Origin of the sequence: Peteryoungia aggregata LMG 23059 (genome assembly GCF_030814435.1) — a bacterium.
GTDB lineage: Bacteria > Pseudomonadota > Alphaproteobacteria > Rhizobiales > Rhizobiaceae > Allorhizobium > Allorhizobium aggregatum.
The window spans coordinates 1-56129 of sequence record NZ_JAUSUW010000016.1; the positions used below are offsets into that span (position 1 = coordinate 1).

General features: G+C 62.2%; 56 protein-coding genes and 1 pseudogene (1 of these 57 running past the window's edge). 33 read left to right on the top strand and 24 right to left on the bottom strand.

Annotated elements, in window-relative coordinates; translation table 11 throughout:
- The coding region (locus J2045_RS20420) for a porin (RefSeq protein ID WP_307376476.1) at positions 1-911 on the top strand (911 nt) is incomplete at its 5' end.
- A 296-nt stretch (positions 912-1207) separates the two neighbouring features.
- Positions 1208-2140, top strand: coding sequence for a tyrosine-type recombinase/integrase (locus J2045_RS20425; protein WP_307376478.1), 933 nt, complete (start codon positions 1208-1210; stop codon positions 2138-2140).
- Positions 2141-2320: 180 nt separating this feature from the next.
- On the opposite strand, the gene J2045_RS20430 is transcribed toward J2045_RS20425, so the two are convergent.
- Both J2045_RS20430 and J2045_RS20435 read right to left on the bottom strand, forming a co-directional pair.
- On the bottom strand, positions 2321-3538 hold the full coding sequence (locus tag J2045_RS20430; protein ID WP_307376481.1) for an NAD(P)/FAD-dependent oxidoreductase: 1218 nt from the start codon (positions 3536-3538) through the stop codon (positions 2321-2323).
- A gap of 135 nt (positions 3539-3673) precedes the next feature.
- The gene (locus J2045_RS20435) at positions 3674-4990 is read right to left on the bottom strand and encodes a phytase (RefSeq protein WP_307376484.1); all 1317 of its coding nucleotides are present in this window, start codon (positions 4988-4990) and stop codon (positions 3674-3676) included.
- A gap of 230 nt (positions 4991-5220) precedes the next feature.
- On the opposite strand from J2045_RS20435, the gene J2045_RS20440 reads away from it, so the two are divergent.
- The 3 genes from J2045_RS20440 to J2045_RS20450 all read left to right on the top strand — a co-directional run bounded on the left by J2045_RS20440 (position 5221) and on the right by J2045_RS20450 (position 7396).
- Entirely contained in the window at positions 5221-5574 is a 354-nt protein-coding gene (locus J2045_RS20440; protein ID WP_307376487.1) for a hypothetical protein, read from the top strand.
- Between the two features lie 184 nt (positions 5575-5758).
- Positions 5759-6175 (top strand): PilZ domain-containing protein, encoded by a 417-nt coding sequence (locus J2045_RS20445; RefSeq protein WP_166605014.1) that lies wholly within the window; start codon positions 5759-5761, stop codon positions 6173-6175.
- 108 nt (positions 6176-6283) lie between these two features.
- Positions 6284-7396, top strand: a complete 1113-nt coding sequence (locus J2045_RS20450) for a pyridoxal phosphate-dependent aminotransferase (RefSeq protein ID WP_307376490.1) — start codon at positions 6284-6286, stop codon at positions 7394-7396.
- Positions 7397-7552: 156 nt separating this feature from the next.
- Here the strand turns inward: J2045_RS20450 and J2045_RS20455 are convergent, their stop codons facing one another.
- Complete coding sequence (locus tag J2045_RS20455; protein WP_307376492.1) at positions 7553-7819, bottom strand: SEL1-like repeat protein; 267 nt, start codon at positions 7817-7819, stop codon at positions 7553-7555.
- A 510-nt stretch (positions 7820-8329) separates the two neighbouring features.
- Here J2045_RS20455 and J2045_RS20460 point away from each other — a divergent pair.
- Positions 8330-8665, top strand: coding sequence for a DUF2147 domain-containing protein (locus J2045_RS20460; RefSeq protein WP_307376494.1), 336 nt, complete (start codon positions 8330-8332; stop codon positions 8663-8665).
- Between the two features lie 71 nt (positions 8666-8736).
- Here J2045_RS20460 and J2045_RS20465 read toward each other — a convergent pair whose 3' ends face one another.
- Positions 8737-9114 carry a glyoxalase superfamily protein gene (locus tag J2045_RS20465; RefSeq protein ID WP_307376496.1) on the bottom strand — a complete coding sequence of 126 codons (378 nt, stop codon included), beginning with the start codon at positions 9112-9114 and terminating at the stop codon, positions 8737-8739.
- 256 nt (positions 9115-9370) lie between these two features.
- Between J2045_RS20465 and J2045_RS20470 the strand changes: the two genes are divergently transcribed.
- Together J2045_RS20470 and J2045_RS20475 are read left to right on the top strand one after the other, a co-directional pair.
- On the top strand, positions 9371-9541 hold the full coding sequence (locus J2045_RS20470) for a hypothetical protein (RefSeq protein WP_166605018.1): 171 nt from the start codon (positions 9371-9373) through the stop codon (positions 9539-9541).
- Between the two features lie 105 nt (positions 9542-9646).
- A complete protein-coding gene (locus tag J2045_RS20475; protein WP_307376499.1) occupies positions 9647-11149 on the top strand; it encodes an AMP nucleosidase in 1503 nt (500 codons plus the stop codon).
- Between the two features lie 91 nt (positions 11150-11240).
- On the opposite strand, the gene J2045_RS20480 is transcribed toward J2045_RS20475, so the two are convergent.
- On the bottom strand, positions 11241-11774 hold the full coding sequence (locus J2045_RS20480) for a GNAT family N-acetyltransferase (protein WP_307376502.1): 534 nt from the start codon (positions 11772-11774) through the stop codon (positions 11241-11243).
- Positions 11775-11864: 90 nt separating this feature from the next.
- Complete coding sequence (locus J2045_RS20485) at positions 11865-12338, bottom strand: OsmC family protein (protein WP_307376504.1); 474 nt, start codon at positions 12336-12338, stop codon at positions 11865-11867.
- Positions 12339-12489: 151 nt separating this feature from the next.
- On the opposite strand from J2045_RS20485, the gene J2045_RS20490 reads away from it, so the two are divergent.
- The 3 genes from J2045_RS20490 to J2045_RS20500 all read left to right on the top strand — a co-directional run bounded on the left by J2045_RS20490 (position 12490) and on the right by J2045_RS20500 (position 14236).
- Positions 12490-13080 carry a PadR family transcriptional regulator gene (locus J2045_RS20490; RefSeq protein WP_307376506.1) on the top strand — a complete coding sequence of 197 codons (591 nt, stop codon included), beginning with the start codon at positions 12490-12492 and terminating at the stop codon, positions 13078-13080.
- A gap of 2 nt (positions 13081-13082) precedes the next feature.
- Entirely contained in the window at positions 13083-13376 is a 294-nt protein-coding gene (locus J2045_RS20495) for a DUF2218 domain-containing protein (RefSeq protein WP_166604289.1), read from the top strand.
- 83 nt (positions 13377-13459) lie between these two features.
- Positions 13460-14236 (top strand): SDR family NAD(P)-dependent oxidoreductase, encoded by a 777-nt coding sequence (locus J2045_RS20500; protein WP_307376510.1) that lies wholly within the window; start codon positions 13460-13462, stop codon positions 14234-14236.
- A 13-nt stretch (positions 14237-14249) separates the two neighbouring features.
- Here the strand turns inward: J2045_RS20500 and J2045_RS20505 are convergent, their stop codons facing one another.
- Positions 14250-14615, bottom strand: a complete 366-nt coding sequence (locus J2045_RS20505) for a type II toxin-antitoxin system VapC family toxin (protein ID WP_166604287.1) — start codon at positions 14613-14615, stop codon at positions 14250-14252.
- Entirely contained in the window at positions 14609-14821 is a 213-nt protein-coding gene (locus J2045_RS20510) for a ribbon-helix-helix domain-containing protein (protein ID WP_307376513.1), read from the bottom strand. The genes J2045_RS20505 and J2045_RS20510 overlap by 7 nt, the downstream gene beginning before the upstream one ends.
- A 111-nt stretch (positions 14822-14932) precedes the next feature.
- On the opposite strand from J2045_RS20510, the pseudogene J2045_RS20515 reads away from it, so the two are divergent.
- Positions 14933-15043 (top strand): annotated as a pseudogene (locus tag J2045_RS20515) (oxidoreductase); the annotation flags it as partial.
- A 33-nt stretch (positions 15044-15076) separates the two neighbouring features.
- Here J2045_RS20515 and J2045_RS20520 read toward each other — a convergent pair.
- Positions 15077-15574, bottom strand: a complete 498-nt coding sequence (locus J2045_RS20520; RefSeq protein WP_307376516.1) for a DUF1801 domain-containing protein — start codon at positions 15572-15574, stop codon at positions 15077-15079.
- A gap of 44 nt (positions 15575-15618) precedes the next feature.
- On the bottom strand, positions 15619-16992 hold the full coding sequence (locus tag J2045_RS20525) for an aspartate aminotransferase family protein (RefSeq protein ID WP_307376520.1): 1374 nt from the start codon (positions 16990-16992) through the stop codon (positions 15619-15621).
- A gap of 194 nt (positions 16993-17186) precedes the next feature.
- Between J2045_RS20525 and J2045_RS20530 the strand changes: the two genes are divergently transcribed.
- Positions 17187-18545: a glutamine synthetase family protein gene (locus tag J2045_RS20530; protein WP_307376522.1), complete on the top strand. Its 1359-nt coding sequence runs from the start codon at positions 17187-17189 to the stop codon at positions 18543-18545.
- A 60-nt stretch (positions 18546-18605) separates the two neighbouring features.
- Here the strand turns inward: J2045_RS20530 and J2045_RS20535 are convergent, their stop codons facing one another.
- Positions 18606-19523, bottom strand: a complete 918-nt coding sequence (locus J2045_RS20535; RefSeq protein WP_307376524.1) for a diacylglycerol/lipid kinase family protein — start codon at positions 19521-19523, stop codon at positions 18606-18608.
- A 147-nt stretch (positions 19524-19670) separates the two neighbouring features.
- Positions 19671-20144 (bottom strand): Lrp/AsnC family transcriptional regulator, encoded by a 474-nt coding sequence (locus J2045_RS20540; RefSeq protein WP_166604277.1) that lies wholly within the window; start codon positions 20142-20144, stop codon positions 19671-19673.
- 134 nt (positions 20145-20278) lie between these two features.
- Between J2045_RS20540 and J2045_RS20545 the strand changes: the two genes are divergently transcribed.
- On the top strand, positions 20279-21190 hold the full coding sequence (locus J2045_RS20545) for a DMT family transporter (protein ID WP_370873184.1): 912 nt from the start codon (positions 20279-20281) through the stop codon (positions 21188-21190).
- A gap of 4 nt (positions 21191-21194) precedes the next feature.
- Here J2045_RS20545 and J2045_RS20550 read toward each other — a convergent pair whose 3' ends face one another.
- From J2045_RS20550 to J2045_RS20565, 4 genes are all read right to left on the bottom strand, one after another.
- The gene (locus J2045_RS20550; protein ID WP_307376532.1) at positions 21195-21602 is read right to left on the bottom strand and encodes a winged helix-turn-helix transcriptional regulator; all 408 of its coding nucleotides are present in this window, start codon (positions 21600-21602) and stop codon (positions 21195-21197) included.
- A gap of 308 nt (positions 21603-21910) precedes the next feature.
- Positions 21911-22525, bottom strand: a complete 615-nt coding sequence (locus J2045_RS20555) for a L,D-transpeptidase (protein WP_307376534.1) — start codon at positions 22523-22525, stop codon at positions 21911-21913.
- Positions 22526-22800: 275 nt separating this feature from the next.
- The gene (locus J2045_RS20560) at positions 22801-24462 is read right to left on the bottom strand and encodes an electron transfer flavoprotein-ubiquinone oxidoreductase (protein WP_307376536.1); all 1662 of its coding nucleotides are present in this window, start codon (positions 24460-24462) and stop codon (positions 22801-22803) included.
- 143 nt (positions 24463-24605) lie between these two features.
- Positions 24606-25226: a TetR/AcrR family transcriptional regulator gene (locus J2045_RS20565; RefSeq protein ID WP_307376539.1), complete on the bottom strand. Its 621-nt coding sequence runs from the start codon at positions 25224-25226 to the stop codon at positions 24606-24608.
- A gap of 209 nt (positions 25227-25435) precedes the next feature.
- Here J2045_RS20565 and J2045_RS20570 point away from each other — a divergent pair, with 209 nt between their 5' ends.
- The 11 genes from J2045_RS20570 to J2045_RS20615 all read left to right on the top strand — a co-directional run bounded on the left by J2045_RS20570 (position 25436) and on the right by J2045_RS20615 (position 33114).
- Positions 25436-25870 (top strand): DUF2141 domain-containing protein, encoded by a 435-nt coding sequence (locus J2045_RS20570; RefSeq protein WP_307376541.1) that lies wholly within the window; start codon positions 25436-25438, stop codon positions 25868-25870.
- Entirely contained in the window at positions 25867-26748 is an 882-nt protein-coding gene (locus J2045_RS20575; protein ID WP_307376543.1) for an SDR family NAD(P)-dependent oxidoreductase, read from the top strand. The genes J2045_RS20570 and J2045_RS20575 overlap by 4 nt, the downstream gene beginning before the upstream one ends.
- A 148-nt stretch (positions 26749-26896) precedes the next feature.
- Positions 26897-27808, top strand: coding sequence for an NAD(P)-dependent oxidoreductase (locus J2045_RS20580; RefSeq protein WP_307376546.1), 912 nt, complete (start codon positions 26897-26899; stop codon positions 27806-27808).
- A gap of 36 nt (positions 27809-27844) precedes the next feature.
- Positions 27845-28426: an MltR family transcriptional regulator gene (locus J2045_RS23185; protein ID WP_370873183.1), complete on the top strand. Its 582-nt coding sequence runs from the start codon at positions 27845-27847 to the stop codon at positions 28424-28426.
- Positions 28427-28507: 81 nt separating this feature from the next.
- Entirely contained in the window at positions 28508-29293 is a 786-nt protein-coding gene (locus J2045_RS20585) for an SDR family oxidoreductase (RefSeq protein ID WP_307376549.1), read from the top strand.
- Positions 29294-29427: 134 nt separating this feature from the next.
- Positions 29428-29658 (top strand): hypothetical protein, encoded by a 231-nt coding sequence (locus J2045_RS20590; RefSeq protein ID WP_166603050.1) that lies wholly within the window; start codon positions 29428-29430, stop codon positions 29656-29658.
- A gap of 123 nt (positions 29659-29781) precedes the next feature.
- Positions 29782-29979: a hypothetical protein gene (locus J2045_RS20595; RefSeq protein WP_307376552.1), complete on the top strand. Its 198-nt coding sequence runs from the start codon at positions 29782-29784 to the stop codon at positions 29977-29979.
- Between the two features lie 134 nt (positions 29980-30113).
- Positions 30114-31406 (top strand): Hsp70 family protein, encoded by a 1293-nt coding sequence (locus J2045_RS20600; RefSeq protein ID WP_307376555.1) that lies wholly within the window; start codon positions 30114-30116, stop codon positions 31404-31406.
- 172 nt (positions 31407-31578) lie between these two features.
- Positions 31579-32469, top strand: coding sequence for a uracil-DNA glycosylase (locus tag J2045_RS20605; protein ID WP_166603047.1), 891 nt, complete (start codon positions 31579-31581; stop codon positions 32467-32469).
- A 143-nt stretch (positions 32470-32612) separates the two neighbouring features.
- A complete protein-coding gene (locus J2045_RS20610; RefSeq protein WP_307376558.1) occupies positions 32613-32804 on the top strand; it encodes a hypothetical protein in 192 nt (63 codons plus the stop codon).
- Between the two features lie 151 nt (positions 32805-32955).
- The gene (locus J2045_RS20615; protein ID WP_307376560.1) at positions 32956-33114 is read left to right on the top strand and encodes a hypothetical protein; all 159 of its coding nucleotides are present in this window, start codon (positions 32956-32958) and stop codon (positions 33112-33114) included.
- A gap of 87 nt (positions 33115-33201) precedes the next feature.
- On the opposite strand, the gene J2045_RS20620 is transcribed toward J2045_RS20615, so the two are convergent.
- Positions 33202-34098 carry a hypothetical protein gene (locus J2045_RS20620; RefSeq protein WP_166603044.1) on the bottom strand — a complete coding sequence of 299 codons (897 nt, stop codon included), beginning with the start codon at positions 34096-34098 and terminating at the stop codon, positions 33202-33204.
- A 335-nt stretch (positions 34099-34433) separates the two neighbouring features.
- On the opposite strand from J2045_RS20620, the gene J2045_RS20625 reads away from it, so the two are divergent.
- Positions 34434-35669 (top strand): MFS transporter, encoded by a 1236-nt coding sequence (locus J2045_RS20625; protein WP_307376562.1) that lies wholly within the window; start codon positions 34434-34436, stop codon positions 35667-35669.
- A gap of 3 nt (positions 35670-35672) precedes the next feature.
- Here the strand turns inward: J2045_RS20625 and J2045_RS20630 are convergent, their stop codons facing one another.
- Positions 35673-36611, bottom strand: a complete 939-nt coding sequence (locus tag J2045_RS20630; RefSeq protein WP_307376565.1) for a DMT family transporter — start codon at positions 36609-36611, stop codon at positions 35673-35675.
- Between the two features lie 264 nt (positions 36612-36875).
- Between J2045_RS20630 and J2045_RS20635 the strand changes: the two genes are divergently transcribed.
- From J2045_RS20635 to J2045_RS20655, 5 genes are all read left to right on the top strand, one after another.
- Positions 36876-37985 carry a methyl-accepting chemotaxis protein gene (locus J2045_RS20635; RefSeq protein ID WP_307376568.1) on the top strand — a complete coding sequence of 370 codons (1110 nt, stop codon included), beginning with the start codon at positions 36876-36878 and terminating at the stop codon, positions 37983-37985.
- A gap of 249 nt (positions 37986-38234) precedes the next feature.
- The gene (pepN, locus tag J2045_RS20640; protein ID WP_307376570.1) at positions 38235-40883 is read left to right on the top strand and encodes an aminopeptidase N; all 2649 of its coding nucleotides are present in this window, start codon (positions 38235-38237) and stop codon (positions 40881-40883) included.
- A gap of 263 nt (positions 40884-41146) precedes the next feature.
- Positions 41147-43501: a PAS domain-containing sensor histidine kinase gene (locus J2045_RS20645; RefSeq protein WP_307376572.1), complete on the top strand. Its 2355-nt coding sequence runs from the start codon at positions 41147-41149 to the stop codon at positions 43499-43501.
- Positions 43502-43651: 150 nt separating this feature from the next.
- Positions 43652-45142 carry an oligosaccharide flippase family protein gene (locus J2045_RS20650; RefSeq protein WP_307376574.1) on the top strand — a complete coding sequence of 497 codons (1491 nt, stop codon included), beginning with the start codon at positions 43652-43654 and terminating at the stop codon, positions 45140-45142.
- A gap of 302 nt (positions 45143-45444) precedes the next feature.
- Positions 45445-47625, top strand: a complete 2181-nt coding sequence (locus tag J2045_RS20655; protein ID WP_307376577.1) for an autotransporter domain-containing protein — start codon at positions 45445-45447, stop codon at positions 47623-47625.
- Between the two features lie 91 nt (positions 47626-47716).
- Here J2045_RS20655 and J2045_RS20660 read toward each other — a convergent pair whose 3' ends face one another.
- The 4 genes from J2045_RS20660 to J2045_RS20675 form a co-directional block, all read right to left on the bottom strand.
- On the bottom strand, positions 47717-50668 hold the full coding sequence (locus J2045_RS20660; protein WP_307376578.1) for a bifunctional [glutamine synthetase] adenylyltransferase/[glutamine synthetase]-adenylyl-L-tyrosine phosphorylase: 2952 nt from the start codon (positions 50666-50668) through the stop codon (positions 47717-47719).
- A 52-nt stretch (positions 50669-50720) separates the two neighbouring features.
- Positions 50721-52136, bottom strand: a complete 1416-nt coding sequence (locus tag J2045_RS20665; RefSeq protein WP_307376580.1) for a sensor histidine kinase — start codon at positions 52134-52136, stop codon at positions 50721-50723.
- Position 52137: 1 nt separating this feature from the next.
- The gene (locus J2045_RS20670; protein WP_307376582.1) at positions 52138-52896 is read right to left on the bottom strand and encodes a response regulator transcription factor; all 759 of its coding nucleotides are present in this window, start codon (positions 52894-52896) and stop codon (positions 52138-52140) included.
- 97 nt (positions 52897-52993) lie between these two features.
- On the bottom strand, positions 52994-54547 hold the full coding sequence (locus tag J2045_RS20675) for a Do family serine endopeptidase (protein ID WP_307376585.1): 1554 nt from the start codon (positions 54545-54547) through the stop codon (positions 52994-52996).
- 208 nt (positions 54548-54755) lie between these two features.
- Here J2045_RS20675 and J2045_RS20680 point away from each other — a divergent pair, with 208 nt between their 5' ends.
- Entirely contained in the window at positions 54756-55016 is a 261-nt protein-coding gene (locus J2045_RS20680) for a CopG family ribbon-helix-helix protein (RefSeq protein ID WP_307376587.1), read from the top strand.
- Positions 55013-55330, top strand: a complete 318-nt coding sequence (locus J2045_RS20685) for a type II toxin-antitoxin system RelE/ParE family toxin (protein WP_307376590.1) — start codon at positions 55013-55015, stop codon at positions 55328-55330. Before J2045_RS20680 ends, J2045_RS20685 begins: the two co-directional genes overlap by 4 nt.
- On the opposite strand, the gene J2045_RS20690 is transcribed toward J2045_RS20685, so the two are convergent.
- Positions 55331-55774, bottom strand: a complete 444-nt coding sequence (locus tag J2045_RS20690) for a cytochrome c-type biogenesis protein (RefSeq protein ID WP_307376651.1) — start codon at positions 55772-55774, stop codon at positions 55331-55333. It abuts the gene before it with no gap.
- Between the two features lie 155 nt (positions 55775-55929).
- Positions 55930-56129, bottom strand: partial view of a heme lyase CcmF/NrfE family subunit gene (locus J2045_RS20695; RefSeq protein ID WP_307376592.1) — the 3' portion only. The gene runs 1789 nt beyond the window's last position; the window shows 200 of its 1989 coding nt (coding positions 1790-1989); its start codon lies beyond the right edge, outside the window; it ends in the stop codon at positions 55930-55932.

The window sequence follows — 56129 nt, forward strand, 5'->3', positions numbered from 1 at the left end:
AGCCCGAGCCCATGGAATACGTTCGCGTTTGCGACGCCTTCGGCACCGGCTACTTCTACATCCCCGGCACCGAAACCTGCCTGAAGATCTCGGGTGAAGTTCGCGCGACCCTCGGCTTCAACAGCGCCGACAGCGATGACGGCGACGACTGGGACAGCGCAATCCGCGCCCGCGTCAACTTCGACGCCAAGAACGATTCTGAAATCGGCACCATTGGCTCCTTCATCCGTATCCAGGGTGATGACTCCGAAGGCGACGCCTTCGTTCAGCAGGCTTACATCACTGCTGGCGGTTTCAAGGCTGGTAAGGCTGCGACGTTCTGGGACGATCTCGGCACGAACGGCGAATCTGATCGTTTTGCTGACGTGACTGTCTACAACACGATCTCCTACACCTACGCTTCCGACGCCTTCACTGCTGGCCTCGGCGTCGACGACACGTCTGAGATCAGCGACACCAACGACGTCGCAATCGAAGCCTTCGCAAGCGCCACCTTCGGCGTTGCAACCGTCGCGGTCTACGGTCTCTACGAAACCGAACTTGAGAACGGCGCAGTCTACGGCGTCCTCTCTGCCGACCTCGGCCCGGGCAAGCTCGAGCTGGCCGGCATGTACACAACCTACGACGCAGGTCAGAACTCGACCTTCATCGACTCGCTGCCGGGCTCTGGCGCCGACATCGAGTGGAGCGTTGTTGCTGCTTACACCTTCAAGGCCACCGACAAGCTGTCGATCGCTCCTTCGGTTACCTTCCTGGAAGACCTGTCGGGTAACGGCGCCTGGGGCGCTGGCATCTACGGCGAGTACGCGCTTGCACAGGGCCTCAAGGCTTCGGCAACCGTCGACTACCTCGACGAAGACAACCAGGACGAACTCTGGAGCGGCTTCGTTCGCCTGACCCGTTCGTTCTAATCCACAACGGATTAGCGATCTGACGAGGGGTCCGGCTTCTATTCGAGCCGGATCCTTTTTGCCTTTTCAGGGTCGACTTGAAAGCCCGTTGAACCAACGGCTTGAAACGATCCGAAGCATCAGAACACGCAACAGAAAGGAGCGCCCACGGATCCATCGAGACAGTCCTATATGGGCTTATCACAAAAGTTTGTGCCGTTTTGCACTATACTTTTTATAAAACATAACTTTTATACGCCCGTGGGGATGGGCGGTGAGCCCGTTCGCGTGCTCGCCAAAGAGGGTTCGGGGGATACATGCAGGTGGAAATGCCGGCCGGTGGAGGTTTCGACACGTTTGTCGAGGTGCCTCGTTATTCCGTCCATTATCATTACAGCCAGGGAAACATCCTGCACGAAGTGCGCGAAACCAATCTTCGCGAGCTGTTCGGCAAGTATGGTGACCTGCTGTGGATGAATGGCAGCCACAAATATAACGTAACGAATTTTATCGGAGAGCTTCACGATCTCCTTGATTTTCCGAGCTTCTCGACATTTTCCCAAGAGATGCTCGACCAATTGATCGGCAAAATGCGCAAACGCGGTAACAGCAACGCCACCATCAACCGAAAGATGGCGGCCTTGAGCAAACTGCTGCGAAAGGCGTATAAAATGGGAGACGTTCACAGTCTGCCGGAATTCAAGCGCCAGAAAGAGAAAGCCGGGCGTATCCGCTTCCTCGACCGGGATGAAGAAGACGCGCTGTTTTCGGAAATCCGGGCGCATTCCGAACTTTATTACCGGTTCTGCCTGTTCCTGGTCGATTCCGGGGCCCGCCTGAGCGAAGGCCTCAATCTGCGCTGGGGCGACATACACAAGCATCGCGTGACCTTCTGGGTGACAAAGTCGGGCCGCTCGCGTTCCGTTCCCCTCACCCAGCGTGCCGCTGCCGCGATCGAAGCCTCGGACCGCCGCCATTCGGGGCCCTTTGCCGAGATCGACCAGCAGCGTTTTCGCATCGCCTGGCACAATGCCAAGGATGCAATCGGCTTTGCCGACGACAAGGATGTGGTGCCGCATGTGCTGCGCCACACCTGTGCCTCGCGTCTCGTCCAGGGCGGCATCGACATTCGCCGCGTGCAGATGTGGCTCGGGCACCAGACACTGACCATGACGATGCGCTATGCGCATCTTGCATCGCATGACCTCGACATGTGCGTACCAATTCTGGAGCGTGCGGCCACCGGATGAGACAGTCTTTTTTTTGTTAGTGATATGATAGCGCTACCATCACTTTGAAAAGACTATTTTATTAGGTGTCATTAATAACTGTTTTGTAAAGCAACAGAGGGGCCGGCGATTGCCGGCCCCTCCTTTTCGTTCAGCGATAGATCTGCAGAATTGACAGGGCTGCCCGCAGTCGGAGCGCGCTCAGGCCAACAGGCTTTTCAGGTCGAGAGCGGGGTCTGCGATCGCCGACGGTTCGACCGGTCTTCCGGTCTCCAGCAGCTTCTTGCCCGTCACATAGGCTTTCGCATCGTTGATCGCGTCGACGGCGATGAAGGCGCCCTCGCGGAAGTACCAGACAGACAGACTGCCCTCCCGCTGGCCGGGACGGAGCACCGTCCTGTCATAGCCGAGGTTGAACCCGGCAATCTGCAGCTTGACGTCATACTGGTCCGACCAGAACCACGGCTTCGGATCATAGGGCTCCATGCCGCCGGCCAGGATAGCCGCAATGGCCTCGGCCTGATCCACGGCGTTCTGGACGGATTCAAGCCGAACCGGCTGCCCCTTCCAGTCCTGCACAGCACAGTCGCCCATGGCGAAAATCGCGGGGTCGGAGGTCCGGCCAAACGCATCCACGACGATCCCGTTCCGCACCTCGAGGCCGGCATCCGCCGCGAGCCGGTCATTGGGGGTCACGCCGATCCCGACGATCACCAGATCCGTGTCGATCACACGGCCGTCGGAAAGCTCTGCGGCCTTCACCCGGCCCTCGTCGCCGATCAACCGCGTGAGACCCGTCGTTTCATGGATGACCACGCCCTGGCTCACATGAATGGCGCGGATCGCATCGGCCGTCTCGCGGGCGGCAACACGGGCGAGAATACGGTCGGCCATCTCGACCAGCGTCACCTCGAGGCCGAGCTTGCGGGCGACGGCTGCGGCTTCAAGACCGATATAGCCGCCGCCGAGGATCAGCAGCCGGTGTCCGGGTTTCATCTCGGTGGCCAGGCGATCGGCATCCGCCTTGTCGCGAACGGTGAAGACGCCGTCGAGGTCTCCGCCGATTGCGGCCGGCAGGCGGCGCGGTGTGGCACCGGTCGCCAGCGCCAACGTTTCATAGACGACATCGCTGCCGTCATAGAGGCGCACGGTCCGGCTTTCCCGGTCGATGGCCTCGACCGGCGTCGACAGGCGGATCTCCACATCGTTTTCGCCATACCAGGCCTCAGGCCGATACAGCAGCCGATCGAACTCCATCTCGCCGAGCAGGTACTTCTTCGACAATGGCGGACGCTGATAGGGCAGGACGGGCTCGGCCCCGAGAATGGTGATCGGTCGCATGTCCTTCAGCGCCCGCAACTTTGCAGCCAGGGCAAAGCCCGCCTGCCCCGCTCCGACAATGACCAGCCGTCCTGCCATTTTGTCCATTTCCCAGACCAATCCTTCACACGAGAATCGCCGCCGGAGGGCCGGCAGCGATCATTTAAAACAAGGCCTAGCTTTGTGGCGATTTGCGGTCAAGTTTCGGGGCCAGGACCTCCCTCGCCCGTCAGCTCAGCGGCGCGGATCGGGCGCCTTCGGGGTGATCGCCAGCGGCGGATCGAAGCCTTCGGCGATCGCCTTCCAGTCGACGAACTTGAAATTCGTCTGCGGGGTCTCGCCGTCGAGGCCGTTGATGTCGCCGGCATAGCCGTCCTGGGTCACGAAGAGACCGTTTTCGAAGCCGGGTAGGCCCGTCGAGAGCACGTCGGCGCCATCGCTTTCCTGCACCGCATCGACGCCGTCACGCGCTGCGATCCGGAAGGAGCCTTCGAGCTTCAGGCTGTCACCGATCGAAAACACGGCAAAGCTGTCGTCATAGGGCGCATCAGTCGCCACCGCATCACCATGGGCCTGGCCCTGGCTGGAGGCGAGCAGATAACGGACGCCGTTTTCACCATAATAGATTGTCAGGCCTTCGACATCGCGGGCAATTGCACTGTCACGATTGTTGAAGCTGCTTTCGGTGGAGCCGCGCGTCTCGTAAACCAGCTGCGGTGCTGTCTCGGCGTTGCGGATGTCGATCTTCCAGATGCCGACGTCTTCCTGCCCGGCATAGAGAATGCCGGTGGTCGCATCGACCACGCTGCCCTCGAATTGCGGGCTCCAGTCCTTCAACGGCTCATCGTCCGTTTCCTGGAACAGATCCTGGTCCTTGTGCGTAGCCGGCACGAGAACCGACCTTTCGAACCTGGCGCCAACTTTGCCGTCGGGCAAGGCCTGGAGGGTGAACAGTCCCACCAGCGGCTGATGCCTCTGGGTGCCGGCGACCCAGGTCAGGCCGCTGTCGCGATCCGTCCAGGCGGTCAGACCATAGATGGTGTCCTGATCGTCCAGCGGATTGTCCTCGCTGCCGGCCTGGTCCTTTGTTGGACGCTGGGGAAAAGCGCGCGGTTCCGCCGGATCGGTGACTTCCACCAGCGGCTCGGCGGCGGTCGCATCGATGCGCCAGACACGGATGACGTCGAGACCGCGGTCACTGCCGACGGCCAGATCCACCTTCTCGCCATTGGCCAGGGTAAAGCCATAGACAAGGTCGACATTGTTGACGCGGCCGTCTTCGCGCGAGGGGGCCAGCGTCTGCACCAGCTCGCCGCTCAGCGAATAGACCCGCATGCCGCCATTCTTGACGGCGGTGATGACAAGGCTGCGGGCCGGATCGGCCGTGTTGGCGTAGATCGCCGGATCGTCGGCGTCGGCATCCATGTCCGCCTCAGTCAGGAGCGGCGTCTGGAGCGTCGGCTGGATGTCGTGAACCTTGTAAGCCTCGGCGGCAACTGGCCCGGCGAGGCAGGTGCTTGCAGCAAGAAGAGCGATAAGGAAGGATTTCATGAAACGTGGCTCCTGGCAAAGAGGACATTGTCCCGTGCCGGGCCCATATACCCCCTGTGCTACACTTTTTTGACAGGGGCGACCGAAATGAAACAACGCCTCCCGGGAGGGAAGAGGTTGTCGGAACAGGGAAAATTGCGCGATGCCGCGCATTTGATGCAGTCTCTCCACCATCCGGTAACGACCATCGGCTAACCTGACGTTGTACATTTTAGCCGTAGGAGGGTGACATGCCCTTGCAGAGGATACCGGACGCCAGATCGGACATCCCTCGGGACCAGATCTTCGAGAAATTCAGGGTGGACAGACCCGGGAAGATCGTCTTCGTTGGTCATCACCTCAGCATGAAGATGTCCCAGCGCTGCCTCATCCGGACGATCTCGCTCTACGGCGCCGAACTCGATGTTTCACCGCATGTCACGGTGCCGAGCAATTTCTACCTGCAAATCCTGGGGATTCACGACGAGATCGGCTGCACGGTGATCCGGCGCAAAGCCGAGAAGCTGACCATCGGCTTCAACATGCTGATCGACGCCGAGTTTCTCCATCATGTGGTTCGGCTGGCGTTCGAAACGAGCCACTGACCTTTCCAAGCGGACGGATGCATTGACAGCGCCTGCGCAAGGCCTGCGTGCACCCGTGCCGCAACCGCCTGAAACGATCCCTTGAAGTCAAATATTCGCATTCCTTAAAACTTGATCGAACTTGTTGATGCTACTGCAAATATTAATGCCCAGAGTGTCATCACACGAGTAAGGGGAGCCGGTCATGGTGATGGAAAATGCGACGCATCTGGCTGGGGTCCGATCGGAGATGTACGAACGCAAATGGGAGCGTTTCTATGTCCGTCGGCCGGCGAAGGTCATGTCGGTCCGTCCCGGTCTAACCGGCATCACCATCCGCAGCTGCGAGGTGGTCGACATTTCCCAGGGCGGTGCGGCTCTTGAGCTGACGACCGCGATCGGCCTCTCCGCTCATTATTATCTGCAGATCGTCGGCCTTGCAGACCGGATCGGTTGCGCCGAAGCCTATCGCAACGGCAATCGTGTCGGCGTCAAGTTCATCGCGCCGATCTCGGAGCATATGCTCCACCGGATCGTCCGCGCCGACTTCATGCTCGGCGAGGCGGTCAACGCGCCGGTCAAGCCGTTCCAGAACGGCAACGGTGCGCGCCTCGGGCGCTGAAGCACCGCCGCCAATAGCGGTCCGATCCTCGCAGAACCGGCCTTGCGTCCAAAGCTGCGCTTCTTATTGTGAGCGGATCGAACTCGATCCGCCGGAACCCGCTTCGCAATGACCGCCTTTTCCCGTTTCACGCCCCTCGCCGCCTCCCTTCCTGCCACCGTTCCATTTGTCGGCCCCGAAGCCATAGAGCGGCAACGCGGTCTGGCCGTGCGCGCCCGCATCGGCGCCAATGAAAGCGGCTTCGGTCCCGCCCCGTCCGTACTCGCCACCATTGCCGAGAAGGCCGGAGAGATCTGGAAATACAACGATCCGGAAAACCATGCGCTCAAGGTGGCGCTTGCCGCACATCTCGCCCTCAAACCGGAAAACTTCGTGGTCGGCGAAGGCATTGACGACCTGCTCGGCCTCATCGTCCGCCTCGTCATCGAGCCCGGCATGCCCGTCGTCACCTCGCTCGGCGCCTATCCGACCTTCAACTTCCATGTGAATGGTTTTGGCGGAAGGCTTGTCACGGCACCCTACCGCGCCGATCGCGAAGACCTCGACGCCCTGCTCGCGCTGGTCCGCCAAGAGAATGCGCCGCTCGTCTATTTCGCCAATCCCGACAACCCCATGGGAAGCTGGTGGGATGCCGACAGCATCGTCGCCTTTGCCCGTGCCCTGCCCTCGACCACGCTGCTCATCCTCGACGAGGCCTATAGCGAAACGGCGCCCGAAGGTTCGATCCCAGCTGCAGATGCGCTGATCGACCTGCCCAACGTGATCAGAACCCGCACGTTTTCCAAGGCTTACGGCCTGGCTGGCGCCCGTGTCGGCTATGGCATCGGCACGCCCGGTACTGTCAGAGCCTTCGACAAGATCCGCAACCATTTCGGCATGCCGCGACTTTCGACAGAGGCTGCCCTCGCGGCACTCGCCGACCAGGCCTACCTCTCGGATGTGGTCGCGCGGATCAAGGCTGCCCGTGATCGGATCGCGGCGATCGCACAGACGAACGGATTGAAGCCCCTCCCCTCGGCCACCAATTTCGTCGCCATCGATGCCGGTCGCGACGGGGTCTTTGCCCGCGCCATCGTCGACGGATTGATGGAGCACGGCGTTTTCATTCGCATGCCGGGGGTGGCGCCGCTCAATCGCTGCATCCGTGTTTCGACGGGGCTGCCCGACGATCTCGATCTCTTCGAACAGGCTTTGCCGCAGGTGCTCAAGTCGCTCGGCTGAACCGTCTGCGACAATAGAAAAAACCGCGCCGGCCTTGTTCCTGCCGGTCGCGGTTTTCATGAAGTGTTGGCCTTGGCCCCGTCCAAAGGTCCCCGCCACGTTCCCCTTTCGGGTTCTTGTTGTGATATCGTCCGCCGCAGCTGCGACGGGAATATGTCAGTGCATGGTCATCCATTCGCGGGCGGCGCGAAGCGCCTCTGCGAGTTGGACCTTGCTCATGGTCTGGGCGAGATCGGCGCGCAGCTCGGCTGCATGGTCGCAGCCTTTGATCGCGGCAATGTTCAGCCACTTGTGCGCCGACACGAGGTCAACAGGGCAACCGCGGCCGGTCGCATACATCAGGCCCATGTCGCGGAAGACGTCGGCCCGGGTTTCGCCACCCATCGTGGCATTTTCGGAATTGTGCATTTCAAAGCGTGCCATTGGTTTTGTCCCTGTTTGCCTAGTTTCTCAGTCGTCCCTGTTTTCCCTTGCGGGCCCTTCCAAAACGGCGCCGGATCTTTGTCCGGTCGTTCTCGCTTCGGTCGGGTTTGGCGGGGTTTTTCCCTGCTCGTTTGATGGGTTCACTATGCCAAACGGTCTTTGAAACTCGCTTAAAATGCATCCTTAATTTGCTGAAAACAAAGTACAAAAGCTTCGTAAACTTCGGATTCCGTTAAGTATCACACCCCCTGCAACTTAAGGATTTCGAGACAAAATTTACGAAAGCTTCACGCTGGCAAATAAACCGATTTTTCACCACGTTTTCCGAAGGCGTTTTGGAAAAATGCTGCATTTGCAGTGTTTCGTGGCTTTCCACGCCTCCCTTTACGGGGCGGATTGCATTTTACCTTTACGTGTGCGTAAGATTATTCTTAACCGTTGGGCCGGCTGCGGAGAGGACCGTCTCCGACCACGGGAGAGGACCATCATCTCGGGAGGAGAGATCAGACCATGCGTTCCATCATCATTGCGGCAGCACTCGCCCTTTCGGCCTTCACGGCCCAGGCCGCCGAACCCATCGAGGGCAACTGGAAGACGGCGTCGGGTGCCACGGCCGAGATCGCCCCCTGCGGCGGCTCCTTCTGCGTGACGCTGAAGAGCGGCCAGCATAGCGGCAAGCAGATCGGCAAGATGGCCGGCAGCGGCGACAGCTATAAGGGCGAGATCACCGACCCTGAAACTGACAAGACCTATTCCGGCTCGGGCTCCGTCTCCGGCAACTCGCTGAAGATGAAGGGCTGCGTCATGGCCGTGCTCTGCAAGAGCCAGACCTGGACGCGCCTCTGAGGCCAACGGCGTTTCAGAATACAAAAGGGGCGCCGGCTGCAACCGGCGCCCCTTCTGCTTTCAAGGGCGGATCAGATCGGCTGACCGACATCGATGCGATTGCCGTCCGGATCCTCGAAGACGAAGGCGCGCAGGCCGTAGTCCTTGTCCTGGAGCCGTTTGACCACCTTCAGCCCTCGCCCCTGCACGAGGTCATGCAGATGGTCGATGTTCTCGACCATCATATGGGCAACGTTGAAGTCGGCTGCCGTGTGGTTCTTCTGCAGTGTGAGATGCAGTTCGGCATCGTCACGCTGCAATATGACGAAGCCGATGGGACTACCGTTCTCGAACACGGACCTGAATCCGAGCAGATCGATATAGAAGGCCTTTGCGCATTCGATGTCCTTGACGGGCAAGGTTGCGGCAATGCGCCCGAACCGGAGGGCGCCTTCATTCTTGCTGTTCATGGGTGAAACCCTGTTGCCGGATGGCGGAACTGAGGGAGACGGTGCTCCACGCGCGATGCCATGCCGGAAGGAGTGCTGGACGGGACGGTGCCCGCCTGTTGCCATTATGACCAGAAGCGGGATCGAGGGAAGAGGCCATCCCGAATGGCGGCGAATTTCAGTTAACCCTTGTGAATGCCAGATGAACTGGCATCTCAGATCATGTTCAGCGCATGCCAGATAAAACCTTTCCATCGGATCGGAAAGGAGCAAGGACATGGCCAAGCTGGCGCGGCGTTTCACCATCATCTCGCTGACCATGGCACTGTTCGCCATGATGTTCGCCCAGCTCGTGGTCAACAACCAGCCCTCGATCCGGCATCAGTCGTCCGGCCTTGTCGCCAGCTGCGCGCCGACCGGGCTGAACAGCTGCCGCCCGACCTTCTGACCTGGCCACAGGCGCAGGCTTGCGGCAGCCAAGGTGCTGGAAGAAATCTTGACGCTCGGCCAACGACGTCGTTTGCTTGTCAAGTTTCCTTTCCTATAATGCGCCATGAACACACGAATCTTGTCCCCCGCCCCCCAGAATTCCATCAGCCCTGAGCCTTATCAGCCGCAGGTCTTCACAGATGCGACGGCCGCGGTCGACGCACTGACCGCGCTTTACGAGCGCAACACGACATTCCTCATCGAGGCCTTTTCGGCACTCGCCAAGGGCGGCGCGATCGAGGGCCGCTACCGAGCCTTCTACCCACAGGTCAGCATCGAAACGACGAGCTTTGGCCATATCGACAGCCGCCTTTCCTATGGCCATGTGACTTCCCCCGGCATCTATACGACCACCATCACAAGGCCGCAGCTCTTCCGGCATTATCTGAAGGAACAGCTGGCCCTTCTGATGCGCAATCATCAGGTGCCGATCACCGTGTCGGAATCGGCGACGCCCATCCCGCTGCATTTCGCCTTCGCCGAAGGCGCGCATGTCGAAGCCTCTGCCGGCGGTCTCGCCGACATGCAGCTGCGCGACATTTTCGACACGCCTGACCTCACAGTCACCGACGACGAGATCGCCAATGGCGAATATGAGCCGCTACCCGGCGAACCGCATCCGCTGGCGCCCTTCACCGCCCAGCGCATCGACTATTCGCTGGCGCGGCTGTCGCACTACACGGCGACCAGTGCGAACCACTTCCAGAACTTCGTGCTGTTCACGAACTATCAGTTCTATGTCGATGAATTCTGCGCCTATGCGCGCAAGCTGATGGCCGATGGCGACAGCGAATACACGGCCTTCGTCGAGCCCGGCAACATCATCACGCCGGCCGGCCACACGGAACCGACCGAGGGCGTGGCACTCGGACGACTGCCCCAGATGCCGGCCTATCACCTGAAGAAAAAGGGTCATGCCGGCATCACCGTCGTCAATATCGGCGTCGGCCCGTCCAATGCCAAGACGATCACCGACCATATCGCGGTGCTCCGACCGCATGCCTGGCTGATGCTCGGCCACTGCGCCGGGCTTCGCAACAGCCAGCGGCTTGGCGATTACGTGCTGGCGCATGCCTATATGCGTGAAGATCACGTGCTCGACGACGACCTGCCGGTCTGGGTGCCGATCCCGGCGCTGTCGGAAGTGCAACTGGCGCTGGAAGACGCGGTCGAGGAGATCACCGGCTACGAAGGCTTCGAGCTCAAGCGCATCATGCGCACGGGCACGGTCGCCACCATCGACAACCGCAACTGGGAACTGCGCGACCAGCGCGGCCCCGTCAAGCGGCTTTCCCAGGCGCGGGCGATTGCGCTCGACATGGAATCGGCGACGATCGCCGCCAACGGCTTCCGCTTCCGCGTGCCCTATGGGACGCTGCTCTGCGTTTCCGACAAGCCGCTGCATGGCGAGCTGAAGCTGCCGGGTATGGCGACGGCCTTCTACAAGACCCAGGTCAGCCAGCATCTGCAGATCGGCATCCGGGCACTGGAAAAGCTCGGCGCCATGCCGACCGAGAAGCTGCATTCGCGCAAGCTCAGAAGTTTCTTCGAGACGGCGTTTCAGTAAGACAGCGAGCGCAGCGGTCGGCAGAATGGACAAAATGGTCTCCGGCAGGAATTTCGTTCCTGCCGGCAGTTGTCTGATGGGAGCCTGAATCTCAGCGCGCCAGAAATTCGCCGCGCGTCAGCTCATACCAGACATCGCCGTGTTCGGAACCCGGGATGGGATCGGGAAAATCGGCAAACTCCGTGCGCATGTATTTCATGCCGATCTTTTCCATCACACGTCGCGACCCCTGGTTCACGGCCATCGTGGTTGCCACGATCCTTTCGTAGCCACCGCTGGTGAAGCCCCATGTGACAAGCGCCGAGGCGCCTTCCGGCGCCAGTCCCCGGCCCCAACACGCTCGGCGCAGGCGATAGCCGATCTCGGCCATCGTTTCCGTCTCCGGAAACAGGCAGAACCATCCGACAAACGCGCCGTCGGCCGTCCCGCGTGCGGTCCACACATAGGGTTCCGTGCCTCTCGGCATCAGGAACGGCGCTTGCTCAGGGTCGATCTTCTCATGATCGACGGCGCCGCCATTCAGAAAGCGCATCACTTCCGGGTCGCATTCGAGCGCGATGAAATCGACGGCGTCACTCGAATGACAAGGAGCGAGGGTCAGGTTGGCCGTCTGTAGTACCACCATCAGGTTTCCTCGCAGGTCTTCCGGTTCAGGGACGATGTCGGGGTGGGCGGGAAGGCTTCGGTCGGGCACGACTGGCCCCGCCCTCCCCTGTCAAGCCTCCACCACCTCCGCCTCACAGCGCACCGGAAAATTCACCGAATTGGCGATGAAACACTTCTCGTGGGCATCGTCATGCAGTTCGAGCGCGAGTTCCGGGAAGGTGCCACGCTTGATGCTGACCTTCGGCTTCAGCACGACGTCGACGAACTTGCCCGTGCCGTTCGCATCCATCTCCATCACGCCCTCGGCATGGTCCTCATAGGCAATGACGATCACGCCCGACACTGCGCAGAAGTGCAGATACCACAGCTTGTGGCAGGCCGAGAGGGAGGCGAGGAAGAGATCTTCCGGGTTCCATCGCGCCGGATCCCCGCGAAACGCGGGATCGGCCGATGCCAGGATATCGGGCTTGCCCTCGGCCGAAATCACGTGGTCGCGACCATAGTCGCGATAGCCGGACGTCCCGCTGCCCGCATTGCCCTTCCAGGTGATACAGACCCTGTATTCGTGCCGTTTCTCGATCATGACTGTTCCCCGAACCGCGAATCCTGCGCCATCATAGGCGCGGCGGGGCGTGACGTCCAAGCGTCGCGAATGACAGAAATTGGTTTAAGGCTCTTGTATTCGCGGAGTTACGATATATCTTAGATGCAATTCAAACAGAACGAGAGATATCATGAGACATAATCACAACAGCTGCGGCGAGCGCGGCAAATCCTTTTCCGGCTTTCGTCATGCCATGCAGGCGATGCGTCAGGGAGGTCCGTTCGACGGCACAGGGCGCGGAGCACGCGGACGTGGCGAACGGCGGCGCATTTTCGATGGCGGCGAACTGCGCCTCGTGCTGCTCAAGCTGGTCGAGGATCAGCCACGGCATGGCTATGATCTGATCCGCGAAATCGAGACCCTGTCTGGCGGCGCCTATGCCCCCTCGCCCGGCGTTGTCTATCCCACCATGACCCTGCTGCTCGACATGGGGCTGGCGGAAGAACACGAGAGCGAAGGGCCGCGCAAGGTAATGACCATCACCGAGGCCGGCCGCAACCATCTCGCCGACCGGGCGGACGAGGTCGCGACCGCCATCGGGCGCCTCACCGCCCTTGCAAAAGTCAGCGAAAGGACCGATGCAGCCCCTGTCCGCCGCGCCATGCACAACCTGAAGCAGGCCCTGCACGACTGTCTGTCTCGCGAGGCAACGACCCGCGAGACGCAACTGGAAGTCGCCCGCATTCTCGATGAGGCGGTCGGCAAGATCGAAAGGCTCTGAACATGGCAAAATCCATCGCAACCGTGCCGACCGAAAGCGGCTGGAAATACCTGCAACAGCTTTGCAAGCACTGGTCCCACAAGCTGGAGGTCGAACTCGACGAGCAGAACCACAAGGCAGTGGTCAAGTTTCCCGAAGCGACAGCATCCATGCAGTGTGATGCCTCGAGCCTGACGGTCTTGATCGAGACCGAAGATGCCGCAAAGCTCGAAACCTATCAGGGCGTGGTGGCCAGCCACCTCGACCGCTTCGCCTTCCGCGAGGCACCCCTGCCGTTCGACTGGAAAGCGGCGTGACCACCGCCTTCTGACGACGAGAGCGGCCTTGCCAAATCACGCCGGGGCCGCTCTAACTTGTCCGACAACAGGAGGACAAGCGCATGACCCATCTCGCCATACCCGATCTCGCCGGCAAGGCTGTGCTGATCACCGGCGCGTCGAGTGGTATCGGCGAAGCGCTGGCACGCGCCTTTGCGGCCCAGGGCGCGCTGGTGGGGCTGCACTACAATTCCAATACGGAAGCGGCGCATGCGATTGCCCGCGAGATCGAAGCCGCTGGCGGCAGCGTCGTGCTGGTCAAGGCCGATGCCGCATCGTCCGAAGCCATGGCCGAGGCGGTGGCCCATGTCGCCAAGACCTTCGGCCGGCTGGACGGGTTGATCAACAATGCCGGCAGCATGATTGCCCGCATTCCCTATGAAGAGATGACGGATGCGCATTACGACAAGGTCATGGACGTCAACGCGCGCTCGGTGCTTTCAGCCAGCCAGGCAGCGGTCCCGCATATGAAGCTGCAGGGTGGCGGCTTCATCATCAACACGACTTCGGTTGCCGCCCGCACCGGCGGCACTGCCGGCTCGGGCGTCTACGGCTCGTCGAAAGCCTTTGTCGGCGCGGTCACCAAGGGCATGGCGCTGGAATTCGGCAAATACAACATCCGCGTCAATGCGGTCGCGCCCGGCGTCATCACCACGGCCTTCCAGGACAAATATGCCCTGCCCGGCCAGCTCGATCAGGTGGCCGGCAGCGTACCCTTGAAGCGTACCGGCACACCTCAGGACTGTGTCGGCGCCTATCTCTTCCTCGCGTCCGAGAGCCTGTCCGGCTACATCACGGGACAGACGATCGACATCAATGGCGGGCAGTTCATGCCGTGAGGGCGGTTCGCTATCAAAGTTCGTAGGGGACAGTGATATCTGGATGGTGACGCGGGAAACCCTTTGTATCCCGTGTCAGCAACCGCAGGCCGTTTGCCTTGGCAGCCGCCCAGATCATCGCATCCGGTAGTTTAAGCCTGTGGCTCTGCCTGACGATCACCGCATGATCGGCGACATCCTGCGTCAGTCCAATGACTTCAAATCCTTTCAGAAAGGCCCGTGTAGCGTCGCCCAAATCAGACGGGGCTCCTACCATCACCTCTATCCAGGTGATGATACTGATTGCCCGTTCCGGGTAGCTGTCCAAGACCTCCTGCGCCTCAGGCACGCCGTTGAGGAAGTCGATCACGATATTCGTGTCGAAGAGTGCCTTCACCATTCCGAGCGGAGTCGACGCTGGACGGCAAGTCCGTCTTCGGAATTGCCCCAGAGCCCGAAGCCACTGCGAACAACATCATCCTTCTGTCGGTCCAGAAGTTCACCCACGGCTTCTCTGATCAGCGAAGCGCGGGATACCTGCTTTGCGGCGGCGAGCTTATCCAATGCTTCGATCTGAGCGTCGGGAATGTCGACCAAGGTGCGCATCGGTCCTCCGAGTGATATGGCTTCTGTATATCACCCGGACGACAAATTCGCCAGATCGATCTCGGCGGGCGAGATGATCAGCGGCGGCAAGAAGAGCATGCGGTCGCCGGTGGCACCCCTCAGGACTGCGTCGGCGCGTACCTTTTCCTCGCCTCGCCGATGCTGTCCGGCTACATCACGGGGCAGACCATCGACATCAATGGCGGTCAGTTCATGCCGTGAGGGCTTGAGTGGTGACGGGCGCAAGGGGAAGCCTTACAGGCGCTCGCCCGGCAAACGGCTGGCCTGTTGCACCCAATCGAGAAATTGCCGCTCGTCGAGCACATCACCCTCACGGATATCCAGATAGCGCACTCTCTCCTGCCTGGACTTTCCCGGCGGGACGGGATCCAACAATGCGCCGTCGAAAAAGGTGAGCTTCACGTATTTCGTAAAGCAATGAAAAGCTAGAAACCAACGGCCACTTTCGACGCCATAAAATGGCGTGTTCCACTTCACCGCCTTGCTGACGTCTGGCACCGCCTGTTCGACAAGCGCATCCAGGCGACGACCGAGTTCACTTTTCCATCCCGGCATGGCGGCTATGTAAGCCTGTACGGGCGCGTCTCCATAGCCCTTGGCGATTTGTGGATTTCCGCCGGAAAGCAAGACCACACCCGGGTCGGGCTGCTGCGGCGCCGGCCCAATCGATCCGCCATCCCCCTGCTTTGGCTTGGAAGTTAAACCTCTTTTCCTCGTTGCCTCTTCCGCCATCGTGCAGTGCCTCGCTCAGCTTACCTTGGCGGCGCTGGGCCCGTTCACCCCTCGCCGCGATTGTCCTTCAGCCAGTCCAGACCATTGCGCAGCGTATCGACTGCCTGATCGATCTCGGAGCGCGAGATGATCAGCGGCGGCGAAAACAGCATGCGGTCGCCGGTGGCACGCAGCACGACGCCGGCATTGACGCACTGGTTGCGCACGCCGGTCCCCGTATCGTCAGGTTTCTTGAAGCGGCGGCGGGTGGCCTTGTCGGCGGCGATCTGGACGGCACCCATGAGGCCGACGCTGACGGCTTCGCCGACAAGCTCGTGATCGGTGAGCGAGGCCAATGCCTGCGCGAGATAAGGGCCGGTGTCGTCGCGCACGCGCTCAACCAGGCCTTCGTCCTCGATGATGCGGATATTCTCAAGCGCTGCGGCAGCGGCCACCGGGTGACCGGAATAGGTGTAGCCGTGGTAGAAGTCGCCGAGCTCGTTGACCATGACTTCCGCCACGCGGTCGGAGACCAGCACGCCGCCGATCGGCAGATAGCCAGACGAGAGGCCCTTGGCGATCGGCGCGAGGTCCGGCTCGAAATCGTAATGCTGATGGCCAAACCACGAACCCAGGCGGCCGAAGCCGGAGATGACTTCGTCGGCCACGAGCAGGATCTGGTATTTGGCGCAGATGCGCTTGATTTCCGGCCAGTAGGTCGAGGGCGGCACGATGACGCCGCCGGCGCCCTGGATCGGCTCGGCGACAAAGGCGGCGACGTTCTCTTCGCCAAGTTCGAGGATCTTGTCCTCCAGTTCGCGGGCGACCTTCACGCCGAAATCCTCGGGCGAAAGATCGCCGCCCTCGGCATACCAATAGGGCTGGTTGATGTGGTGGATGCCTTCGATCGGCAGGTTGCCCTGCTCATGCATCCATTTCATGCCGCCGAGCGAGGCGCCGGCAACGGTCGAGCCGTGATAGGCGTTCTTGCGGGCGATCACCTGCGTCTTGGTCTCATGGCCGAGCGCCTTCCAGTAGACGCGCGCCATGCGGAACCAGGTGTCGGAGGCTTCCGAACCGGAATTGGAGAAGAAGACGCGGTTGATCTTCGGGCCAGTCTTTTCGGCGATCTTCTGGGCGAGCAGCGTGGTCGGCGGCGTCGTCGTGCCGAAGAAGGTGTTGTAATAGGGCAGTTCCAGCATCTGGGCGTGAACCACATCAGCGATCGACTTGCGGCCATAACCGACATTGACGCACCAGAGGCCGGCAAAAGCGTCGAGATACTGCTTGCCCGTCGAATCCCAGATATGCACGCCCTCCGCCCGGGTGATGATCTTGGTGCCGGCCGCATTCAGCTTCTTCATGTCCGAGAAGGGATGAAGATGGTGGGCAGCGTCGATGGCACCGAGATTGGAGACGGCGGTAAGCGGCTTGTTCATGGGTCGGGTCCTTGACCGGGGCGGAAGCTCTTGCTTTCACGGCCAAACATGGTCCGCGTGGCAGCCCTGCCCCGCATTGAAAGGCGGAACATTATCGGCTACGAACATGACCTTCCAAAACGCGTTTGGCAAGGCACCGATTGCCGCGTTCCTCCGGCCAAATCCGACCTGACAAGCCAACGAAAGTTCCATCCATGACCGCATCCAAAGAGGCCGCCGATCTGACCGCAGCCGATCCTTCCGCGCGCATCGAGGTGCTGCTGGTCGGCATGAATGGCGACCTGCGCGGCAAGATGATCCCGCTCAAAGCCGAGGACAAGGTCTGGAAGAACACGGTCCGCCTTCCGGCCTCGACACAGTCGCTCGACATCTGGGGTGACGACAATGACGACATCACAAAGATCTCGCTGACGCTCGGCGATCCCGATGGCATCTGTACGCCGGACAAGAATTCGCTGACGACGCTTCCCTGGGGGCCTGCCGGTTCCAAGCAGGTGCTCGCCACCATGCATACACTCTCCGGCGAGCCGCATTATGTCTGCCCGCGCGCCATCCTCGCCAATGTGATGAAGCGCTTCGAGGAAAAGGGCCTGACGCCTGTCGTTGCCACCGAGCTCGAATTCTACGTGATGGAGCCTGACTTCCGCGACACCGGCGTGCCGATGCCGCCGAAGGCGCTGGTCATGAACGGCGAAGTCGAGGGCTATCAGCTCTATGACATGCGCGCGACCGCCGCGATGGAAGACTTCCTCGATACGGTGCGCGAATATTGCGACGACATGGGTCTGCCGGCCGATGCGACGACTGCCGAATTCGGCCCCGGCCAGTTCGAGGTCAACCTGTTGCACAAGCCGGATGCGATGGCGGCTGCCGACGACTGCATTTACCTCAAGCGCGTCGTCGATTTCGCCGCCCGTCGCCACGGCTTCAAGGCCACCTGCATGGCCAAGCCCTATGGCGACCATGCGGGCTCGGGCCTGCATGTGCATGCCTCGATCATCGACAAGGACGGGAAGAACATCCTCGACACCAAGGGCGGCGATCCGGTGAAGCTGAAGTCGATCACCGCCGGCATGCTGAAAAGCATGCAGGATGCGCAGCTGATCTTCGCACCCTTTGCCAATTCCTATCGGCGCTTCCAGCCGGGCTCGTTCGCACCCGACAAGATCGACTGGGGTTTCGGCAATCGCGGCACGGCGATCCGCATTCCGGACAAGGACGGCCCGGCCGCCCGTATCGAACACCGTGTCGCGGGCGCCGACGCCAATCCGCACCTGCTGCTCGCCGCCATCCTCGGCGGCATCCTGCTCGGCCTCGACGAGGATCTTGATCCCGGCCAGGTCACCACACCTGATAGCGCGCCCGAAAACCCCGACATGCTGACCTATGATTTCCTGACCGCCGTCGAGCGTTTTCGCGCCTCGGCCTTCATCAGGGATATCTTCGGCGCCGAATACCAGCGCATCTATGGCGACACCAAGCGCAAGGAAGCGATGGCCTATCTGCGCACCGTGTCGAGCTTTGATTACCAGACCTATCTGCCGCGCATTTGATCGTCGTCGAGACGCATGGGAGATCATCGAAACGGCGCCCGATCGGGGCGCCGTTTGCATTCAGGCCTGCGGCTGGGCCGGGGGAACGAACACTTTCAACTGCCCCGCATGGATGCGGATCTCGACATCGGCCGGCATGCGCAGCAATTCGCCATCCAGCACGCAGGCAGCACCCTTGCGATGATTGGGAAAGTGGAGGTGCACCTTCTCGGCAGTCGAGGCCGTCACGGCCTGGTTTTCCTTGAACTTGCCCCGGATGATGTCGAAGGCAAGCAGCCCGACACCCGTCGGCTCCAGCGGTTCGGTGAGATAGACGCCCAGCCTGCCGGTATCGACGCGGTCGGCGAAGAACAGCGAATTGTTGCCCAGCGGATTGTTCGACACCGAAATCGCCGACACCGGTCGTTCATCGCTGCGGCCATCGCCGTCGATGTCGAAGATCACCTCGAAGCGCGGCGGATCGAGCATCACGCCGAAGGCCGCACTGGTGCTGGCGCGGATCTTGCCGAGACGGGAGGCGAAATTCATCTGGTTGCGCATCCGCACCATGCGGGCATGCAGGCCGGCAGAAAACTGATGGACGAAGGGGCGGCCATTGGCTGTGGCGATGTCAACATCGGCCACAGCGGCAGCGGACAGGGTGTCGAGCACTTTCCAGATATCGAGCGGCAGCTTCAGCGAACGGGCAAAGAGGTTCATCGTACCGGCCGGGATGATGCCGAGTGGCATGCCGGCCTTCCACGCGACACCCGCCGCCGTCGAGATCGTGCCATCGCCGCCGCCCGCCAGAAGGGCCTCGATCCCGGCTTCATGGCTCGCTGCCTCCAGCGCCTCCACGATTTCCGCGCCTGCCACGACCGTGCAATCAAGATCATGCCCCCTCGCCGCAAAGGCTCGCGCCGCGCTTTCGCAGTAGGCCTGCATGTCGGTGGTCTTGAACGTCCCACCGTCGCGATTGAGTACCGCCTTGATCTTCATGAAATTCCCTTGGGAGCCAACACGCCCTGCCCTTCAGCAATGCGGCACGGCGACAATTTGTTGCGTTGCCACACAGATCGACAGTCGATGTGGGAATTTCAAGGCAGGCGGTCAGTATCAGCCGGCTTCCAGGCGCGGTAAAGGGGCTCAGGCAGATGGCGGCAGCTTCAGCGAGGCGCCTGTCTTGACGCTGCGGATCGCAAAGTTCGAGCGTATGTCGGTGACATTCGGCAGGACGAGCAGTCTTTCGGTGAGCAAGCTCTCATAGGCCGCGAGGTTCTCCACCACCACCTCCGCCAGAAAGTCCGATTCCCCGGAAATCATGTAGCAGGCCACCACCTCGGGAATGTCGAGCAGCGCCTGATGCAGGGCATCGGCATTCTCCCGGGTGTGTCGGGCGACCTTGAAGGCAACGAAGACGGTCAGTTCGAGACCGAGCGCCCGGCGGTCGAGATCGACCCGGTAGCCCCTGATGACGCCTTGTTCCTCCATGATCCGGATCCGCCTCAGACAGGGCGACTGCGAGAGACCGACACGCTCCGCGATCTCGACATTGCTGGTGCGGGCATCCGTCTGGAGGACATCGATGATGGCGCGGTCTAAGCGATCCAGTTTTGGCATCTTCTTTTATCTAGGATCCAAATATTGGCAGATATTGCCAAACCTCTAAGCTTTATACGAGAAAATTGCAAGGACACGCGCCCACCGTTGCGCCTAGACTGGACCTCGCCCCTTCCTCGGAGAAACGCATGTCCATGGCCGGCACATCCCCCGTCCTCACGCCCCGCAAAACCCTGCTCGGCGCCCTGTCGGCCCTCTCCGTCGTGTTGATCTGGGCCTCGTGGCTGATCTCGACGCGCCACAGCGTCGGCTCCGGGCTCGGACCGCTCGATCTGAGCCTGCTCCGCTACGGGATACCCGCGCTGGTGCTGGCGCCCGTCTGGTGGCGGACCGGTCTGTTTCCCAAGGGTGCCATGGGACCGCTGGTCCTGATGATCCTGGGCTCTGGGGCTCCCTTCTTCCAGCTCGTCGCCTTCGGCATGCGGCACACGCCGGCCTCGGCGGCTGGCGTTCTCTTGCCGGGGCTGATGCCGCTTGCCGTCGCGGTGATCGGCATGACCGTGCTGGGGGAGCGCCCGGACAGGCTGCGCAAGCTCGGTATGGCCGCCATCCTGGCCGGCGGCGCGATGCTGCTGCTGGGCAATACAGGACCGGCTGGTCTCGGCTGGATCAGTTTCACCATCCTGCCGCTCGGCGCATGCCTCTGGGCCGTCTATACCCATGCCTTTCGCCGCAGCGGCCTCGACGCCTTCGAGGGCGCTGCCCTTGTCTGCGTCTGGTCGACGATCTTGAACATTGCGGCGCTGCCCTTCTTCGGCACGCACTTCCTCACGGCTCCGGTCGGGGAGATCGCGCTGCAGACGCTGACGCAGGGGATCATGTCGGGCCTGATCGCCACGCTGCTCTACGGTGCTGCGGTTCGCGCCCTCGGCGGCACCCAGGCCGCCGCCTATACCGCCATAACACCTGTGGCTGCCGCGATCGGCGGCGCCTTGCTGCTGGCGGAACCACTGGGACCGGTGACGATCGCCGCAGCGGTGGTCACGGGCCTGGGTGTGCTGCTATCAACCGGACTTCTGTCCCGCAGCGGAAACCCGGGCCCCTAAGCCATCAGGCGGCGGAGCGCATGATGGCAGCGCTGCCGACCGGCATCATGCTGGGCTTCATGGTGGCGCCCTCGACGGCAACCAAATTCTCCTGACCCCAGCGACCGAGGGCCTGGATGACGGGTTCCAGGCTGCGTCCGAGCGGGGTCAGCGAATAGTCGACGCGGGGTGGCACAACCGGATAGACTGTGCGGGCGACAAGCCCCGCCAGCTCCATGTCGCGCAACTGCTTGGACAGCATCCGGTGGGTGATCGCCGGCAGACGCTTGACCAGTTCGCTGAAGCGCAGCACCTCGTCTCTCAGAAGATGATGGAGGATCACAGCCTTCCATTTGCCATCGAGGAGTTGCAGGGTCGCCTCGATCGGGCAACCACCGAGGTCCGACATTGCAGAATTGGTATCGCGCGCCATTCAAAATCCCTTCTCAAACATTCGACGCGATCGGCTGACCGGCGCGTCTGTTCCCACTTAGCCCTGCCGGCCTGGAGCGAAAAGACTCCGTTCGGCCGGAATTGGTCGACACAGCGTCAACAGGGCATTCGACGCAGAATCGCATCGAAGAGTTTCATCTGACGGGAGATTGGGGCGAAGTCGGGAGACCGAAAGGGCGATTTCGCATTCGTGAGCGATCGTGTCGACGCGGCTCGCGGACTGATCACAAAATCGTGGCGCCGATCAGACGACCGACGCCACGCAAAACTGCCGGTTTGTCGGGCGGCTCAGGCCTGCATCACCACAACCTTGGAGCCGACAGCCACCCGGGCATAGAGGTCGATCACATCATGGTTCATCATGCGCACGCAGCCCGATGACATGGCCTGGCCGATCGACCAGGGCTGGTTCGTGCCGTGGATGCGGAACATGGTGTCGTTGCCGCCGCGGTAGAGATACATGGCGCGAGCACCCAGCGGGTTGTTCGGGCCGCCGGGCAGGCCGCCTGCATATTTCAGGTTCTTTTCCGGATCGCGGCGGATCATGTTCGCCGTCGGCGTCCAGGTCGGCCATTCGGCCTTGCGACCGACATAGGCATTGCCGGCCAGCGCGAGACCCGCACGGCCCACGCCAATGCCGTAACGCATGGCCTGGCCGTTGCCCATGATGTAGTAGAGACGGCGCGCAGGCGTATCGACGACCACGGTTCCTGGCGCGTGACTGGTTTCGTAGGCCACTTCCTGACGGCGCAGTTCCGGCTTGATCTTTTCCAGCGGCACCTTCTTCAGCGGATGCGGTTCGTCCGGCAGGTCGCCATACATGGCCTGCTGGTTCTGCATGGACTGACAACCAGCCAGGAAAAGCGGCAGACCGAAGAGGAGACCGCGGCGTGAAATAGTCATGGTTCTGGAGCCCCTGGAACACGATTCGATGTTCCGGAGCCTATGAAACTTATGGTTAATCACCCGTTAATATAGCCGGACCCAATTAAGCTTTGTGTCGAAGGTGGGGCAAAAGCCTTGCAGGGCCTCCCGCATCCAGGGCCTTCGGCAAGGCTTGTACTGGCCACTGAAAAAGGCGGCCTCTCGACCGCCTCTCCTGGTTCACATGTTCGGATAGACCGGTCCTTCGCCGCCTTTCTCTTGCGGCGGTCCGTGCGGCCCGGCCTCCCGAACATTTACATGTTCGGATAGACCGGTCCTTCGCCGCCTTGGGGCGGAACCCAGTTGATGTTCTGGTTCGGGTCCTTGATGTCGCAGGTCTTGCAGTGGACGCAGTTCTGGGCGTTGATGACGAAGGTATGTTCGCCCTCCTTCTCCACCCATTCATAGACGCCTGCCGGACAGTAGCGCGTCGAGGGACCGGCGAAGACCTCAAGTTCCGACGCCTTCTGCAGGCCGAGATCCTTCACCTTCAGATGGACCGGCTGGTCTTCTTCGTGATTGGTGTTGGAGAGAAACACCGAAGAGAGACGGTCAAATGTCAGCACGCCATCCGGCTTCGGATAGGCGATCGGCTTGTGCTGTGCTGCCGGCTCGAGCGAGGCCGCATCGGTCTTGCCATGCTTGAGGTTCAGAGGCGACGTGCCGAAGATCTGATTGATCCACATGTCGATGCCACCGAGACCGACGCCGAGCGCCGTGCCGAGCTTGGACCAGAGCGGCTTGACGTTGCGCACGCGCTTCAGATCGCGGCCGATATCGGTCGAACGCCATTCGTTTTCGATCTCGATCGGCTCGTCATTGGCGCGGCCGGCAGCAATCGCATCGGCGATCTTCTCCGCCGCCAGCATGCCCGAGAGCACGGCATTGTGGCTGCCCTTGATGCGCGGCACGTTGACGAGACCGGCGGAACAGCCGATCAGCGCGCCGCCCGGGAAGGAGAGTTTTGGCACCGACTGGTAGCCGCCTTCGGTGATGGCGCGGGCGCCGTAGGACAGGCGCTTGCCACCCTCGAAGGTCTTGGCGATCGCCGGATGCGTCTTGAAGCGCTGGAATTCCTCGAAGGGCGAGAGATAGGGGTTCTTGTAGTTGAGATGCACGACGAAGCCGACGGCAACCATGTTGTCTTCGAGATGGTAGAGGAAGGAGCCGCCACCGGTCTTCATGCCGAGCGGCCAGCCGAAGGAGTGCTGCACGAGGCCGGGCTTGTGGTGCTCGGGCTTGACCTGCCAGAGTTCCTTGAGGCCGATACCGAACTTCTGCACGTCGCTGTCGCGCGACAGGTCGAACTTGGCGATCAGCTGCTTGGCGAGCGAGCCGCGCACACCTTCCGAGATCAGCACATATTTGCCGAGCAGTTCCATGCCGCGCGTATAGGCCGGGCCCGGCTCGCCATTCTTCTCGATGCCCATGTCGCCGGTCGCCACCCCGATGACCGCCCCCTCGTCGTTATAGAGCACTTCGGAGGCGGCAAAGCCCGGATAGATCTCGACGCCGAGCGCTTCTGCATGGGCGCCCAGCCAACGACAGACATTGCCGAGCGAGACGATGTAATTGCCGTGATTGTTCATCAGCGGCGGCATCAGCATGTTGGGAAGGCGGACCGAGCCGGCCGGCCCAAGGAACAGGAACTGGTCGTCGGTGACCGGTGTCTTGAAGGGATGGTCGGCTTCCTCGCGCCAGCCGGGGATCAGCCTGTCGACGCCGATCGGATCGACGACCGCACCGGACAGGATATGGGCGCCGACTTCCGCGCCCTTTTCGAGGACGACGACGGTCAGATCAGGATTGACCTGTTTCAGCCGGATTGCCGCCGAGAGACCTGCGGGACCAGCGCCCACGATCACCACGTCGAATTCCATGCTTTCGCGTTCCGGCAGTTCCATATCCGTGCTCATCGTCATTTCCTCATCAGGCGATCCCATCCGCCCTCCTCCTTGACAAAACCCAACCGGATTGTCGAGCCGAAGCGCGACGCGCAGGTGCGCAAATTCCGGCAAGGCGGTGTGAAGTTGAAGAATATCTTACGTGTACGTAAGGGTCAATCCATGGATTGGGCGTCGGCCGAGGTGATCATGGCGGAAAAGCTATGGATCATATGCGCATCGCTGCCCTCGATCAGGGCGGCAGGCAGGTCGAGCGTGCGAATGACCGAAGAGCTCTTGACCGAGGCAAGCCCATGCAGCGAGGACCAGATGACCAGGGCATCCAGTAGCACCGCTTCATCGCTGCGCTCCCTGCCCTTGAGTTGCGCCCTGCGCTTCAGGCCTGAGACGAGAAGCGAAAAGGCGTGCTTGGCCTTGGCCATCATTTCGGGAAAGGCCTCGCCATCCGGCAGCGGCGTGCCGAACATCAGGCGGTATTCGAGCGGATGCTCGCGGGCATAACGCAGATAGTCTTCCGCCATATTCGCCATGTCCTGATCCGGATCCTCGGATTTCGGATGGGCATCCAGGAAGGCCGCAAAGGCGTCGAAGGCCCGCGAGACCATTTCCGCCAGAATGTGATCGCGGCTGGCAAAATGCTTGTAGGGCGCCTGATGCGACACGCCGAGCCGGCGCGCCACTTCGCGCAGGCTCAGCTTTTCCAGTCCGTCACTGGCGATGATCGCCATGCCTTCGGCAAGACAGGCTTCGCGCAGATCGCGTCGTGTTCTGGGCATGGGGCTTCCTGCACATTTCTGCTCACCGTCGACCCAGACGGTCGGGCCGCACGGCACCCGTTCTCAAATACCCGTGACATGGCCAGCTCACAATAGGTGGCGGCACAGAGCGACGGGCAGCTTGCAGGTGCTTGTAGGTCAGAAATGTTGACGGCGTCAACTTTCTTCGCTATCGATAAAGTTGACGCTGTCAACATATGGAGACCAGCATGATCAGGATCATCCCAGCATTCTCCTTTGCAGCAAGCCTTGTCGCCCTTGCTCCTTTGGGCGCAGCGGCCCAGGAACTGACCGTGCGCGTCTCCGGGATTGCCGAGGCACGCGGCGAAATCGGCTGCGCGCTGCATGCCTCAGGCGCTTCCTTTCCAACCGGTCAGGCCGGTGCGCGCATTGTCTGGATCAAGGCGACCGGCTCAGAAGTGCGATGCCGCTTTGCCGATGTCGGAGCCGGCAGCTATGCGGTTGCGATCTCCCATGATCTCAACGGCAATCGGCGCACCGACACCAATTTTCTGGGCATGCCGACCGAAGCCTGGGGCGTCTCCAACAATGTCAGGCCGAGCCTTCGCGCGCCGCGTTTCGAGGAAGCCCGCTTCGAGACCGACGGCAGCGCCCAAACCATCAGCGTGAGGATCGCGAAATGACCAACACAGTGACGGCCCTCAACCACATGACGCGCAGGCGCAGCCTGAAATATGGACCGCTGGCGCTGGTGACCGGCGCATCGGACGGTATCGGACGGGAATTTGCCCGCGAACTCGCACGGCGCGGTTATGGCCTCGTGATTGTTGCACGCAGGCTCGACCGACTGGAGGCGCTGGTAGACGAACTGGCGAGCGCCCATGGCGTCGCGGTGGACGTGCTGCCATGCGACCTGTCGCAGCCGGACCAGGTACAGGATCTGATCCGCACCACCGCGCATTACGACATCGGTCTTTTGGTGGCTGCCGCCGGTTTCGGCACGTCGGGTCCCTTCACCCGCATCCCTGTCGCGACCGAGCTCGACATGGTCGACGTCAACTGCCGCGCCGTCGTGCAGCTCAGCCATGCCATGGCCCAGCGCTTCGTGCGGCGGGGCTCCGGCGGCATGGTGCTGATGAGTTCGCTTCTCGCCTTCCAGGGCGTGGCGCAATCGGCCAATTATGCCGCGACCAAGGCCTTTATCCAGACCTTCGCCGAGGGGCTGCGGGCAGAGCTGCGCCCGCAAGGGGTCGATGTCATCGCCTGCGCGCCCGGCCCGATTTCAAGCGGCTTTGCCGCCCGGGCCAATCTGGTCATGGGCATGAGCCAGCCGGCCTCGGTGGTTGCCGCCGCAACGCTGAACGCCCTTGGCCGTCGCGGCACGATCCGGCCCGGCCTGCTCGCCAAGGCGCTGGAGGCCTCGTTCATCGGCATGCCGCGATGGGGCCGCACCCTCATTCTGTCGAAGATCATGGCAGGCATGGCGCGGGGGCCGGACGCCACAGCCGCGACCGACGCGCCGCTGCCAGCGGGCCCTGCCAACCGGGGGGACCTATCGTGACCACCACACGGGGCCATCCTCCACCAGCAAAAAACACCGAAGACCTGTTCTCTCCGCGTCATCTCGCGTCGCTGACCAAAATCTGCCTTTGAACCTCTCCGCGCTTTGTCGCAGTCTCTCGCAAAACGCCAGCAGGGGATAAGACGACATGGCACTCACTTATGGTTTCATCGGGCTTGGCCATCTCGGCCGCCATCTCGCCGGCAGCCTTGTGCGGGCGGGCTTCACTGTCGTGGTCAACGACCTAGACCCTGAAAATGCCAAGGATCTCATTGTCGCCGGTGCCCGTTTCGCGGCTGATCCGCGGGCTGTGGCGGAAGCCGTCGATCACGTCATCACCTGCCTGCCCTCGCCCAAGGTCAGCGAACGGGTACTGACCGGCGAACGCGGCATCCTGAAAGGCCTGAAGCCCGGCGCCACCTGGATCGAGATGAGCACGCTCGACGAGGGGGAAGTCCTGCGGCTTGGCAAGATCGCGGCGGATGCCGGCGTGCGCATGCTGGAATCCCCCGTCACCGGCGGCGTGCATCTTGCCGCCTCCGGCGAAATCACCGTGATCATCGGCGGTGATGCCGATCTCTATGACCTGCATCATCAGGCCTTCCAGGCCATGGGCAAACAGATCTTTCGCGCCGGCCCGCTCGGCAAGGCCTCGGTGATCAAGGTGATCACCAATATGCTCGCCTTCATCCACCTGATCGCGACAGGCGAAGCGCTGATGCTGGCAAAGAAAGGCGGCATCGACCTGACCGACGCCTTCAACATCATCAAGGCCTCCTCCGGCAATTCTTTCGTGCATGAGACCGAGGGCCAGGTGATCCTGAACGGCAGCTACAACATCAACTTCACCATGGATCTTGCCGTCAAGGATCTGGGCTTTGCGCTCGGCTTCGGCCGCGAGTTCGGCGTACCGCTCGACCTCGCCTCCCATGCGATGCAGACCTTCATCCGCGCCCGCGCCACTTACGGCGGCGACGCCTGGTCGTCGCAGGTGGTGAAGTTGCTGGAGGATGCCACCGGCACGGATCTGCGGGCGCCAGGGTTTCCGGCGGAGCTTTGAGGCGGGTGGGCATAGGCTACACGGGGGAGCAGCTAGATGGCAAAACGAAGCACAATACCCACTGAAAGCTTGTCTTCTGAAACCGAAGCACTCTACCAAGTCCTCAACGAGGAGAGCGATTTGGCCGCCATTCTCATCGGGGTTGCGTTCATTGATGCATGCCTAGCGTCTCTGTTGGAGAAAAAATTCGTAGCTGGCGAGACCTCGTCGGCTCTGTTAAACGAAGGTCCCCTGGGCTCCATGATGAGCCGCGCGCAGCTATGTTACGCTATGGGACTAATTCCCAAAAAATGGTATCAGGATCTGCGCACATTGGCTGAGATGCGCAACCGGGTGGCACACAATCATCTAGCACTTTCATTTGAAGATCATGACATCGCCTCACACTGTGGCAGACTATCTAGCTACGTGTCAGTCATGGGGTCGGACGCTGAAGGGCGCAATCGGTTCATATTGTGCGTGGTCATGTTGTCAAACTTTCTAATCTTAGACGCCCTGTCACTACAGCAACTCGGGCGACCAACAAGACGAGAGCTCCCGAAATCAACAGCTCTTAAGTTGGAGGCGCCCAGATCGAGGTCCTCAAGACTCGCATCTCGCTTGAGTGACGACTCTTAACTACAGACTTACCCCTTCCACCGCCCCCGCCCCCTTGCTAGGGTCCGCCCAAACACATCACATCAGGGAAGGACACCATCCATGGATCTCGGGATTTCCGGCAAACGCGCCCTCGTGCTCGCCGCTTCGCGCGGCCTTGGCCTTGGCATTGCCAAGGCGCTCGCCGCCGAGGGCTGCCATGTGCTGATCTGCGGGCGCACGGAAGAGAAACTGAAGGCCAATGTGGACGCCATGCGCGCTGCCGGCGGCAAGGCGGATTATGTCGTGGCCGACCTCGCCGATGCCCATTTCGTCGACCAGATGCTGGCAGCCGTGCATCATACGCTCGGCGGCATCGACATCCTCGTCAACAACACCGGTGGCCCGACCCCCGGCACGGTCGAGGACATGGATGCGGAAAAGCTCTACAACTTCTTCCAGTCCATGGTCGTGCGCGTCATCACGCTGACCAATGCTCTGGTGCCCTTGATGAAGACGCAAGGGTTTGGCCGCATCCTCACCGTCGCCTCGTCCGGCGTCTTCGAGCCGATCCCGAACCTTGCGCTGTCCAACACGCTGCGCGGCGCGCTGGTCGGCTGGAACAAGACGCTGTCGGCCGAAGTCGCCTCCTATGGCGTCACCGCCAACATGATCCTGCCGGGCCGCATCCATACCGACCGGATCGACGAGCTGGACGGCGCCAATGCCAAGCGTCAGGGCAAGTCGCTCGACGAGGTGCGCGCGGCCTCGGTGAAGGCGATCCCGGCCCAGCGGCTGGGAACCGTCGAGGAATTCGGTGCGGCCGGCGCCTTCCTCTGCTCGGCGCAGGCCAGCTATATCACCGGCACGATGCTGCGCGTCGATGGCGGGGCGGCGAAATCGAACTGACACTGGCAATCAAAAGTCGTTGCCAGCGATACGTGCGTGCAACTTCGCTAAATTTCGAAGGAATGATTGAACGGCTTTGCAATCTCTGAGGACTAATCAAATCTCAGGTTCACTGGGAGATGAGAGTTCCCGCCATGACGGAAGCCGGACATGAAGACCGCGCGCTACTGGACGTGCTCGCACCGCTGATGGCGGTCGAGGACGCGCCGGAACCGCCCAAGCCCATCGGCATGAAGGCGCGCTCTGCCGTGCAGGGCGCGATCATCGGGCAGTTGCTGCCGCGTTTTGCCGAGGACGAGGTGCCCGAGCCTCTCGACCTTGATGCACCGCTCACCTTCCTGTCGCGCTCCTATCTGGAGGTCTGATCGGCGGGTGCGGGCAGCGATGGTTCCCACTCGGCCTTGCAGCCGCCGTCAACGGCAGCTGACGGTCGCCTGTTTCACATCCGGGGATACAGGGCTATGCTGGGCGAAATCCGGAGACCGCCGATGTCGCCCCTTCGCCTTGCCCTGCATGTTCTGGCCGCCCTCCTCATCCTCATCGGCTTCATCTGGATGGGTCAGGGTTCGGGCCACTTCCCCTATCCCGCCTCCAGCTTCATGATCGACCAGTCGCCCTGGATTCTCTATGGCGCCGTCCTCGCCGTCGCCGGTGTCGTTGGGCTCGTGCTGCTGCGCCGCAGATAGCGGCGGCATTCTCCGCTTGCCCTTGTCCCTGCCCTGTGGCATCAGGCGCCCTCTTTCGGTCGTCGGCACCGCCGGCGACGGTCGGCCGCCGGCCTTCATCCACATTCTCGACGCAGATCAAAGGAGCGACGGCCATGGCACAGGCGCTTGGGCTCGATTTCGGCACGACCAATACCGTCATGGCAGTCGCCGAGGACCGCGAGCACACGCATTCGGTCGCCTATACCTCGCCCGCCGGCACCTCGGACAGCATGCGCACCGCGCTCTCCTTCCTCAAGGACCGACAGCTCGGCGCCGGCGCGCTCAAGGTCGAGGCCGGCCAGGCCGCGATCCGTGCCTTCATCGACAATCCCGGCGAATGTCGCTTCCTGCAGTCGATCAAGACCTTTGCCGCCTCGGCACTGTTCCAGGGCACGCTGGTGCATGCCCGCCGCTTCCAGTTCGAGGACCTGATGGAGGTCTTCCTCAAGCGCCTCGAGGCCTATGCAGGAGACAGCTGGCCAAGCGATGCCAAGCGCCTCGTCGCCGGCCGCCCCGTGCATTTCGCCGGCGCCAATCCCGATCCCGATCTCGCCACCAGCCGCTACAACGAAGCGTTGACCCGGCTCGGCTTTCCCGAAATCCACTATGTCTATGAGCCTGTCGCCGCCGCCTTCTACTTCGCCCAGAACCTGAAGGCCGATGCCACGGTTCTGGTCGCCGACTTCGGCGGCGGCACGACCGACTTTTCGCTGATCCGCTTCGAGACCGAAGGCGGCAAGCTGAAGGCCACCCCGATCGGCCAGTCCGGCGTCGGCCTTGCCGGCGACCAGTTCGATGCGCGCATCATCGACCAGCTGGTGGCGCCGGATATCGGCAAGGGCAGCCAGTTCAAGAGCTTCGGCAAGCTGCTGGATGTGCCGAGCAACTACTACCTCGCCTTCTCGCGCTGGAACCAGCTCTCGGTCTTCAAGACGCTGAAGGAATTTTCCGATCTGAAATCGCTGGTACGCCAGGCGGAAGAGCCGGAAAAACTGGAAATGTTCATCGACCTCATCGACCATGACGAAGGTTATCCGCTCTATCAGGCGGTTTCGGCCACCAAGATGGCCCTGTCATCTGCCGAAGAGGCGGAATTCCACTTTGCCCCGCTTGGCAAGGCCGGCCACAAGACCGTGACCCGGGCCATGTTCGAAGGCTGGATCGCCGATGATCTTGCCCGCATGGAAGAGGCGCTCGACCAGGTTCTGGTCTCGACCAACACCTCCGCAGACAGCATCGACAAGGTCTTCCTCACCGGCGGCACATCTTTCGTGCCCGCCGTGCGCAACATCTTCCGCCGCCGCTTCTCCGACGACCGGATCGAGACCGGCGGCGAACTCGTCTCGATCGCCCATGGTCTCGCCCTCATCGGCGAGCGCGACGACATCGAGCAATGGGTGGCGTGAGGCGTCCACCCTCCCCTTGAGGGGGAGGATCGGAGCGACGCTCCGGGGTGGGGTGATCGAGCGAATGAGGGACACCTCTCCGATGAATGTGCGAATTGCAGCCTGCGCACAACCGATTGCGCCCGCTCCTTTCCGTTTGCCATTGCCGGCCCAAACACACTAGAACAGCCTCATGATCCAGGCCCGCGACATGACGCCCGCAGAGCTTGCCGCCCTTCTCGCATTTCATGCGGAAGCCGGCGTCGAATGGCTCGTGGAGGACGATCCGGTCGATCGGGTGGCGGCCTTTGCGGCCGAAAAGGCGGCCCGCCACCATGCTCGGTCGGCGAGCACCCCGGCACCGACCCAGACGCCGTCCCGCGGCGCACCGGCCCGAGGCGGCGCGCCTTCGGAGCGACAACCGGCCCGCGCCCAGCCGGCCCAGGGGTCTGCACTGCCGGCCATCCCGGACGAAAATGCCGTTGCCGAAGCACGCTTTGCCGCCGAAAGCGCGCGGTCGCTCGCCGAGCTGAAGATCGCGATCGAGGGTTTCACCAGCTGCAACCTCAAGACCTCGGCGCGCTCGACGATCACCGCTCAGGGCACGGGCTCCTCGGGCATCATGGTCATCGGCGCCATGCCGACAGCGGATGACGACCGCGAAGGGATTGCCTTTTCCGGCCGCGCCGGCCTCTTGCTCGACCGCATGCTGATGGCGATCGGCGAAACGCGCGAAAGCGTCGTCATCACCACCGTCATCCCCTGGCGCCCACCGGGCGACCGCATGCCCTCCACCCCGGAAACGGCCATCTGCCGGCCGTTCATCGAGCGGCAGATCGCGCTTGCCGAACCGCGCCAGGTGCTCGTGCTCGGCAATTTCGCCGCCCGCTTCTTCTTCGGGGAGACCGGCACCATCCATGCCTTGCGCGGCAAGTGGCGCGAGATCGGTGCCGGTGGCCATGCCGTCCAGGGGATGGCAACGCTGCATCCGCAGGAACTGCTCGCCGCTCCTGCCAGCAAGGCGCTGGCCTGGATGGACCTGCTCGCCTTCTCCGAACGACTAAAGCCGGCCCAAAACGGCTAAATTATCGCCATCGTAAACAAATTATGAAACCAGCCATGCAAATGATGCAAGGCAGGATCGCGGCAGCGTCCGTTGCCGAATCTATGCTGCACTGCGATATTGATACTGCAAAGTGGGAGGGACACTTTACAAGGAAGACCGCCGTGAGCCTTCGCACCCGCCCGATCCACTGCAAGTTCGAGACGCTGCGTCTCGCCGGTGACCATGGCCGGACAAGCAGCCCCTACAACCGGACGAGCCCTGCCGCCGCGGCCGAACAGCTGAGCGCCCGCTTCGCCGGCCATGCGGGCCGCATCGTCCGCCCCGCTTCCGTCTTCGCCGAAAACCGCTTCTGATCCGGCCGCGCGGCGTATCCGACGCCCCTTTCGCTGTTGTCCTGCTTCTGCTGCATACCAGCCGTCACGCATTGTGCATTGCAATAAAGGTTCATGCCTGAACTAATAAGAGCATCGAATTTGCCACGCATGCAAAGCAGAGGACACGACCATGACCATCTCCTTTCATCCCGTCCGCAGCCTGCGTCAGGCCATTCACCAGATCGGCCATGCGGTGAATGCCTCGGCAGAATTGTCCAGCGCCGCCCGCAAGCGTCAGCAGGCGCAGGATCGCGGCGAGCAGAGGGCACTGCAGCCACTCGGCTACTGATCGCGGTTCCCCGGATCTTTGAAGCTATCACGGCCCGCTTCTGCGGGCTTTCTTGTTGGCTGACCGGCCGCCGGCCACAGGCTTGGCTCAGGCTTCGCGCACCGCTCCGAGACGCGGATCAAGCTTTCCCGGTCGCACGGGTCCGCAGATCTTCTCATAGGCAAAGTCGACGATGGAGAACTTGATGGCCTGCCAGCGGCAGTATTCCTCGAGAAAGTCTCGCCGCATAATGCAGTGATTGCGATCGCCATCCGGCCAGTAGAGGCAATCCGTCTCGACAGCGCGGCGGAAGAGACGCTGCAGATGGGTGCGCGAGATCATGAAATGCTCGGCCATCAGCCGAGCGTCGATACGGCCGATATTGTAGCCATCGCCGTCGGGTGCAAGCTCCATCGCACGACGCACGAGCTCATCCATGACCAGGCCGCCGGCTTCGGTCCAGAGGAAGAGCGCGACCCGCGGAGGCGGTTCAAGCCACTGCGGCTCGAGGCAGGCACGGCGGGCCACCTGGGGCTGGATCAGCCTGAAGAGGTCGGGCCGCGCGGCCAGAGTGGCGACCCGATCGCCACCATCCAGCTCATCAAGAAGCTCAAGATTGGTCACCAGCCACTGGTGCATCGCCTGCGTCGGGATCTCCGTCGCCTCGTAGCGTTTCGGCCGCCGTGTCGGATCGCCGACAATACGGACAAACCTGTAGCTCAACAGCTGATCGAGGAAGTTCAAGACCGTGTTGCGGCTCGCGGCATTGTTGGAGGTGATGATTTCCCTGAGATTGGTCGTCGTCAGCCCGCTGCCGGGCACGGCAGGATCATATTCGAGTTGCAGCGCAAAGGCGGCCTGGCTCAAAAGCCAGCGCTGGTGCGAGGCGAGCATGCGCGACAGGCGCGGGCTCTGGTCGAACTGGCCCCGAAGTTTGGAGGAATAGATGCGCAGGGCCGGGATGAACTGCGGATGCGCGACGATCTGGTCGGATGCGAGCGTCATGGTACGCTCCAAGCCAAAGTCAGTCGTCCCCAGCGCGAAACACAAGGGCCGGCGTCTGTCCGACGCTTGCCTGCGTGCTGTCCGTTCCGTTGTGTCGCATCTGCCAGACCCATGCGTTACCTGTGGCGGGCGACGGCCGGAGCCGGGCGCCTCTCGATCACCAATTGTTGTTAGCGTAAACGAATTCCTCACGAACATTCAATCAATTATTGCCAATCGTCGGAGTAAAGGACGTATGCCCGCCTGCAAATGCGCCGCTCGGCGTCGTATCCGACATTTCACACATTCCCGTTAGCTGGCACTATTCTGGTCCAGAGAGCACCCGGGGAGGCCCAATGCTGTCCAGTCTCGCATCGATCACCACTCTGATGCTGTCCACCCTCTTGATGATGGCCGGTTTCGGGTTGATGGGCTTCATGCTGCCGATCCGGTCGCTGAACGAGGGCTGGTCGACTTTCATCATCTCCGTCATTGCCACCGGCTACACTTTCGGCTTCACGGTGTCCTGCGTGGTGACGCCGATCTTCGTTCGGCGCGTCGGCCATGTCAGGGTCTTCGGCGCGCTGATTACCCTGCTCACCGTTTCCATCCTGCTGTGTGCCCTTGTCGTCGAATGGTGGGCCTGGGTGATCTTCCGCGGACTGTCAGGCTTTGCCATCGCCGGGGCCTATCTGCTGATCGAAAGCTGGCTCAACGAGCGGGTGACCAACGACAATCGCGGCGCCCTCTTCTCCGTCTATATGGTCACCTGCCTCGTGGGCTCGATCGGCGGGCAGTATATCGTGCCGCTCGGCGACGTGAACGGACCGGAGCTGTTCATGATCTGCGCGCTGATCTTCTCGCTGGCGCTCTTCCCTGTCGCCCTGTCGACGGCCCAATCCCCGACGCCGATCGCCGAGGCGCGTTTCGACCTCAAGCGTCTCTATCGCCGCTCGCCGATCGCCTTTTTCGGCTCGCTGCTGTCGGGGGCCCTGTCGGGCACCTGGGGCAGCCTGGGCGGCGTCTATTCCCAGACGATCGGCATGAGCACCACGCAGGGCGCCACGCTGCTCGCCGCCTTCCTCGCCGGTGGCGCGCTTTCACAGGTGCCGATCGGGCGCATTTCCGACCGCATGGACCGCCGTCTCGTCATGATCGCATGCGGGCTCTTCGGGGTCGGTGCCTGCGCAATGATGATGGCCTTCGGCGCGGACGATCCCACCCCGCTCTATATCGCCGGCTTTTTCGTCGGCACGGTGCTTTACCCCGTCTATTCGCTCAATGTCGCCCATGCGAACGACCTCGCCGAGCCCGACGAATATGTCACCCTGTCGAGCGGTATCATGATCCTGTACGGGATGGGCACGGTCACCGGCCCGCTGCTTGCCGGCACGTTCATGCAGTGGCTGGGGCCAAGCGCCCTGATCGCCTTTCTCGGCTCCGCCTTCGCGCTTTATGCCGGATATGCCGCCTGGCGCATCACCCGGCGGCCAGACACCGTGACGCCGGCAGAGAAGACCGACTTCCAGGCCACGATCGTGCAGATGCAGGGGGCGGACAACGCCTCGCCGATCACCGAGACGGAGCGCTGAAGTTCAGCCCTGCGGCGTTGACGCCTTGCGGGCAGCCCGTCGCTCGAGGCCGAGCCGGTGTTCGCGGTAGATGATGAAGATGCCGGCACCAACGACGATCGCCGCACCGACGAGAGTGGTCACGGTGGGCAATTCGGAAAACAGCATGTAGGCGACGATCGAGCCCAGGATGATCGAGCAGTATTCGAAGGGCGCGATCGTCGAGACATCGGCGAACCGGTAACTCTCCGTCAGCAGGATCTGCCCGAGACCGCCGAAGAAACCGGCAAGCGCCAGAAGGCCCAGCGCCCGCCAGGACAGATCGGCCCAGCCAAAGAACCAGGTCAGCGCCGAGAGGAGCGCGGCGGTCACCGAGAAGAAGAGCACGATGGTCGATGTCTTCTCATCGCGCACCAGCTGGCGGACCTGAAGCATGGCGCCCGCGCCGAGCATCGCCGAGACCAGAACGGCAACTGCCCCGACTGCGGCATCGGAACCCAGTCCCTCCTCGCCAAAGAGTGTCAATTTGGGCACCGAGATGATCAGGACACCGACCAGCCCGATCACAACTGCCGTCCAGCGATAGAGGCGCACCGTCTCCTTGAGAAAAACTGCCGCGAAGACGACGGCAAGCAGCGGCATGGCGTAACCGATCGCAATCGCGTCCGGCAGCGGCAGATGCACCAATCCGTAGAACCCCGCACCCATCGCGCAGACACCGAGCAGACCGCGCTTGACATGACCGACCGGGTTGTCGGTCTGCATCGCCTGCCGCAATTCGCCGCGCCAGGCGAGGTAGACCACGATGGGCAGGATGGCGAAGGCCGAGCGGTGAAAGCTGATCTGGCCCGGAGGAATGCCGGTGCCGGCGAGCTTGATGCAGGTCTGCATGGCCACGAAGACGGTGACGGAGAAAACCTTGAGCAGGATACCGCGAAGCGGGTTCGGATCGGCGAATGCCATGGAGGAGAATGCCTTGCAGAAACGGGCGCGCGGCGAGCTGTCGGACAGGCCGGGCGAACACGGCCAGCATGCATGTCGGGCGACGCGATACAAGAGCGGGATTAACCAATACATGCCCAGAAATGGCCGAAAACGGCGCTTCCGCAAGCCCCCAACGTTAACATTGCCTTTAGAGGCGGTGAATTAATTTTCCTCCAGATAAGTCATATTGTTCCACGCTGCCCCAAATTTCCGTTCAATCCCTTTTGAGCCGAGGCCCGCGCTATGACGCAGACCGCAATCAAATCGAAGAGCATTCCGGAATTCCTCGCCACGCCCCGCTCGATGCGCCTCATCACCGAAAGCATCGGCGGCGATCTCGAACGTTTCAGCGGCGACAATTCCCATGTGGTGCGCCAGATCCGGCTTCTGGCGATCAATGCGCTGATCGAGGCGGCGCGGGCCGGCGAGACTGGCAAGGGCTTTGCCGTCGTCGCCAATGAAGTGCAGCGGCTCGCCCAGGCTGCCGCTGATATTGCCGAACGTTTCCAGGAAGGCGTGCTGGGGCGCATCGGCCTGAGCCGGAGCATGGCCGATGCCCTGGTTGAGGAGATGGAGGGCGCGCGCCTCGTTGACCTGGCGCAGACGCTCGTCCAGTTCATCGTGCGCAACCTTTTCGAACGCACGGCGGATGTCCGCTGGTGGGCAACGGATTCGGCGCTTTGGGGTGCCCTTCAGGAGCCGTCCTCAGCAAACGCCCAGCATGCGGCGAGCCGGCTCGGCATGATCAACCGCTTCTACACCGTCTATCTCGACCTGGTGATGACGGATACCCGCGGTCACGTTATCGCGTCTGCGAATCCCCACTTCCAGCGCACGCTCAAGGATCGCGACCTTTCCGGCGAAAACTGGTTCCAGACCGCCAGCCGCTGCAGCAACGGCGACGATTATGTCGTCGACACGGTGCGCCGGAGCCCCCTTCATGCCGATCGCGACGTCCTGGTCTATGCCACCGGCATTCGCGCCGGCGGCCGCACGGACGGAGAGCTGGTTGGCACCCTAGGCGTCTACTTCGACTGGAAGGCGCAAGGTCAGGCGATCGTCGAAAAGGAAGCCAACCTGACGCCGCCGGTTGCCGAGAAGACGGAAGTCCTCCTGCTCGACGCACACAATATGGTGATCGCCTCGTCCAGGCCCGAGCGGGTCTACACGCATTTCGCGCTGAACAACCCGCACCAGCTCGCCAAGGGCAGCTATTACGACCAGACGGGCGCCATCGTCGCCTTTGCGAGAACGCTGGGCTATGAGGATTATGATGGTCTCGGCTGGTCCTGTGCCATCATTCAGCGAACGGAAAGCGATGATGCCATTCGGCGGCAACTGCTGCTGAAGTGACAGAGTTTCGCGCTCGAAAAACGCTTGCAGGACAAAATAGAATTCTGACTATTCTTGGTCCCGGCCCGTTTTCGCGGCCATAAGAGGAAATAAAATAAGTGGCGACTCCAAGAGCATCACCGAAAATAGCTCGCGTTTTAACAATCGTTCAGAAATTCCTGCAATCATCGCCGACGACTTGACCTCGTTCGGCTCCGAGTGTTTCCACTCGCGCCGTGCTGGCCAACCCCGTAGCGACCAGGACACACAATGCGCACAGACACGGGCCGGATCGTTCATCTGGCAGACTACCGCCCCACCGACTTCGTTCTGGAACGGGTTGATCTGACCTTCGAACTGGACCCGACGGACACCAAGGTGGAAGCCCGTCTGATTTTCCATCGGCGCGAGGGCGTCGACGCGAGTGCGCCACTGGTGCTCGACGGTGACGATCTCACCATGACCAGCCTGCTGTTCGACCAGATCGAGCTGGACCCGGCGCGCTATACCGCGACGCCCGAGAGCCTCACGATCCGCGACCTGCCGGAAAGCGTGCCTTTCGAGATCACCGTCGTCACGATGATCAATCCGGAAGCCAACACCCAGCTGATGGGCCTCTATCGCACCAATGGCATCTATGCGACGCAGTGCGAGGCGGAAGGTTTCCGCCGCATCACCTATTTCCCCGACCGCCCGGATGTGCTCGCCGTCTACACGATCAACATCATCGCCGACAAAGCGGCCAATCCGCTCCTGCTGTCGAACGGCAACTTCCTCGGTGGCGCCGGCTTCGGCCCGGACAAGCATTTCGCCGCCTGGTTCGACCCGCATCCCAAGCCGTCCTATCTCTTCGCACTGGTCGCCGGCGATCTCGGCATCGTCGCAGACACGTTCACCACCATGTCCGGCCGCGAAGTCGCGCTGAAGATCTATGTTGAACACGGCAAGGAACCGCGCGCAGCCTATGCCATGGACGCCCTGAAGCGCTCGATGAAGTGGGACGAGGAGGTCTTCGGCCGCGAATACGATCTCGACATTTTCATGATCGTCGCCGTCTCCGACTTCAACATGGGGGCCATGGAGAACAAGGGCCTCAACATCTTCAACGACAAGTATGTGCTGGCCGATCCCGAGACCGCAACCGACCAGGACTACGCGAATATCGAAGCGATCATCGCGCATGAATACTTCCACAACTGGACCGGCAACCGCATCACCTGCCGCGACTGGTTCCAGCTCTGCCTGAAGGAAGGCCTCACCGTCTATCGCGATCACGAATTCTCCGCCGACATGCGCTCGCGCTCGGTCAAGCGCATCGCGGAAGTCCGCCATCTGCGCTCGGAGCAGTTCCCTGAGGATGCGGGGCCGCTCGCCCACCCGGTGCGTCCGACAAAATATCGCGAAATCAACAACTTCTATACGACGACGGTCTATGAGAAGGGCTCTGAAGTCACCCGGATGATCGCGACCATTCTCGGCCGCGATGGCTTCAAGAAGGGCATGGACCTCTATTTCGAGCGTCATGACGGCGAGGCCGCCACCGTCGAGGATTTCGTCAAGTGCTTCGAGGATGCCAATGGTCGCGATCTCACGCAATTCGCGCTGTGGTATCATCAGGCCGGAACGCCGCAGATCACCGTTTCCTCCACCTATGACTCCTCCGCCAAGACGCTCACATTGTCACTCGAGCAGATGATCCCGGCCACCCCCGGCCACAGCGCCAAGGAGCCGATGCACATTCCGCTCCGTTTCGCGCTCATCTCGGAGAACGGAGCCGAGGCCGTCGCATCGGCCATCTCCGGCGGCGAGGTCAGCGGTGACGTCGTGCATCTCACCCAGCGCGCCCAGGCATTCACCTTTGCCGGCATCGGCAGCCGCCCGGTCGTATCGCTCAACCGCGGATTCTCGGCCCCGGTCAGCCTGCATTTCGCGCAGGGCTCCGAAGATCTCGCCCATATCGCCCGCCATGACAGCGACCTCTTCGCCCGCTGGGAGGCAATCACCGATCTCGCCCTGCCCGTGCTGACCGGTGCCGCAAAGACGGCGCGCGAAGGCGGTGCTGTCGAAACGAGCCGAGCCTTCATCGACGTGCTGCTCGCGGTTGCCGCCGACGAGACCCTGGAACCGGCCTTCCGCGCCCAGGCGCTGTCGCTGCCGAGCGAAGCCGACATCGCACGCGAACTCGGTGGCAACAACGATCCGGATGCAATCCACGCCGGTCGACAGGCCGTGTTGTCGGGCATTGCGACTGCCGGCGCCGGGGTCTTCGGGAAACTGCACGCCATCCATTCGGCTTCCGGGCCCTTCACGCCGGATGCGGCAGGTGCGGGCAAGCGGGCGCTGAAGAACATCGCGCTGTCGTTCCTGACGATCGCCGAGAATTCGCCGGCACTCGCCGCCGCCGCCTTCGCCAGCGCCGACAACATGACCGACCTCTCACAGGCGCTGACCATCCTTGCCCACCGCTTCCCCGAAGCCGTCGAGACGAAGAATGCGCTTGCTGCCTTCGAGACCCGCTTTGCTTCAAACGCACTGGTTCTCGACAAGTGGTTCTCCATCCAGGCGACCATTCCGGGCGCTGCAAGCCTCGATCGGGTCAAGGTGCTGATGCAGAGCCCGCATTTTGCCCCGACGAACCCGAACCGCGTGCGCTCGCTGGTCGGCACATTCGCCTTCGGCAATGCGACCGGCTTCAACCGCGCCGATGGCGCCGCCTACCACTTCTTCGCCGAGCAGATCCTGGCGATCGACCCGCGCAACCCGCAGCTGGCCGCACGCCTGCTGACGGCCCTCAGGTCCTGGCGCCTGCTGGAACCCGGCCGCGCCGACAAGGCCCGTGCAGCCCTTGCGACGATCGAAGCCTCCCCGTCGCTCTCGACGGATGTGCGCGACATCGTCGACCGCGTCCTCAAGGGCTGAGGCGCTCCTGTCACCATTTGAAAAGGCGCCGCTCTCCGGCGCCTTTTTTTTCGTCCCATGCTCCATTCGAGCCTTGGAACACCAAGGGTTTTTCCATGAGATTCAGCCGCTTGCCGCGCCGCCAATAAAAAAGCGGAGTCGGAGCAAGGGGTTAATATTTTCTTTACGCGTGCGGTCTGGACAAGGCGAATCGCCCATGATTCCTTGGGGTCAGATTCGGGCGAGCGGCGCTGCGAATCACACGAGGGACAGAGGCAGGGACTATGTTTGACGCGCGGCGGGCGACCGCAGCCGATGATCGGTTGCGCACCAAATATTCCGATGTAGGAACGGCTTTCAGGGATATGTGGAAGAAGCTCGCCGGCCAGACGCCGGCCTTCGATGTCGTGGCAGGGCGCGGATCGCCCCGGCTGGAAACCGCCTTGCGGCGAGCCATTCCGGTGCTCATCCTGTGCTTCCTCACCGTGGTTGCGCTGGCGCGCACGGTCGGGATCATGAGCGAGCACCAGCGCATGGAAAATGCCATCCGGCAATCCACCGCGCTGATCGCGGCCACCGTCCAGGCCTCGCTTGCCGGCCAGGCCGATCTCTTCGAGAACCGCGACCGCGCAGCCGCAGAGAAGCTCATCGGCACCTATCTCGACCGCGAACAGATGGAAAGCGGGGCCTATGTGCTGCTCGTCGATCCCGCCGGCCGCGTGTTCGGCGCCTCTCCGGAGGCCGCCGCCCAGGTCGGGATGATGCTGTCGAGCCTGCTGCCCGAAGTCATGACCATCCGCCAGTCCGGCAGCCGTGCCGGTGCCATCGAGGCCGAGTTCAACGGCGAGCGGCATCACGCACTCTTCACCCCCATCGGCACCGATGGTGCGTTGATCGTCACCGCCCATTCGCTGCAGGCGGTCGAAGACTTCTGGCGCCGCGAGCTCTCGCTTAACGTGACGCTCTTCACCTGCATCACCGTCATCCTCTTCGTCATTCTCTACGCCTATTTCTATCAGGTGAAGCGGGCGCGCGAGGCGGACGACACTTTCCTTGAATCCAATCTGCGCGTCGAAACGGCGCTTGCCCGCGGTCGCTGCGGATTGTGGGACTTCGATCTGGAAAGCCGCAAGCTTGTATGGTCGCGCTCGATGTACGAAATGCTCGGCCTCACCCCGTCCGCGCAGCCGCTCGCCTTTGCTGCCGCGGCCCGGCTGATGCATCCCGATGACGGCAACCTCTATGCCCTGGCCCGCTCCGTCGGGCGCGGTAGTTCCCGCCACATCGACCAGATCTTCCGCATGCGCCACGCCCAGGGCCATTACGTCTGGATGCGCGCCCGCGCCCAGATCATCTCGTCCAACACCGGCGACCTGCATGTCATCGGCATTGCCATGGACGTGACCGAGCAACACCGCCTCGCGCAGCGCTACGCCGAAGCCGACCAGCGTCTCGCTGACGCGATCGAATGCACCTCGGAAGCCTTCGTGTTGTGGGACAAGAACGACAAGCTCGTCGCCTGGAACGGCCATTTCCAGAAGGTCTATGGCCTGCCGGACGATGTTCTGGTGCCCGGCAAGGAACGCGCCATCGTGCTTGCCGCCGCCGCCAAGCCGATCATCCAGCGCCGCATTGCAGACGCCGACGACGGCACCAATTCGCGCACCTCGGAAGTGCAGCTCGCCGACGAGCGCTGGCTGCAGATCAATGAGCGCCGCACCCGCGACGGCGGCCTGGTCTCCGTCGGCACCGACATCACGCTGTTGAAGCGGCACCAGGAGCGTCTGCGCGACCAGGAACGCCGACTGATGAACACGATCAGCGACCTGTCCGCCTCCCAGCGCATCCTTGAGCGGCAGAAGACCGAACTTTCCGACGCCAACGAGAAATATCTCGCCGAAAAGCAGCGCGCCGAGGCCGCCAACAAGGCGAAATCTGAATTCCTCGCCAATATGAGCCACGAGCTGCGCACGCCGCTCAACGCCATCCTCGGCTTTTCGGAAATCCTGCTCGCCGGCATGTTCGGCCCGGTCGGATCGCCGAAATACGAGGAATATGCCAAGGACATCCACGAAAGCGGCAAGCACCTGCTGAACGTCATCAACGACATCCTCGACATGTCGAAGATCGAAGCCGGCCAGATGAAGATCCGCTGCGAGACGATCGACCTCTGCCCGCTGATCGAAGAAAGCATGCGCCTCACCGCCATTCCGGCCGAGGAGAAGAACATCACCGTCGAACAGCGCGTCGAGCCCGGCCTCTCGCTTGTGGCAGACCGCCGCGCGATCAAGCAGATCCTGCTCAACATCCTCTCGAATGCGGTGAAGTTCACCGACGAAGGCGGCAAGATCGCGCTTCGGGCCCGTAAGGTGGAAGGCGCCGTGCTGGTCTCCATCGTCGATACCGGCATCGGCATCCCGAAGAGCGCCATCGGCAAGATCGGCAATCCCTTCGAGCAGGTGCAGAGCCAGTATGCCAAGTCGAAGGGTGGCTCGGGTCTTGGGCTTGCCATTTCCCGCTCGCTCGTCGCCCTTCACGGCGGATCGCTCAAGATCCGGTCCCGCGAGGGCCAGGGCACGGTCGTCTCCCTGCGCATCCCCGAGGTTCTCGTGGCCCAGGGTCTCAAGCGCCGTGCCTGACCGCAACGGCTGCAGCGTGGGGCGGTGTTCACCCCACGGTAACCCTTCCGGGTGAATACGCAGCCGGACTTACCCATCTGTAAGGGTCCCCGGGCCATGACAGGCTCGGGACAATCCGGCACGAGGCCGGAGGGACAAACAGGGACCGCAATGGCCAGTGAAGGCAAGCCGCGCAATCGGCTCTATGTCAATTTCATCATCAACCTGATCGGCGCCCTTTTGCCGATCCCGGTGATGATCCTGACAGTCCCCATCTACATCGATTATGTCGGCGACGCCCGCTACGGCGTCATTTCCCTGATCTGGGTGATGATCGGCTATCTCGGCTTTCTCGAGCTTGGCCTTGCCCCTGCCACCATCAACGCGCTCGCCCGCCTCGACCATTCCGCCCAGCGCGAACGCGCCCGCGTCATCGTCACGTCCTTCACCATCAATGCCTCGATGACCTTTTTCGGTGCCTTCCTGCTCTATCTGCTCGGCTCCTATATCGTCGGCGGTGTGGTGCAGGTACCGACAGAGATCGAAGGCGAAGTGAAGGCGGCCATGCCGTGGATCGCGCTTCTCCTGCCGCTCGTCATTTTGAACGGTGCCGGCATCGACGCGATCGAGGCGCGCGAGAATTTCGCGCTCGCCAATGTGCTGCAGGTCTCCGGCGCGATCTTCGCGCAGATCCTGCCGCTCGCCTTTGCCGTCTTCGTCTCGCCTGACCTCGGCACCGTAATCCCCGGCGCAGTGCTCGCACGGGTGATACTGATGCTTGCCATCTTCGTCGCCATCAACCGGATCGAGGGCCCGATCCGGATCACCGATTTCGACATGGACCGGGCGCGCAAGCTCCTCTCCTATGGCGGCTGGGTGACGATCTCCTCGGTCCTCACCCCCATCCTCGGCTCGCTCGACCAGCTGATGGTCGGCCGCTTCTTCGGCGTCGCCGCCGTCACCTACTACGCCGTACCGCTCAACCTGATCTCGCGCAGCCAGATCATCCCCGGTGCGATCTCGCGCGCGATCTTCCCAAGGCTTGCCAGCTCCGAGGCCGAAGAGGCAAAGGCTCTCAGCGCCCGCGTCCTTGTGGTCACCGCCCTCCTCTATGGCGGCATCTGCGCGTCAACGATCCTCTTGATGGATCCGCTGCTCACCCTCTGGCTGGGCGAGGCCTTTGCCGATCGTGCGGGCGTGCCGGCGACGATCCTCGTGACTTCGATCTGGCTGAATTCGATGATCTTCGCGCCCTATTGGCTGATCCACAGCCAGCACCGGCCGGATCTGATCGCGAAGCTGCATCTCGGTCTGCTTATCCCCTTTGCCGGCGTGCTGATCCTGCTCACCATGCAGTTCGGCATCGTGGGTGCCGCAGTCGCCGCCGCCCTGCGCTCGCTCTTCGACTTTGGCGGTCATCTGACCCTGAGCGGCATCCTGCGCCGCGTCGCGTTTCCTCTCGCCCTGCCCTTTGCGCTCCTGGCCGCCGCAACGCTCGCTCATCTGACGATCGACGACTGGCTCACCGCCTTCATCCTCGCCTGTGCCGTCTGGCCGATCGTGGCGCTGCTCGTCTTCCTGCTCGATCGCGCGACCTTCGATTTGCTTGTCGGCTTCGGCCTCAAGGCGCTTGCGCGCATTCGTGGTCAGCGGGCAAACTGAGCAGCATCCAACGAAATCCTCTTGCGATCAATCACTTGGGACTCGCCCACACCCTGGGCCGCCTGCATCCGCAACCGTCTCATTTGATATCGTGATAATTTTGTACTTTGTTTGGTAGCGTCGCCCTCCAACCTCAAAGCTCGATTGCGCAGGATCGAAGCTCGCTGTATTCCGCATGATCAGCAGAGTCCTCTTCATCGGGATACTTCCGACCACAAGACAACCCGCCGTCTTTTAAAATCTCAACACAGTTCAGCATCAATACACTTTGCCGCGTTGCAACGGCAGAGCGAGGACTCATCATGAATACAACACAGCACTCCCCCTCACTTCGTCTCCGTCGCCTTGCCCTCGGCTCGGTCTCCGCGTTAACCCTGATCATGAGCCTCGGCATCGCCGGTTCCGCACAGGCTGATGTGGTCAACCGCGACCTATCCGTCTTGCTTTACAGGGGGTACCTGGGAAATCTTATCGGCTTCACAGTATCGCCAAGCGGTATCGGCTCCAGCAACGGCTACTCGATCTACCCGAATAGCAACCAACTTTCCGCCGGACCAAACACGATCACCACCCCCACGAATGATCTTGATGCGACCGCAATCAGCGGCGACGGAAGCACCGTGGTCGGTCACGAGTTGATTAACCCCGAGACCCGCCGTCTTTTCGTCTGGACGAAAGCAGACGGGTTGACCTACGTGGGCACCGATACGGTCGGCTACACATTCGACCTGCGGTACGTCAGCGACGATGGTTCGGCGCTAGCAGGCACGAACTACGATAACAATCCTACGGCGTTCTACTGGCATAAAGGTGACACGACGATCACCAATCTCGGCACTCTCGGTGGCACTCAATCCTATGCTAAAGCACTGAGCGGCGATGGCAGCACGGTCGTTGGCGATTTCTATGACGCCGACCAGTTGTCGCAAGCGTTCGTCTGGAAACGCGACGGCGGCGGGATGGTCGGCATCGGCGTTCCTGACACCCAAACTCAAAGCTTCGCCACTCATGTCAGCTTCGACGGCAGTGTCGTTGGCGGTGAAGTGTTTAACGCATCGGGCCCTCGCGCCTTTCGCTGGACGGCTCAGACGGGCCTGACCGACCTCGGCGATCTCGGCGGCAGTGAAACGCGTCTCCAAGCAATGAACCGGGACGGCAGTGTCCTGGTCGGGTACTCCGACGATGCATCGGGCAGCGCGCGGGCATTCCGCTGGGCCAATGGCGCGATCGGGGATCTCCAAGCGCCAGGTTTCATCAATTCATTTGCACGCGGCGTCAGCGACGACGGCGCAGTCGTCATCGGCAATGTCAGCATGCCTGACCCGAGCGGTGCAGTAGGGCCGGAAGGTCCCGTGACCCTCAACCGCGGTTTTCGCTGGACCAACGAGAGCGGCATGATCACCGTCGATCAATGGCTCCGCGACAATGGGGTCACCCTGGCGCAAGACATCACAAGCGAAGCCGAGGCCGTTTCTGCCGATGGCGAAACCGTTTTTGGCCGGCTTGCGGCTAGCGACGGCTACTACATCGCCCATGTCGGCGAGACGTCCGGCGTCGTCGATGTCACAGACTACGTCACCTCGGCCGCACAGACGAACTCCGTCGCCATCGGCCTCCAGACCTCGAGCGCCAGCACTGTCATGTTCGGCGCCCAGGGCAGCCCGATGCGCAATCTGCTCGACGTCGGCCGCCGCTCCGTCTGGAGCACCGTCGATACAGGTTATGACAGCGGCACGAAGTCGGAAGGCGCTCTGGCGCTGGGCGATTTCGGCTTCGGCTACGGCCTGATGGACGGTGTTACCGTGCGCCTGCAGGGTGGCGTGACCTATACGGATCAGGATCTCTATGATGGGGGCGATTTTCAGGCGCGCAGCTGGTACGTGGCGCCCGAAGTCACCGCCAACCTGCTTGGCGATCTCTATCTGACGGTCGGTGGTCTCTATGGTCGCGGCGAACTCGACATCAACCGAGGTTATCTGAACGGTAGCGCCCTCGACTATTCGAACGGTGAAACGGATACCGAAACGCTGGCCGGCAAGATGCGCATCGACTGGTTGAACGCGGTCAGCCTGGGCGATGCCGCCTTCACGCCTTATCTGGCGCTGTCTCGGACACTCGCAAAAACGGACGCCTATGTCGAAACCGGCGGCAGCTTCCCTGCAAGCCATGATGCCGTTAGCGAACACGCCACTATCGCCCGTCTCGGGGTCGATGGTGTCTACAGGCTGAACGATACGGTGACCCTGCTTGCCCGCGCCGAGGCCGCCTATCGCTTCGAAGAGCAGAGCACCGGAACGTCGACGGAAGTCGCCGGGGTCCAGCTCGCGGTTGCGGGTGAGGACATCAAGCAGTTCTGGCTGCGCGGTGGTGTCGGTACCGAACTCGCCATCGGCGGCGGCGTCGCCTCCTTCATGCTGAACGCCACGACCGAAAGCGACGATCCCGACATCTGGCTGCGTTCCGGCTGGAAGGTCGATTTCTGAGGCCAATATCGCGCGAGACATGCAAAAGCCGCCGGGTGACCGGCGGCTTTTGTTATTCAAGTTCAGGTGTCGCCACCACGTCCCGCGCGTCCTAGGCCACAACCCGCGAAAACACCTTGCGCACAGCCTTGGACAGCCGTCTGATCTCAGCCTCGGCCGTCTTCATGTCAGGACTATCAGCAGCCCGTGCCACGCGGTCGGTGAGGCCCGCCGGAACGGTCGAGGGATCGAAGGGGCCGTCAATGCAGAGGCGAATGACCTGCGAGAGATCGGTGTAGAGCTTCAAGGCTGTCAGGCAGGTGTCCAGATCATTCGGGTCGATGAGATCCCCTAAGGCCTTCAGCGCATCTGCGGTCGAGAGTTCGTTGGTCCGCACCCTGTGGCCCTTCGCCGGGGCAACCAGCGCCAGATATTGGGCGATGAACTCGATATCAACAAGGCCGCCCGCAATGAGCTTCAAGTCCCAGATATCCTTTGCCGGCTTCTCCTGCTCGATCAGCGCCCGCATTTCCAGAACGTCCTTGACGATCTTCGCCTGGTCGCTCGGCGCCGCCAGCACCTCCTCGATAATCGTCTCCGCCTCCCCAATCAGGCTCTGATCGCCGGAGAGCATGCGCGCGCGCGAGAGCGCCATGTGCTCCCAGGTCCAGGCCTCTTCGCGCTGATAGCGGGCAAAGGAGCGCAGCCGGGTTGCGACCGGCCCCTTGTTGCCGGAGGGGCGAAGGCGCATGTCGACTTCGTAGAGCACACCCTCCGCCGTCGGCGCCGAAAGCGCCGCGATCAGCCGCTGGGTCAGCCTCGTGAAATAGCGCACCGGATCGAGTGGCTTCGCACCGTCGGATTCCGCAGCGTCGTCGTCATGCTCGTAGAGCAGGATCAAGTCGATATCGGATCCTGCCGTCAGCTCGTAGGAGCCGAGCTTGCCCATGCCGGCCAGCGCCACCCGGCCACCGGGGATCTTGCCATGGGCGGCTTCCATCTCGGCCACCACGGCCTTCAGCGCTTCGTCGATGACGAGGTCGGCAAGATCGGTGAAGGCGTGGCCGGCTTGCGCTCCGCCAATGGAGCCGGTCAGCAATCGGATGCCGATGAGAAAGCGCTGCTCGGCGGCAAAGATCCGCAGCCGGTCGAGGATTTCCTCGTAATGCCTTGCGCTGGAAAGGAAACTCTTCAGCCGCTTGCCGAGATAGTCGCGGGTGGGCAGTTCGACCAGCAGGCCCGGATCCAGCATGCCATCAAAGACATGCGGGCGCGCGGCGATGATCTCGGCAAGCCTTGGGGCAGCCGCCATGATGTTGACCATCAGGTCGAGCAGGGCGGGATTGTTGCCGAGCAGCGAGAAAAGCTGGATGCCGGCGGGAAGCCCCGACAGGAAATTGTCGAAGCGCAATAGCGCCTCATCGGCCCGCCGGCTCTCGCCAAAGGCCTTCAAGAGATCCGGCGTCATCTCGGTCAGCCGCTCGCGCGCTTCCACAGATTGCGTCGCGCGGTAGCGGCCGTAGTGCCATGTGCGGATGACGCGGGAGATGTCCTCCGGCCTCTCGAAGCCGAGGCCTTTGAGGGTTTTCAGCGTATCCGGATCATCCTTCTGCCCGGTGAAAACGAGATTGCCGGTCGCGCTCGACAGGCCCTCTTCCTTTTCAAAAAGGCGGGCGTAACGCTTCTCGACGGTCTTCAGCGTGGTTTCGAGCGCGCGGGAAAAGGCGGTCGTGTCGATGAAACCCAGCATGAAGGCGATGCGCTTCAGCTCGGCTTCGGTCTCGGGCAGCACGTGGGTCTGCTCGTCATGCACCATCTGGATGCGGTGCTCGACGTCCCGCAGGAACCAGTAGCAGTCGGTGAGTTCTTCGGCCGTCCGCTCATCGATCCAGCGGGCCGAGGCGAGCGCCTTCAAGGCCTCCTCGGTCGGGCGGCAGCGGAGGTCCGGCATACGGCCACCGGCAATCAGCTGCTGGGTCTGGGCAAAGAACTCGATCTCGCGGATGCCGCCACGACCGAGCTTGACGTTGTGGCCCTTCACCGCAATCGCGCCATGGCCCTTGTGCACATGGATCTGGCGCTTGATCGAGTGGATGTCGGCGATCGCCGCATAATCGAGATATTTGCGGAAGACGAAGGGCACAAGTTCGCGCAGGAACCCCTCGCCCGCCTTCAGGTCACCGGCGACCGGCCGCGCCTTGATGAAGGCCGCCCGCTCCCAGTTCTGGCCCCTGCCCTCGTAATAGATGAGCGCTGCCTCGACCGGCACGGCAAGCGGTGTCGAACCCGGATCGGGCCTCAGCCTCAAGTCTGTGCGGAAGACGTAGCCGTCAGCGGTGCGCTCCTGCAGGATGCGCACGAGGCGGCGCATCATCCGCCCATAGGTCTCCATGGCATCCTCAGGCTCCTTCAGGATGCCAGCATCCGGATCGTAGAAGATCACGAGGTCGATGTCGGAGGAATAGTTGAGTTCGCGTGCCCCATGCTTGCCCATGCCAAGCACGATCAAGCCGCTGCCTTCAGCCGGATTGTCCCGATCCTTCAGCGTCAGCTTGCCGCCGTCATGGCCCGCAAGCAGCAGATGATCGATGGCTGCCGCCACGGCCGCATCGGCCACGGCGCTCAGCCAGGCGGTCGTGTCGCGGGCGGTAAAGACACGGGCGAGATCGGCGAGCGCGGTGAGGAAGGCAACCTTGCGCTTGGCGCGCCGCAGCCGCGCCATGACTTCGGCCTCAGCGGGGACGGCACCGGACGCGTCAGGCCGCCAGGCGTGGCGCGCCTCGTCGATGGCGTCGAGGATCTGCGGCTCCAGCGGAGAGGCGATAGCCTCAAGCAGCAAAGACGGCTTGAGGTTCGCGACATCGCGCAAATAGGGCGAAAGCGTGAAGGCCGAAAGCACGAAGCTCCGGAGCGGACCGTCCGTCGACAGATGCTCGGCCAGTGCCTGCTCCTGCTTGGTGAGGTCCTTGAGAAGCGCTACCGCCGCCTTCAGCTCCGTCTGGTTCAGCGGACGGATCACGCCATCCGCCACATCGGACAATCTGCTCGTCCTGCCGTTTCCCATCAGCGTCTCCTCTCCCGGCCGAGATTTCTTGCGAATCTCAAACCGGAACAGGTTACGGCTTCATTCCGGGAAAAACCATCGTTGCCGTCAGACCGGGAAAATCGGCATGATTGCGGCTGTCCGAAAGCTCAAGCCGTCCGCCATGCAGGGCCATGATCGCCTCGACAAGCGATAGGCCAAGCCCGGTGCCCGGTTTCGACCGGCTCTTGTCGAGCCGCACGAAACGCTTCACCACCTCGACCCGCTTGTCCTCGGGAACGCCCGGCCCCTGATCCGAGACGGCGATTTCCACCCCGTCACGTCCGGCGGAAACGCGGATGCGGATTTCGGAGCCCGCCTCGCCCTGGCTGCCATATTTGATCGCGTTGTCGATCAGGTTGGAGAGCGCCTGCCCGACCAGTTCGCGATTGCCGCGAACGGACAAGCCGGGCGCGATCTCGCAGACCATCGCCTGCCCGGCCTCTTCCGCCACCGGTTCGTAGAGTTCGGCGCTGTCGGCGGCAATTGCTGATATGTCGATGTCGGAAAGCTCGGCGGCAATCGAGCCTGCCTCGACGCGGGAGATCATCAGAAGCGCGTTGAAGGTGCGGATCAGCTGGTCGGATTCAGAAATGATCGTCTCAAGCGCTGCCCGCTTGGCTTGGGCATCGTCCTCGTTCAAGGCGTCAGCCGCCTTGTTGCGCAGGCGCGTCAGCGGCGTCTTCAGGTCATGGGCGATGTTGTCGGAGACCTGTTTCAAACCCTCGTTCAATTGCTCGATCCGCCCCAGCATGCCGTTCAGAGACGAGGACAGCCGGTCGAATTCGTCGCCGGAACCGGAGACCGGAAGCCGCTGCGACAGATCGCCGGAAATGATCTTCTGGCTTGCCGCCGAAACACGGTCGATGCGCTTCAAGGCATTGCGCCCGATCGCAAACCAGATGACGACGGCGCCAATGCCCATGATCAGCAGCGCCACCATCAGCGCCTGACGCACGAGAAGCCGCAGCTTGCCAGGCTCACCGAGATCGCGTCCGACAAGCACTCGAATACCATTGTCCAGCATGAAGACATGACCGGTCGCGAGATGGCGCTTCACGCCCCCACTGTCGGTGTATCGCTGGTAACGGAAGGGGAAATTGGTCCAGCCCTCCTCGTCGAAGACGCCGGGCTGCAGCGAGGCAACATTGCCGGCCAGGATCTCGCCATTGGGGCTTGCGATCACATAGAGGTTCGCCCCCGGCTGGCGGGCGCGGCGCTCCATGGTCCGCAAGAGCTGGTTGATGCCGCCGCGCTCGAAGGCACCCTGGATCTCCGTCACTTCCTGGCGCAGCGCCTCGCGCGTCTGGTTGTTCAGGATGCGCTCGGCGAGCCCCGTGACGTAAAAGACAAGAAAGGCGGCGCAGAGTGCGAAGAGAATGATGTAAAGGGCCGAAAGCCGGACAGCCGTCGACTTAGCCAGCACGCCGAGGCGGGACTTCAGCCGCATGTCAGCCTTCGTCCTTGATCATGTAGCCCGCACCGCGCACGGTCTTCAAAAGCGGGCGGTCGAAATCCTTCTCGATCTTGGAGCGCAGCCGCGAGACATGCACGTCGATGACATTGGTCTGCGGGTCGAAGTGATAGTCCCAGACGTTTTCGAGCAGCATGGTGCGCGTCACCACCTGGCCGGCATTCTTCATCAAATATTCGAGCAGGCGGAATTCGCGCGGCTGCAGCAGGATCTCCTTGCCCGCGCGCTTCACCTCGTGGGAAAGCCGATCAAGCTCGAGGTCGCCGACCCGGTACACCATGTACTGCTCGGGCTTGCCCTTGCGGCGGCCGAGAACCTCGACACGTGCCAGCAGTTCGGAAAAGGCGTAAGGCTTCGGCAAATAGTCGTCACCCCCGGCGCGCAGGCCCGTGACGCGGTCATCCACCTGGCCGAGTGCCGAAAGGATCAGCACGGGCGTATCGATGCCACGCTTGCGCAGCTCGCTGATGACCGACAGGCCATCGCGGCGCGGCAGCATGCGGTCGACGACCATCACGTCATAGGTGTTTTCGGTGCCCATGAAGAGGCCGCTTTCACCGTCGCTCGCATGATCGGCGACAATGCCGGCCTCGCGAAAGGCGTTGGTCATATAGGCAGCGGCTTCCAGGTCGTCTTCGATGACAAGTATCTTCATGTGCGCGACATTAGCGTCGGCGCCTGCCACCGTATAGCCGGTTTCGCCGGACTTCGGCTGTCCTTGTTCCGCGATCCCCATGCTTCGTCCTTTCCTGAGACGTGGCGGTCGGCGACCGCCGGAAACGACAAAGGGCGCCGCCGGTCCACGACCGCCGGCGCCCCTCGTCACATCACAATCAGCCCTGGTTGATCGGCAGTGCCACGAAGCGGCTGCCGTTTTCCGATTCGACCTGGAAGAGCGCCCGGGTGCGGCCGTCCTTCTTGGCCTGGTCGATGACCTTCTGGACATCGGCGGCGGACGAGACCTCCTGGTTGTTGACCGAGGTAATCGTCTCGCCGGCCTTCAGGCCCTTGTCGGCGGCATCACTGTCCGGATTGACATCAACGATCGCCAGTCCCTTGCCGTCTTCAGCCGGGCGGACGGAAAGGCCGAGGCTCGACAGTTCCTGCTCGGCTTCCGGAGCGGGTGCCGCGTCGTTCTGCGTGTCCACACTCGCCGACTGTTCCGCCGGCAGCTCGCCAAGCGTGACCTTCACTTCGGTCGCCTTGCCGTCACGCCACAGAGCCACGTCCACGGTGCTATCAGGGGCAAAAGCTGCAATGCGGCGGGCAAGATCGCGCGGATCCTTGACCGGATCGCCGTTGACGGCGGTGACGACATCACCCTGCTTGATGCCCGCCTTTTCGCCCGGCGAACCGGCCTGCGGTGCAACAACGAGCGCACCTGAGTCTTCGGCGAGGCCGAGGCTATCGGCAATGTCCTTCGTCACCGGCTGGATCTGTACGCCGAGCCAGCCGCGCGACACGGTGCCCGTATCCTTGAGCTTCTCGATCACATCCTTGGCGACCGAGGCCGGGATGGCGAAGGCGATGCCGACATTGCCGCCGGACGGCGAGAAGATCGCGGTGTTGATGCCGACGACTTCGCCGTTCAGGTTGAAGCCGGGGCCACCGGAGTTGCCGCGGTTCACCGCGGCGTCGATCTGCAGGTAGTCGTCATAGGGGCCGGAGCCGATGTTGCGGCCACGGGCAGAGATGATGCCGGCGGTCACCGTGCCGCCAAGGCCGAAGGGGTTGCCGACGGCGACGACCCAGTCACCGACGCGGACCTTCTCGTCATCTGCAAACTTCACATAGGTGAACTTCACATCCTTGGCGTCGACCTTCAGCAGCGCGAGGTCGGTGCGGCTGTCCTTGCCGACGAGCTTGGCATCATATTCCTTGCCGTCATTCATCACGATGGTGAAGGCAGCGCCATCATCGATGACGTGGTTGTTGGTGACGATATAACCGTCTTCCGAGATGAAGAAGCCGGAACCCTGGGAGGTCGGGCGCAGGCGGCCTTCGCTATGCGGGCCGCGCTCTGCACGGGGACCTCGCTCCTGCTGGCCATCCATGCCGGGACCACCGAATTCGCGGAAGAAGCGCTTCAGCGGGTGATCATCCGGCAGGTCCTCGAAGCTGCGGCCACCGAAGTTGAAGGAATAACCGCTTTCGTCATTCGAGGCCGGCTGGATATTCGATTGGACGCGGACAGACACGACGGCGGGCAGCACGGCGCTGACGACATCACCGAAGCTCGGAACCTGCGGAGCATTGACCTCGACGGGCGCGGCAAGTGCCGACACGGCGGTGAAGGGAGCGGCGGTCACCATCATCACGGCAGCAAGGCCGGCAGCGGTGGAGGTCTTGAGGATCGTCTTGAGCGAGCGACCTTTAAATTCAGACATGGGATCTACCTTCATCTGTTCTTCTGACTGGAGCCGCCGGACTACCCGGCGGTGGGAAGCGGTGGATGAGGAGAGATATAGGTGCTGTCAGGTTACGGCGAACTGTACGGCAGATGAATTCTTCGTAATCTTTGGCGAGACCTTCGGCGGGATTTGACCCCACCTCTGGCCAGAGCTATCATCCGTATTACAAACGGAGCAAAAAGCGATGTCGAAACAGCAGCTATCCGATCCGATCACGCTGAGATTACCGCGCGACCTTCTGGCCGAAATCGAGGCCGTGGCCGGCGCCTGCGAACGCAGCCGCAGCTGGGTCATGGTGCGGGCGCTGAAAGCCTACATGGCCCAGGAAGGGCGCGAGATCCAGGAGATCGCGCGGGCACGCAAGGCGGTCGCCGATGGCGAAGGGACGGACGCCGATGACGTGCTCGCCGAGCTTGACGCCATCATCAAGGGTGCTGCGGCGTGAAAGTCGTCGTCTCTCCTGATGCCAGAGCGCATCTCGCGCGGGAGGCCAACTATTTGAGAGAACGCAATCGGGCGGCAGGCGAGCGTTTGCTGCACGACTTCAAACAGTTCCTAACAGCGCTCGCGCAGTTTCCCATGATGGGCCAGGAAGCAGTTGACCTGCCCCTTCGCGGCGTCCGGCGTTTTGTGCTTGGAGATTACCTCATTCACTATGAGATCGGTGCGGGAGCCATCGTCATTCTGACAATCCGCCACGGTCGCGAGCGGCCACCGGAACTGCCGCTCGACGATGGCACAGACTACGAAATTCCCTGATCACTCCCGCTCCAGCAACGTCCCCAGTCGTGCCTCCTCTTCCGGCGAAAGCTTTGCTACCGGCTGCACGGCCCGCCTGCGCGTGTAAACGACAGCGACGATCAGGCCGATGACCGCAAGTGCCGCCGGTGCGCCCCAGAGCGCGATGGTCCGCATGCTGAGCCTTGGCTTCAACAGCACGAATTCCCCGTAGCGCGACACGACATAGTCGAGAACCTGCTCGTCGCTATCGCCATCCACCAGCCGCTCGCGCACCACGACGCGCAGGTCGCGGGCCAGCTCTGCATTCGAATCGTCGATAGATTGGTTCTGGCAGACCATGCAGCGCAATTCGGCCGACAGCGCGCGTGCCCGCTGTTCCAGCGCGGGATCGGAGAGGATCTCGTCGGGATTGACGGCAAGCGCGTGGATGGGTGTGAACAGCAGGGCGAGAACCAGCAACATGCGCCGCAGCGTCAGACGTGCCCGCCCCTCATCCGGCTGCCGCCACCTTCTCCCCGCAGGCGGGGAGAAGGCCGAAGCCACAAGCGCTTGCCGTTCCCTCTCCCCGCCTGCGGGGAGAGGGTTAGGGTGAGGGGCAATCTTCTCAAACCACGCGCTCATTCCGCAGCCTCCAGCACCGGCTTCGCCGCCACCTTCGCCCGCTTCGGCGCACCGACCCGCAGGCGGCGATCGGAGAGCGACACCACGCCACCGATCATCATCACGATCGTGCCGTACCAGATGCAGAGGATCCAGGGTTTCCACCAGATGCGCACGACGATGCCGCCATTGGCCATGGGGTCGCCCAGCGAAACAT

Excerpts from the sequence above, each read along its gene's own strand:
- J2045_RS20425 (WP_307376478.1), top strand. The coding sequence starts at position 1,208 with ATGCAGGTGGAAATGCCGGCCGGTGGAGGTTTCGACACGTTTGTCGAG.
- J2045_RS20430 (WP_307376481.1), bottom strand. The coding sequence starts at position 3,538 with ATGGCAGGACGGCTGGTCATTGTCGGAGCGGGGCAGGCGGGCTTTGCC.
- J2045_RS20435 (WP_307376484.1), bottom strand. The coding sequence starts at position 4,990 with ATGAAATCCTTCCTTATCGCTCTTCTTGCTGCAAGCACCTGCCTCGCC.
- J2045_RS20440 (WP_307376487.1), top strand. The coding sequence starts at position 5,221 with ATGCCCTTGCAGAGGATACCGGACGCCAGATCGGACATCCCTCGGGAC.
- J2045_RS20445 (WP_166605014.1), top strand. The coding sequence starts at position 5,759 with ATGGTGATGGAAAATGCGACGCATCTGGCTGGGGTCCGATCGGAGATG.
- J2045_RS20450 (WP_307376490.1), top strand. The coding sequence starts at position 6,284 with ATGACCGCCTTTTCCCGTTTCACGCCCCTCGCCGCCTCCCTTCCTGCC.
- J2045_RS20455 (WP_307376492.1), bottom strand. The coding sequence starts at position 7,819 with ATGGCACGCTTTGAAATGCACAATTCCGAAAATGCCACGATGGGTGGC.
- J2045_RS20460 (WP_307376494.1), top strand. The coding sequence starts at position 8,330 with ATGCGTTCCATCATCATTGCGGCAGCACTCGCCCTTTCGGCCTTCACG.
- J2045_RS20465 (WP_307376496.1), bottom strand. The coding sequence starts at position 9,114 with ATGAACAGCAAGAATGAAGGCGCCCTCCGGTTCGGGCGCATTGCCGCA.
- J2045_RS20470 (WP_166605018.1), top strand. The coding sequence starts at position 9,371 with ATGGCCAAGCTGGCGCGGCGTTTCACCATCATCTCGCTGACCATGGCA.
- J2045_RS20475 (WP_307376499.1), top strand. The coding sequence starts at position 9,647 with ATGAACACACGAATCTTGTCCCCCGCCCCCCAGAATTCCATCAGCCCT.
- J2045_RS20480 (WP_307376502.1), bottom strand. The coding sequence starts at position 11,774 with ATGGTGGTACTACAGACGGCCAACCTGACCCTCGCTCCTTGTCATTCG.
- J2045_RS20485 (WP_307376504.1), bottom strand. The coding sequence starts at position 12,338 with ATGATCGAGAAACGGCACGAATACAGGGTCTGTATCACCTGGAAGGGC.
- J2045_RS20490 (WP_307376506.1), top strand. The coding sequence starts at position 12,490 with ATGAGACATAATCACAACAGCTGCGGCGAGCGCGGCAAATCCTTTTCC.
- J2045_RS20495 (WP_166604289.1), top strand. The coding sequence starts at position 13,083 with ATGGCAAAATCCATCGCAACCGTGCCGACCGAAAGCGGCTGGAAATAC.
- J2045_RS20500 (WP_307376510.1), top strand. The coding sequence starts at position 13,460 with ATGACCCATCTCGCCATACCCGATCTCGCCGGCAAGGCTGTGCTGATC.
- J2045_RS20505 (WP_166604287.1), bottom strand. The coding sequence starts at position 14,615 with ATGGTGAAGGCACTCTTCGACACGAATATCGTGATCGACTTCCTCAAC.
- J2045_RS20510 (WP_307376513.1), bottom strand. The coding sequence starts at position 14,821 with ATGCGCACCTTGGTCGACATTCCCGACGCTCAGATCGAAGCATTGGAT.
- J2045_RS20520 (WP_307376516.1), bottom strand. The coding sequence starts at position 15,574 with ATGGCGGAAGAGGCAACGAGGAAAAGAGGTTTAACTTCCAAGCCAAAG.
- J2045_RS20525 (WP_307376520.1), bottom strand. The coding sequence starts at position 16,992 with ATGAACAAGCCGCTTACCGCCGTCTCCAATCTCGGTGCCATCGACGCT.
- J2045_RS20530 (WP_307376522.1), top strand. The coding sequence starts at position 17,187 with ATGACCGCATCCAAAGAGGCCGCCGATCTGACCGCAGCCGATCCTTCC.
- J2045_RS20535 (WP_307376524.1), bottom strand. The coding sequence starts at position 19,523 with ATGAAGATCAAGGCGGTACTCAATCGCGACGGTGGGACGTTCAAGACC.
- J2045_RS20540 (WP_166604277.1), bottom strand. The coding sequence starts at position 20,144 with ATGCCAAAACTGGATCGCTTAGACCGCGCCATCATCGATGTCCTCCAG.
- J2045_RS20545 (WP_370873184.1), top strand. The coding sequence starts at position 20,279 with ATGGCCGGCACATCCCCCGTCCTCACGCCCCGCAAAACCCTGCTCGGC.
- J2045_RS20550 (WP_307376532.1), bottom strand. The coding sequence starts at position 21,602 with ATGGCGCGCGATACCAATTCTGCAATGTCGGACCTCGGTGGTTGCCCG.
- J2045_RS20555 (WP_307376534.1), bottom strand. The coding sequence starts at position 22,525 with ATGACTATTTCACGCCGCGGTCTCCTCTTCGGTCTGCCGCTTTTCCTG.
- J2045_RS20560 (WP_307376536.1), bottom strand. The coding sequence starts at position 24,462 with ATGAGCACGGATATGGAACTGCCGGAACGCGAAAGCATGGAATTCGAC.
- J2045_RS20565 (WP_307376539.1), bottom strand. The coding sequence starts at position 25,226 with ATGCCCAGAACACGACGCGATCTGCGCGAAGCCTGTCTTGCCGAAGGC.
- J2045_RS20570 (WP_307376541.1), top strand. The coding sequence starts at position 25,436 with ATGATCAGGATCATCCCAGCATTCTCCTTTGCAGCAAGCCTTGTCGCC.
- J2045_RS20575 (WP_307376543.1), top strand. The coding sequence starts at position 25,867 with ATGACCAACACAGTGACGGCCCTCAACCACATGACGCGCAGGCGCAGC.
- J2045_RS20580 (WP_307376546.1), top strand. The coding sequence starts at position 26,897 with ATGGCACTCACTTATGGTTTCATCGGGCTTGGCCATCTCGGCCGCCAT.
- J2045_RS23185 (WP_370873183.1), top strand. The coding sequence starts at position 27,845 with ATGGCAAAACGAAGCACAATACCCACTGAAAGCTTGTCTTCTGAAACC.
- J2045_RS20585 (WP_307376549.1), top strand. The coding sequence starts at position 28,508 with ATGGATCTCGGGATTTCCGGCAAACGCGCCCTCGTGCTCGCCGCTTCG.
- J2045_RS20590 (WP_166603050.1), top strand. The coding sequence starts at position 29,428 with ATGACGGAAGCCGGACATGAAGACCGCGCGCTACTGGACGTGCTCGCA.
- J2045_RS20595 (WP_307376552.1), top strand. The coding sequence starts at position 29,782 with ATGTCGCCCCTTCGCCTTGCCCTGCATGTTCTGGCCGCCCTCCTCATC.
- J2045_RS20600 (WP_307376555.1), top strand. The coding sequence starts at position 30,114 with ATGGCACAGGCGCTTGGGCTCGATTTCGGCACGACCAATACCGTCATG.
- J2045_RS20605 (WP_166603047.1), top strand. The coding sequence starts at position 31,579 with ATGATCCAGGCCCGCGACATGACGCCCGCAGAGCTTGCCGCCCTTCTC.
- J2045_RS20615 (WP_307376560.1), top strand. The coding sequence starts at position 32,956 with ATGACCATCTCCTTTCATCCCGTCCGCAGCCTGCGTCAGGCCATTCAC.
- J2045_RS20620 (WP_166603044.1), bottom strand. The coding sequence starts at position 34,098 with ATGACGCTCGCATCCGACCAGATCGTCGCGCATCCGCAGTTCATCCCG.
- J2045_RS20625 (WP_307376562.1), top strand. The coding sequence starts at position 34,434 with ATGCTGTCCAGTCTCGCATCGATCACCACTCTGATGCTGTCCACCCTC.
- J2045_RS20630 (WP_307376565.1), bottom strand. The coding sequence starts at position 36,611 with ATGGCATTCGCCGATCCGAACCCGCTTCGCGGTATCCTGCTCAAGGTT.
- J2045_RS20635 (WP_307376568.1), top strand. The coding sequence starts at position 36,876 with ATGACGCAGACCGCAATCAAATCGAAGAGCATTCCGGAATTCCTCGCC.
- pepN (WP_307376570.1), top strand. The coding sequence starts at position 38,235 with ATGCGCACAGACACGGGCCGGATCGTTCATCTGGCAGACTACCGCCCC.
- J2045_RS20645 (WP_307376572.1), top strand. The coding sequence starts at position 41,147 with ATGTTTGACGCGCGGCGGGCGACCGCAGCCGATGATCGGTTGCGCACC.
- J2045_RS20650 (WP_307376574.1), top strand. The coding sequence starts at position 43,652 with ATGGCCAGTGAAGGCAAGCCGCGCAATCGGCTCTATGTCAATTTCATC.
- J2045_RS20655 (WP_307376577.1), top strand. The coding sequence starts at position 45,445 with ATGAATACAACACAGCACTCCCCCTCACTTCGTCTCCGTCGCCTTGCC.
- J2045_RS20660 (WP_307376578.1), bottom strand. The coding sequence starts at position 50,668 with ATGGGAAACGGCAGGACGAGCAGATTGTCCGATGTGGCGGATGGCGTG.
- J2045_RS20665 (WP_307376580.1), bottom strand. The coding sequence starts at position 52,136 with ATGCGGCTGAAGTCCCGCCTCGGCGTGCTGGCTAAGTCGACGGCTGTC.
- J2045_RS20670 (WP_307376582.1), bottom strand. The coding sequence starts at position 52,896 with ATGGGGATCGCGGAACAAGGACAGCCGAAGTCCGGCGAAACCGGCTAT.
- J2045_RS20675 (WP_307376585.1), bottom strand. The coding sequence starts at position 54,547 with ATGTCTGAATTTAAAGGTCGCTCGCTCAAGACGATCCTCAAGACCTCC.
- J2045_RS20680 (WP_307376587.1), top strand. The coding sequence starts at position 54,756 with ATGTCGAAACAGCAGCTATCCGATCCGATCACGCTGAGATTACCGCGC.
- J2045_RS20690 (WP_307376651.1), bottom strand. The coding sequence starts at position 55,774 with ATGTTGCTGGTTCTCGCCCTGCTGTTCACACCCATCCACGCGCTTGCC.